Origin of the sequence: Roseomonas sp. 18066 (assembly GCF_902706185.1) — a bacterium.
In the GTDB taxonomy this organism is placed as follows: domain Bacteria; phylum Pseudomonadota; class Alphaproteobacteria; order Acetobacterales; family Acetobacteraceae; genus Pseudoroseomonas.
The window spans coordinates 1-57,282 of sequence record NZ_CACSJM010000010.1; the positions used below are offsets into that span (position 1 = coordinate 1).

45 protein-coding genes, 1 tRNA gene and 2 pseudogenes (1 of these 48 only partly in view) are annotated in these 57,282 nt (G+C 68.6%); 27 read left to right on the forward strand and 21 right to left on the reverse strand.

Going from position 1 to position 57,282, the window contains the following annotated elements:
• Position 1 precedes the first annotated feature (1 nt).
• On the forward strand, positions 2–1,747 hold the full coding sequence (locus GVN67_RS03495; protein WP_159992889.1) for an ABC transporter ATP-binding protein: 1,746 nt from the start codon (positions 2–4) through the stop codon (positions 1,745–1,747).
• A gap of 259 nt (positions 1,748–2,006) precedes the next feature.
• On the opposite strand, the gene GVN67_RS03500 is transcribed toward GVN67_RS03495, so the two are convergent.
• Both GVN67_RS03500 and GVN67_RS03505 read right to left on the reverse strand, forming a co-directional pair.
• Positions 2,007–2,279 carry a hypothetical protein gene (locus GVN67_RS03500; RefSeq protein ID WP_159992890.1) on the reverse strand — a complete coding sequence of 91 codons (273 nt, stop codon included), beginning with the start codon at positions 2,277–2,279 and terminating at the stop codon, positions 2,007–2,009.
• A 170-nt stretch (positions 2,280–2,449) separates the two neighbouring features.
• Positions 2,450–4,810 carry a mechanosensitive ion channel family protein gene (locus tag GVN67_RS03505; RefSeq protein ID WP_159992891.1) on the reverse strand — a complete coding sequence of 787 codons (2,361 nt, stop codon included), beginning with the start codon at positions 4,808–4,810 and terminating at the stop codon, positions 2,450–2,452.
• A gap of 169 nt (positions 4,811–4,979) precedes the next feature.
• Between GVN67_RS03505 and GVN67_RS03510 the strand changes: the two genes are divergently transcribed.
• From GVN67_RS03510 to GVN67_RS03525, 4 genes are all read left to right on the forward strand, one after another.
• Positions 4,980–5,174, forward strand: coding sequence for a twin transmembrane helix small protein (locus GVN67_RS03510; RefSeq protein ID WP_159992892.1), 195 nt, complete (start codon positions 4,980–4,982; stop codon positions 5,172–5,174).
• Between the two features lie 156 nt (positions 5,175–5,330).
• A complete protein-coding gene (locus GVN67_RS03515; RefSeq protein ID WP_159992893.1) occupies positions 5,331–6,077 on the forward strand; it encodes an electron transfer flavoprotein subunit beta/FixA family protein in 747 nt (248 codons plus the stop codon).
• A gap of 2 nt (positions 6,078–6,079) precedes the next feature.
• Positions 6,080–7,003, forward strand: a complete 924-nt coding sequence (locus GVN67_RS03520) for an electron transfer flavoprotein subunit alpha/FixB family protein (RefSeq protein WP_159992894.1) — start codon at positions 6,080–6,082, stop codon at positions 7,001–7,003.
• A 3-nt stretch (positions 7,004–7,006) separates the two neighbouring features.
• Positions 7,007–7,885 (forward strand): 3-hydroxybutyryl-CoA dehydrogenase, encoded by an 879-nt coding sequence (locus tag GVN67_RS03525; protein WP_159992895.1) that lies wholly within the window; start codon positions 7,007–7,009, stop codon positions 7,883–7,885.
• Positions 7,886–7,935: 50 nt separating this feature from the next.
• Here GVN67_RS03525 and GVN67_RS03530 read toward each other — a convergent pair whose 3' ends face one another.
• Positions 7,936–8,445 (reverse strand): pyridoxamine 5'-phosphate oxidase family protein, encoded by a 510-nt coding sequence (locus GVN67_RS03530; RefSeq protein ID WP_159992896.1) that lies wholly within the window; start codon positions 8,443–8,445, stop codon positions 7,936–7,938.
• A gap of 102 nt (positions 8,446–8,547) precedes the next feature.
• Here GVN67_RS03530 and GVN67_RS03535 point away from each other — a divergent pair, with 102 nt between their 5' ends.
• Positions 8,548–9,327 carry an enoyl-CoA hydratase/isomerase family protein gene (locus GVN67_RS03535; protein ID WP_159992897.1) on the forward strand — a complete coding sequence of 260 codons (780 nt, stop codon included), beginning with the start codon at positions 8,548–8,550 and terminating at the stop codon, positions 9,325–9,327.
• A 116-nt stretch (positions 9,328–9,443) separates the two neighbouring features.
• Here GVN67_RS03535 and GVN67_RS03540 read toward each other — a convergent pair whose 3' ends face one another.
• Positions 9,444–10,136, reverse strand: a complete 693-nt coding sequence (locus GVN67_RS03540) for a CBS domain-containing protein (protein WP_235034926.1) — start codon at positions 10,134–10,136, stop codon at positions 9,444–9,446.
• Positions 10,137–10,304: 168 nt separating this feature from the next.
• On the opposite strand from GVN67_RS03540, the gene GVN67_RS03545 reads away from it, so the two are divergent.
• The 3 genes from GVN67_RS03545 to GVN67_RS03555 all read left to right on the forward strand — a co-directional run bounded on the left by GVN67_RS03545 (position 10,305) and on the right by GVN67_RS03555 (position 13,978).
• Entirely contained in the window at positions 10,305–11,288 is a 984-nt protein-coding gene (locus tag GVN67_RS03545) for a TAXI family TRAP transporter solute-binding subunit (protein ID WP_159992898.1), read from the forward strand.
• A complete protein-coding gene (locus tag GVN67_RS03550; RefSeq protein ID WP_159992899.1) occupies positions 11,285–13,306 on the forward strand; it encodes a TRAP transporter fused permease subunit in 2,022 nt (673 codons plus the stop codon). Before GVN67_RS03545 ends, GVN67_RS03550 begins: the two co-directional genes overlap by 4 nt.
• Positions 13,307–13,450: 144 nt before the next feature.
• On the forward strand, positions 13,451–13,978 hold the full coding sequence (locus GVN67_RS03555) for a YjbF family lipoprotein (RefSeq protein WP_235034927.1): 528 nt from the start codon (positions 13,451–13,453) through the stop codon (positions 13,976–13,978).
• Here the strand turns inward: GVN67_RS03555 and GVN67_RS03560 are convergent.
• From GVN67_RS03560 to GVN67_RS03580, 5 genes are read right to left on the reverse strand one after another with little or no spacing between them, the layout of a single operon-like run.
• On the reverse strand, positions 13,959–15,017 hold the full coding sequence (locus GVN67_RS03560; protein WP_159992901.1) for a glycosyltransferase family 4 protein: 1,059 nt from the start codon (positions 15,015–15,017) through the stop codon (positions 13,959–13,961). The two genes, GVN67_RS03555 and GVN67_RS03560, sit on opposite strands and share 20 nt — an antisense overlap.
• Positions 15,018–15,060: 43 nt before the next feature.
• Positions 15,061–15,861: an FkbM family methyltransferase gene (locus tag GVN67_RS03565; protein ID WP_159992902.1), complete on the reverse strand. Its 801-nt coding sequence runs from the start codon at positions 15,859–15,861 to the stop codon at positions 15,061–15,063.
• Positions 15,858–16,706 carry a VOC family protein gene (locus GVN67_RS03570; protein ID WP_235034928.1) on the reverse strand — a complete coding sequence of 283 codons (849 nt, stop codon included), beginning with the start codon at positions 16,704–16,706 and terminating at the stop codon, positions 15,858–15,860. The genes GVN67_RS03565 and GVN67_RS03570 overlap by 4 nt, the downstream gene beginning before the upstream one ends.
• Positions 16,703–17,362, reverse strand: a complete 660-nt coding sequence (locus tag GVN67_RS03575; RefSeq protein ID WP_159992904.1) for a glutathione S-transferase family protein — start codon at positions 17,360–17,362, stop codon at positions 16,703–16,705. The genes GVN67_RS03570 and GVN67_RS03575 overlap by 4 nt, the downstream gene beginning before the upstream one ends.
• A 28-nt stretch (positions 17,363–17,390) precedes the next feature.
• Positions 17,391–18,440: an NAD(P)/FAD-dependent oxidoreductase gene (locus tag GVN67_RS03580; RefSeq protein WP_235034929.1), complete on the reverse strand. Its 1,050-nt coding sequence runs from the start codon at positions 18,438–18,440 to the stop codon at positions 17,391–17,393.
• Between the two features lie 109 nt (positions 18,441–18,549).
• Between GVN67_RS03580 and tsaE the strand changes: the two genes are divergently transcribed.
• The 5 genes from tsaE to mtgA all read left to right on the forward strand — a co-directional run bounded on the left by tsaE (position 18,550) and on the right by mtgA (position 22,290).
• Positions 18,550–19,011 (forward strand): tRNA (adenosine(37)-N6)-threonylcarbamoyltransferase complex ATPase subunit type 1 TsaE, encoded by a 462-nt coding sequence (gene tsaE / locus GVN67_RS03585; RefSeq protein ID WP_159992905.1) that lies wholly within the window; start codon positions 18,550–18,552, stop codon positions 19,009–19,011.
• A 115-nt stretch (positions 19,012–19,126) separates the two neighbouring features.
• Positions 19,127–20,155: an aminoglycoside phosphotransferase family protein gene (locus tag GVN67_RS03590; protein ID WP_159992906.1), complete on the forward strand. Its 1,029-nt coding sequence runs from the start codon at positions 19,127–19,129 to the stop codon at positions 20,153–20,155.
• The gene (locus tag GVN67_RS03595) at positions 20,152–20,877 is read left to right on the forward strand and encodes a nucleotidyltransferase family protein (RefSeq protein ID WP_159992907.1); all 726 of its coding nucleotides are present in this window, start codon (positions 20,152–20,154) and stop codon (positions 20,875–20,877) included. The genes GVN67_RS03590 and GVN67_RS03595 overlap by 4 nt, the downstream gene beginning before the upstream one ends.
• Before the next feature lie 124 nt (positions 20,878–21,001).
• Positions 21,002–21,613, forward strand: a complete 612-nt coding sequence (locus tag GVN67_RS29900; protein WP_235034930.1) for a thermonuclease family protein — start codon at positions 21,002–21,004, stop codon at positions 21,611–21,613.
• Positions 21,613–22,290, forward strand: coding sequence for a monofunctional biosynthetic peptidoglycan transglycosylase (gene mtgA, locus GVN67_RS03600; protein WP_235034931.1), 678 nt, complete (start codon positions 21,613–21,615; stop codon positions 22,288–22,290). The genes GVN67_RS29900 and mtgA overlap by 1 nt, the downstream gene beginning before the upstream one ends.
• Positions 22,291–22,305: 15 nt before the next feature.
• Here the strand turns inward: mtgA and GVN67_RS03605 are convergent, their stop codons facing one another.
• The 5 genes from GVN67_RS03605 to GVN67_RS03625 form a co-directional block, all read right to left on the reverse strand.
• Positions 22,306–23,232 (reverse strand): YihY/virulence factor BrkB family protein, encoded by a 927-nt coding sequence (locus tag GVN67_RS03605; RefSeq protein ID WP_235034932.1) that lies wholly within the window; start codon positions 23,230–23,232, stop codon positions 22,306–22,308.
• A 58-nt stretch (positions 23,233–23,290) separates the two neighbouring features.
• Entirely contained in the window at positions 23,291–25,513 is a 2,223-nt protein-coding gene (locus GVN67_RS03610; RefSeq protein WP_159992909.1) for a mechanosensitive ion channel domain-containing protein, read from the reverse strand.
• Between the two features lie 92 nt (positions 25,514–25,605).
• On the reverse strand, positions 25,606–26,529 hold the full coding sequence (locus GVN67_RS03615; protein ID WP_159992910.1) for an SAM-dependent methyltransferase: 924 nt from the start codon (positions 26,527–26,529) through the stop codon (positions 25,606–25,608).
• Positions 26,526–26,900 carry a DUF423 domain-containing protein gene (locus GVN67_RS03620; protein WP_159992911.1) on the reverse strand — a complete coding sequence of 125 codons (375 nt, stop codon included), beginning with the start codon at positions 26,898–26,900 and terminating at the stop codon, positions 26,526–26,528. The genes GVN67_RS03615 and GVN67_RS03620 overlap by 4 nt, the downstream gene beginning before the upstream one ends.
• A gap of 19 nt (positions 26,901–26,919) precedes the next feature.
• Entirely contained in the window at positions 26,920–27,666 is a 747-nt protein-coding gene (locus GVN67_RS03625) for a phosphoribosyltransferase (protein ID WP_235034933.1), read from the reverse strand.
• A 181-nt stretch (positions 27,667–27,847) separates the two neighbouring features.
• Here GVN67_RS03625 and GVN67_RS03630 point away from each other — a divergent pair, with 181 nt between their 5' ends.
• The 5 genes from GVN67_RS03630 (at position 27,848) to GVN67_RS03650 (ending at position 33,102) form a co-directional block, all read left to right on the forward strand.
• The gene (locus GVN67_RS03630) at positions 27,848–29,443 is read left to right on the forward strand and encodes an ABC transporter substrate-binding protein (protein ID WP_159992912.1); all 1,596 of its coding nucleotides are present in this window, start codon (positions 27,848–27,850) and stop codon (positions 29,441–29,443) included.
• A gap of 125 nt (positions 29,444–29,568) precedes the next feature.
• Positions 29,569–30,618 (forward strand): ABC transporter permease, encoded by a 1,050-nt coding sequence (locus tag GVN67_RS03635; RefSeq protein WP_159992961.1) that lies wholly within the window; start codon positions 29,569–29,571, stop codon positions 30,616–30,618.
• Positions 30,618–31,517 (forward strand): ABC transporter permease, encoded by a 900-nt coding sequence (locus GVN67_RS03640; protein ID WP_159992913.1) that lies wholly within the window; start codon positions 30,618–30,620, stop codon positions 31,515–31,517. Before GVN67_RS03635 ends, GVN67_RS03640 begins: the two co-directional genes overlap by 1 nt.
• 5 nt (positions 31,518–31,522) lie before the next feature.
• A complete protein-coding gene (locus GVN67_RS03645; protein ID WP_159992914.1) occupies positions 31,523–32,371 on the forward strand; it encodes an ABC transporter ATP-binding protein in 849 nt (282 codons plus the stop codon).
• Positions 32,368–33,102 (forward strand): ABC transporter ATP-binding protein, encoded by a 735-nt coding sequence (locus GVN67_RS03650; RefSeq protein ID WP_159992915.1) that lies wholly within the window; start codon positions 32,368–32,370, stop codon positions 33,100–33,102. The genes GVN67_RS03645 and GVN67_RS03650 overlap by 4 nt, the downstream gene beginning before the upstream one ends.
• 12 nt (positions 33,103–33,114) lie before the next feature.
• Here the strand turns inward: GVN67_RS03650 and GVN67_RS03655 are convergent, their stop codons facing one another.
• Entirely contained in the window at positions 33,115–33,906 is a 792-nt protein-coding gene (locus tag GVN67_RS03655) for a hypothetical protein (RefSeq protein ID WP_235034935.1), read from the reverse strand.
• Positions 33,907–34,041: 135 nt separating this feature from the next.
• Here GVN67_RS03655 and pip point away from each other — a divergent pair, with 135 nt between their 5' ends.
• The 5 genes from pip to GVN67_RS03680 all read left to right on the forward strand — a co-directional run bounded on the left by pip (position 34,042) and on the right by GVN67_RS03680 (position 40,114).
• Positions 34,042–34,992, forward strand: a complete 951-nt coding sequence (gene pip / locus GVN67_RS03660) for a prolyl aminopeptidase (RefSeq protein ID WP_159992965.1) — start codon at positions 34,042–34,044, stop codon at positions 34,990–34,992.
• A gap of 57 nt (positions 34,993–35,049) precedes the next feature.
• Positions 35,050–35,123: transfer RNA gene (locus GVN67_RS03665), tRNA-Arg, on the forward strand.
• 161 nt (positions 35,124–35,284) lie between these two features.
• Positions 35,285–36,250 (forward strand): hypothetical protein, encoded by a 966-nt coding sequence (locus tag GVN67_RS03670; protein ID WP_159992916.1) that lies wholly within the window; start codon positions 35,285–35,287, stop codon positions 36,248–36,250.
• A gap of 304 nt (positions 36,251–36,554) precedes the next feature.
• Entirely contained in the window at positions 36,555–37,955 is a 1,401-nt protein-coding gene (locus tag GVN67_RS03675) for a hypothetical protein (protein WP_159992917.1), read from the forward strand.
• On the forward strand, positions 37,952–40,114 hold the full coding sequence (locus GVN67_RS03680; RefSeq protein ID WP_159992918.1) for a DUF927 domain-containing protein: 2,163 nt from the start codon (positions 37,952–37,954) through the stop codon (positions 40,112–40,114). Before GVN67_RS03675 ends, GVN67_RS03680 begins: the two co-directional genes overlap by 4 nt.
• Before the next feature lie 453 nt (positions 40,115–40,567).
• Here the strand turns inward: GVN67_RS03680 and GVN67_RS03685 are convergent, their stop codons facing one another.
• Positions 40,568–41,371 (reverse strand): DJ-1/PfpI family protein, encoded by an 804-nt coding sequence (locus GVN67_RS03685; protein WP_200845112.1) that lies wholly within the window; start codon positions 41,369–41,371, stop codon positions 40,568–40,570.
• Positions 41,372–41,490: 119 nt separating this feature from the next.
• On the opposite strand from GVN67_RS03685, the pseudogene GVN67_RS03690 reads away from it, so the two are divergent.
• Positions 41,491–41,811, forward strand: a pseudogene (locus GVN67_RS03690) (transposase); the annotation flags it as partial.
• A gap of 1,036 nt (positions 41,812–42,847) precedes the next feature.
• A complete protein-coding gene (locus GVN67_RS03695) occupies positions 42,848–48,496 on the forward strand; it encodes a hypothetical protein (protein WP_159992921.1) in 5,649 nt (1,882 codons plus the stop codon).
• A gap of 27 nt (positions 48,497–48,523) precedes the next feature.
• Here GVN67_RS03695 and tnpC read toward each other — a convergent pair.
• From tnpC to GVN67_RS03720, 5 genes and pseudogenes are all read right to left on the reverse strand, one after another.
• Positions 48,524–49,737 (reverse strand): annotated as a pseudogene (gene tnpC / locus GVN67_RS03700) (IS66 family transposase); the annotation flags it as partial.
• Complete coding sequence (locus GVN67_RS03705) at positions 49,730–51,382, reverse strand: tyrosinase family protein (protein WP_159992922.1); 1,653 nt, start codon at positions 51,380–51,382, stop codon at positions 49,730–49,732. The gene GVN67_RS03705 and the pseudogene tnpC, both read right to left, overlap by 8 nt.
• 84 nt (positions 51,383–51,466) lie before the next feature.
• Entirely contained in the window at positions 51,467–52,546 is a 1,080-nt protein-coding gene (locus tag GVN67_RS03710) for a hypothetical protein (protein ID WP_159992923.1), read from the reverse strand.
• A gap of 263 nt (positions 52,547–52,809) precedes the next feature.
• Positions 52,810–54,441, reverse strand: coding sequence for a hypothetical protein (locus GVN67_RS03715; protein WP_159992924.1), 1,632 nt, complete (start codon positions 54,439–54,441; stop codon positions 52,810–52,812).
• A 127-nt stretch (positions 54,442–54,568) separates the two neighbouring features.
• The gene (locus tag GVN67_RS03720; RefSeq protein ID WP_159992925.1) at positions 54,569–55,459 is read right to left on the reverse strand and encodes a serine protease; all 891 of its coding nucleotides are present in this window, start codon (positions 55,457–55,459) and stop codon (positions 54,569–54,571) included.
• 158 nt (positions 55,460–55,617) lie between these two features.
• Here GVN67_RS03720 and GVN67_RS03725 point away from each other — a divergent pair, with 158 nt between their 5' ends.
• A protein-coding gene (locus GVN67_RS03725) for a serine protease (protein ID WP_159992926.1) crosses the window boundary here: on the forward strand, positions 55,618–57,282 show its 5' portion. It continues 69 nt past the right edge of the window; the window shows 1,665 of its 1,734 coding nt (coding positions 1–1,665); it begins with the start codon at positions 55,618–55,620; its stop codon lies beyond the right edge, outside the window.

Here is a 57,282-nt window from a genome sequence, read left to right on the forward strand (position 1 = left end):
TATAAGAGACAGCCCCGAGACCACCCGCGCCCTGCTCGCCCGCCTGTGGCGGCACTATGTGCGCCACCATCGCGCGGGCATCGCCCTCGCGCTCCTCTGCACCGCGGCGCTGGCGGGCTTCACCGGGCTCTACCCGCTGGTCATCCAGCAGGCCTTCGACCTGTTCACCGCCGGCGACAACCGCATCGTCTGGCTGATCCCGCCCGCCATCATCGCCCTGACCGCCGCCAAGTCGCTGGCGCAATACGGCCAGGCCGTCGCCGTCCAGGCCGTGGTGCTGCGGGTGATCGAAAGCCTGCAGAACGACCTGTTCCGCGCGCTGACCCGGTCCGACTTCGCGGTGCTGACCGCCGAGGCCCCGGCCCGCCACGCCGCCCGCTTCACCGCCGATGCCCAGGCGATCCGCGAGGCGCTGACCAAGGCGATCAACGCCCTCGCCGACGGGCTGACGGTCATCGGCCTGGTCGCCGCCATGGTCTGGCTGGACTGGCATATGAGCCTGATCCTGCTGCTGCTCTACCCGATCGCCGTGGTGCCGGTGACGCGGCTGGGCAAGCGGATCCGCCGCGCCTCGGGCGGCATGCAGGAACGCGTGGGCGAGACGGCGGCCATGCTGACCGAAAGCTTCTCCTCCGCCCGGGTGGTGCGCAGCTATGGCCTCGAGTCCCAGGAGGAGGCCCGCGCCGGCCGCGCCTTCGCAGCACTCCGCGACTCGCTGCTGTCGATCATCCGCACCCGCAGCAAGCTGGACCCGATCCTGGAGGCGCTGGGCGGCCTGGCCGTCGCCGGCGTCCTGGCCTTCGTCGGCTGGAAGGTCTCGACCGGCCGCGGCACGGTGGGCGAGTTCACCGGCTTCATCTCCGCGCTGCTGCTGGCGACCCGGCCGATGCGGGCGCTCGGCTCGCTGAACGCCGCGCTGCAGGAAGGCTTCGGCGGGCTGATCCGCGTCTTCACCGTGATGGACCGCCGCCCGACCATCGCCGGCGGGCCGGCCCCCCTGCCCGAAGGCCCCGGCCGCCTGGCCTTCGAGCAGGTCGGCTTCCGCTACACCGGCCTCGACCAGGCGGCGCTGTCCGGCCTGTCCTTCACCGCCGAGCCCGGCCAGACGGTGGCCCTCGTCGGCCCCTCGGGCGCCGGCAAGTCGACGGCGCTGACCCTGCTGCCCCGCCTCTACGACCCGACCGAGGGCCGCATCACCCTGGACGGCGCCGAGATCCGCGAGGTCACCCTGGAAAGCCTGCGCGCCGCCATCGCCTATGTCGGCCAGGATGCGGTGATCTTCGACGACTCGGCCCTGGCCAACATCGCCTGCGGCCACCCCGGCAGCAGCCGCGCCGAGGTCGAGGCCGCCGCCCGCGCCGCCGCCGCCCACGACTTCATCGCCAGCCTGCCGCAGGGCTACGACACCGTGCTGGGCTCCGGCGGGTCGCGCCTGTCCGGCGGCCAGCGCCAGCGCATCGCCCTCGCCCGCGCCCTGCTGCGCAACCCGCGGGTGCTGCTGCTGGACGAGGCCACCAGCGCCCTCGACGCCGAAAACGAGGCCGCCATCGGCCGCGCCCTGGAAACCCTGCGCGAAGGCCGCACCACCCTGGTCGTGGCGCACCGCCTGGCCACCGTCCAGGAAGCCGACCGCATCGTGGTGATGCAGGACGGGCGCGCCATCGAGCAGGGGCGCCATGCGGAACTGGTGGCGGCCGATGGGCTCTATGCGCGGATGGTGCGGACGCAGGCGTTCGCGGTGGAGTAAGAAAATACAGGGGTAGGCCAGGGGAATGAATTCCCCTGGACCCCTTCTTTTCTTTGCGGTGACTGCCGTGTCCACGTGAAGACAGTACGTGAAACGGCCAATCGTCAGCACGACCTTCGATCGAGCGCTGATGTCTTCAAACGGCGTCCCGCCGCAGGACCGCTGCCGGCGAAGCACTGGCCTGAAAACGGCCAACAGATCAGAAAAAAGATGGGGGTCTGGGGGAATTCATTCCCCCAGCCTTTTCAATATTTTCGCTTCAGGCGACCAGCCGGATCCGCCGGCCTTCCATCGCCTCGACCTTCAGCACGCCGACGATCTGCCCGAGGTTGCCGGCCACCAGGTGGATCATCTCCACCGGCATGGCGTCGAGCGCCACTTCGGCGCGCAGTAGATCGCCTTCGCGCTGGGCGCGGACGCGGTCGGGGGTCAGGTCGCGCTTGGCGAAGGGTTCCAGCACGCGGGACAGCAGGCCTGGATAGGCTTCGGCCACCACGGTGAAGCGGGCGGCGGTCATCGAATTGTCTGACATGGGGAAATTTTCCGGAGCGTCGCGGATCAGGGAAGGCGTGCGGGGTTACTCCCGGCTGCTGCCCCCCGCAGGGCGCTCAGGCAGCCGGGCCGCTAATAATGATCCGGAGGGTCCGAATGCGGCACATATCCACAGGATAAGCACTCGGACCCGCGCTTTACAAGGGGGCATCAGCCCCCTTGCGGCGCCTCGATCACCGGCCCTTGCGGCGGGGCGATCGGCCGGATGGGCGGCTGGCCTTCGAAGACCAGCTTCTGCCGGGCGGCCGGGATCTCGATGCCGTTCTGATCGAAGCACTGCTTGATGCGGCGGTTCATCTCGCGCGCCACGTTCCAGCGCTGGATCGGCTCGGTCTTGATCCGCACCCGGATGATCGGCCCGTCCGGCGACAGCTGGTTGACGCCCAGCACTTCCATCTCGTCGCGGATCACCAGGCCCCACTTGGCTTCCGAGCGCATCTCCTGGCACAGGCCGGTCAGCAGCCCGACGATCCGGTCGGTGTCCTCGCTGTAGGAGACTTGCACGTCCAGCACGGCGAAGGAGAAGTCGCGGGTCATGTTGGTCACGGCCGTGACCGTGCTGAACGGGATGATGTGCACGCTGCCATCCAGGTCGCGCAGCGTGATCGACCGGATGGAGAGTTTTTCGACGACGCCGCTCTTCCCCCCGAGGTTCACCACGTCGCCGACGGCCATCGCGTCTTCAAACAACAGAAAAATGCCGGTGATGACGTCCTGGACCAGCTTCTGCGAGCCGAAGCCCAGCGCCAGGCCGATGACGCCGGCACCGGCCAGCAGCGGCGCCACGTTCACGCCAAGCTCGGTCAGGATGTTGAAGCCGACGAAGAGCAGGATGACCACGAGCAGCGTGGTGCGCAGCATCGGCATCAGGGTGCGGACGCGGGCGCTGCGGGCGGCGGTGGCGTCGCGCGACAGCTTCTCCAGGTGGCGCTGCATGGCGGCGTTCACCGCCTCCCAGATCAGCACCGCCAGGGCGATGGTGAAGCCCACCGACATCAGCGAGGACAGCAGCTGGCTGCCCAGCGCGCCGCGCGAGAACCAGCCGAAGGAATTGATGCCCCAGACCTCCAGCAGGGTCAGCAGCGTCAGCAGGGTCAGCACCAGCGACACGCCGCCCTTCAGCAGCGGCAGGTAGCGGTTGGCCCGCTGCTCCAGCGCCGGGTAGCGGCCAGCCATGTCGGCCGAGATGCGGAAGCTGCCGGCCAGCGCCCGGCGCAGCAGCATGTCCAGCACCTTGGCCAGCGCCAGCACCAGCAGGGTGAACAGGCTGGCGCGCAGCAGGCGGGAGAAGCCGTCGCGGATCTCCAGCGCCCAGACCCCCCACAGCGCCACCAGGTACAGCAGCGCCAGCACGTGCCAGACCTCGGCCAGCCAGTCGCGGAAGCGGCGCAGGCTGCGGCGGGTGCGGTTGGGCACGTCGCCTTCCTTCAGCGGCGGCGCCCGCAGCACGCGCGCCACGGCCACCCGCATCTGCAGCACGATGATGCCCAGGAAGATCGAGACCACCAGCAGCACCAGCCGCAGGATGGCGTCATAGGCGCCCCAGGGCAGGCCGAACAGCAGCCCGGCCTCGGCCACCGCATAGCCGGCGATCAGCACCACCACGATGCGGCGCAGCCAGACCGAGACATAGGCCGCGGTGAGGTCGGCGCAGGGCAGCACCCGCAGGTGGCTGGACGCCGGCGAGAACAGCATCCGGCTCAGCGCCATGGCCATGCGGCCGATCAGATAGGCGTTGTTGGCGGTCAGCAGCACCAGCTGCGTCGTCGGCAGCGGCTGCACCGCGCCGATCAGCCCGTAGCTGACCACGCCGAAGGCGCCGATGGGCACCAGGTCCAGCAGCAGCCGCCCCAGCACCAGCGGCACCCGCCGCAGCCGCTGCCAGCCATGCAGCTGCTGCGGCGCCATGGCGTCCAGCCGCCGGCGCAGCCCGGCCAGCGCCCGGTAGGTCAGGTATTCGGCCAGCACGCCCAGCCCGAACAGCAGCAGCAGCTTCCACGAGGCGTCCGCCAGCCGCGCTTGGGTCACCGGGTCGCGCACCGAGGCGCTGAACCAGGAGACCAGCGACGGCAGGTCGGTGATGGCCTCCGCCGCGCGCACCGTCTGCTCCGACAGCCATTGCAGCCGCTGCGAGGCGCCGATCAGCAGCTGGCCGCCCAGCGTGTTGGGCGCCAGCAGCTGCTCGGCCGTGGCCGCCGCCGTGGCTGGCGGGGCAGCGGCGGGCGGCGCGGCGGCCGCAGGCGGCGGCGCGGGCTGGGCCGGCGCCGCGGCCGGGCCGGGCGCGGCGGGTGTGGCTGTGGGCGGGCGCTGGCGCTCGGCGGCGGCCAGCGCCTCCAGCGTGCGCAGCAGCTCGGCCCGCCGGGCGTCGTCGCGCAGCAGGCCGAGCAGCCGCTGCGCCTCCCCCGCCGGCACGGCGGCGGCCGGCGGCGCGGCCGGAGCCTGGGCGATGGCGCGCGGGGCGAGGCCCGGCAGCGTCAGGAAGAAGGCCAGCAGAAGGGGCAGGAGGCGCATGGGCCGCACCGGAAGCCGAACCACCCCCCGCGGTCAAGCCTTGCAGCGCGGCGAGGGTGGACCGGTTCGCGGAACTGCGGATGAAACCTGTGTCATTCGCGACGATAGCGCATCCCGGTACCACCAGCCCAGCCTTGCCCACCCCCGCAACGGTGCTAACTGACAGGGTATGGTCACCACCCTCACCGTGCTTCTCGTCGTCTCGATGCTGGCCACCCTCGGGGTGATGTTCGCCGGCATGATCGGCCTGGCGCGGGAGGATGGCGACCCGCACCGCTCCAACAAGCTGATGCGCTGGCGGGTGACGCTGCAGGGCCTGTCGATCGGCCTGTTCCTGCTGCTCATGCTGGCGATGCGGGGTTAAGCCGGGGTCACCTTGCCTCGGCAGGGCCACCCGCCTAGGCTCCCTGCTGCAACGCCACACGGCCCCCGGGGAGGGGGTCGGTGCCCTGCGCTGTCCGGCCTGGCCGGGCGGGGCCGGGCGCCAGCATAAACCCAGAAAGCAGGACACGGCCCGGCGATGAAGCTTCTCGTCCCCGTCAAGCGGGTGGTTGATTACAACGTCAAGGTGCGGGTCAAGGCCGACGGCACCGGCGTCGAGACCGCCAACGTCAAGATGTCGATGAACCCCTTCGACGAGATCGCCGTCGAGGAAGCCGTGCGCCTGAAGGAAAAAGGCGGCGCCACCGAGATCATCGCCGTCTCCGTCGGCCCGGCCCAGGCGCAGGAGCAGCTGCGCACGGCGCTCGCCATGGGCGCCGACCGCGCCATCCTGGTCGAGGCCGAGGGCACCGAGCCGCTGGGCGTCGCCAAGCTGCTGAAGGCGCTGGTCGAGCGCGAGCAGCCCGGCCTGGTCATCATGGGCAAGCAGGCCATCGATGACGACATGAACGCCACCGGCCAGATGCTGGCGGCGCTCCTCGGCTGGGGCCAGGGCACCTTCGCCAGCAAGCTGGAGCTCGCCGGCGAGACCGCCCGCGTCACCCGCGAGATCGATGGCGGCCTGGAGACGGTCAGCCTGAAGCTGCCCGCCATCGTGACGACGGATCTCCGCCTGAACGAGCCGCGCTACGCCTCGCTGCCCAACATCATGAAGGCGCGGAAGAAGCCGCTGGAGACGCTGAAGCCGGCGGATCTGGGCGTCGACGTCACCCCGCGCCTGACCGTGCTGAAGGTCGAGGACCCGCCAAAGCGCCAGGCCGGCGTCAAGGTCGCGTCCGTCGCCGAGCTGGTGTCGAAGCTGCGCAACGAAGCGAAGGTGATCTGACCATGGCCGTTCTCGTTCTCGCCGACCAGGGCGCGACCGTCAGCCAGCCGACCCGCAGCGCCGTCGCCGCCGCGAAGCAGATCGACGCCGAGGTGCATGTCCTGGTGCTGGGCGATGCCGCCGCCGCCGCCGCCGTCGCCAAGGTCGACGGCGTGGCCAAGGTGATCCAGGCCGACGGCGCCGCCTATGCCCAGGCGCTGGCCGAGCCCGCCGCCGCCCTGCTGGTGGCGCTGGCCCCCGGCTACACCCACCTGCTGGCCCCCGGCAGCGCCCAGGGCAAGAACATCCTGCCCCGCGCCGCCGCGCTGCTCGACGTGCAGATCGTCACCGACGTCGCCGGCGTGGTCGATGCCGACACCTTCAAGCGCTTCATCTATGCCGGCAACGCGCTGGCGACCGTGAAGTCGTCGGACCCGAAGAAGGTGGCGACCATCCGCGCCGCCTCCTTCGACCCGGCCGCGGCCGAGGGCGGCAGCGCCAGCATCGAGGCGGCGCCCGCCGCCGCCGATCCCGGCCTGTCGAGCTTCGTCGGCGCCGAGATCGCCAAGAGCGAGCGGCCCGAGCTGACCGCCGCCCGCGTCGTCATCTCCGGCGGCCGCGCCATGGGCTCGGCCGAGAACTTCGCCATCCTCGACAAGGTGGCCGACAAGCTGGGCGCCGCCATCGGCGCCTCGCGCGCCGCGGTGGATGCCGGCTACGCGCCGAACGACCACCAGGTCGGCCAGACCGGCAAGATCGTCGCGCCTGAGCTCTACATCGCGGTCGGCATCTCGGGCGCCATCCAGCACCTGGCCGGCATGAAGGACAGCAAGGTCATCGTCGCCATCAACAAGGACGAGGAGGCGCCGATCTTCCAGGTGGCCGATTACGGCCTGGTCGGCGACCTGTTCAAGCTGATCCCCGAGCTGGAAGCGGAGCTGGGCTGACCCATGGCTGACATCGCGACGGTCGGCGTCATCGGCGCCGGCCAGATGGGCAATGGCATCGCCCATGTGGCGGCGCTGTCCGGGCTGTCCGTCGTGCTGGTCGATGTCAGCGCCGAGGCCCTGCCCAAGGCGCTGGCGACCATGGGCAAGAACATGGACCGCCAGGTCGCCAAGGGGGGCCTGACGGCGGAGGCGAAGGACGCGGCGCTGGGGCGGATCCGCACCGGCACCGAGATGGCGCTGCTCGCCGATTGCGACATCGTCATCGAGGCGGCCACCGAGCGGGAAGCGGTCAAGCTGTCGATCTTCAAGGCCGTCTGCGCGGTGCTGAAGCCGGAAGCGATCCTGGCCTCCAACACCTCCTCGATCCCGATCACCCGGCTGGCGGCGGCGACCGACCGGCCGGAACGCTTCATCGGCATGCACTTCATGAACCCGGTCCCGGTCATGAAGCTGGTCGAGATCATCCGCGGCATCGCAACCTCCGACGCGACCTTCGAGGCCGTGGCGGCGCTGGCGGAAAAGCTGGGGAAGACGACGGCGGTCGCCCAGGACTACCCCGCCTTCATCGTCAACCGCATCCTGGTGCCGATGATCAACGAGGCGGTGCAAAGCCTGCAGGAAGGCGTGGGCGACGTCCGCTCGATCGACGCGGCCCTGAAGCTCGGCGCCAACCATCCGATGGGGCCGCTCGAGCTCGGCGACTTCATCGGGCTGGATACCTGCCTGGCGATCATGCGCGTGCTGCATGAGGGCATGGGGGACAGCAAGTACCGTCCCTCGCCGCTTCTGGTGAAGTACGTCGAGGCCGGGTGGCTGGGGCGGAAGACGGGAAAGGGGTTTTACGACTACTCGCAAACCCCGCCGAAGCCGACGCGATAAGGGAGGCCGGGGGAAGAATTCCCCCGGACCCCCATCTTCTTTTTATCTGATTAGTGGTGGAACGAGACCTTGGCGTTCTCGCCACTGTTGTCGGGCTTGCCGGTCACCACCGCCTGCGCATAGCCATAGGCGAACCGCAGGCCGGACGAGACGCCGTCCCAATACTCGGCACCCTCCATCGTCACGGCGATCAACGCCACCTCGGCGCTCTCCGGACCCTCGGGCAGCCAGGTGCGCAGACCCTCGGTCCACAACGCCTTCTTCTGCTCGACATCCTTCACGACCCGCGCCGAGCCGTAGATCGAGACGTAGTCCTGGTTGCTGGTATCGGCATAGCCGAGCAGCACCCGGTCATCCTGCGCCAGCTCGCCGATCTTGGGGCTGTCGGCGCGGGTGAAGAACCACAGCGTCCGGCCATCCTTGTCCGGCTTCTGCGTGCGCATCGGACGGCCATGCATCCGGCCCTCCTCGTCGATGGTGGTGAAGATGGCGGTGCCGATCTCCGCGATCATCTCGCGGACCTTCACGCGCATCTCGTCCTCGTTGCGGTCGGTGGCCATCCTGTTTCTCCCAGTTGTGTCGAGGGAAGAACCGCCGGGCGCGGCCCGGGTTGCCCATCCGGCAATTGACAGGACCGTTGCCCGCCCGCACCGTCCCCCGCCATGCCGCACGACAAGATCCGCATCACCCGCGACGGGGCGGTCGCCACCGTCACCATCGACCGCGCCGAGAAGCGCAACTGCCTGGACGAGCCCATGTGGGACGCCATGGAGGAAGCCTTCCGCGACCTGTCGGAAGACCCCTCCCTGGGCTGCGTCCTGCTGCGCGGCGCGGGCGACGCCGCCTTCTGCGCCGGCGCCGATATCGGCGGCTTCGAGGCCGGCGCCTACCCGCCCCGCGACCCCCGCCTGGTCGGCGGCTTCGAGGGCGCGGTGGCCGCCATCCGCGCCTGCCGCCACCCGGTGGTCGCCGCCATTTCCGGCTGGTGCATGGGCGGCGGCGCCGGGCTGGCTTTGGCCTGCGACTTCCGCCTCGGCGCCGAAGGCATGAAGATCGGCATCCCGGCCCGCAAGCTGGGCATCTGGTACCCCTATGTCGCGCTCGACATGCTGCGCGAGGTCGTGGGCTACCCGACCGCCTGCGAGATCCTGATCGAAGGCCGCGTCCTGACCGGCGCCGAGGCCCTGTCGCGCCGCCTGCTGACCCGCCTGGTGCCGGATGCGGAGATTTTCGCCGAGGCCGAGGCCCTGGCGCGGCGCATCTGCGAGGGCGCGCCGCTGTCCAACCGCTTCCACAAGCAGGCGCTGCGCGAGCTGCGCGGCCCGATGCCGATCGCGCCCGAGCAGTTCGCCGCCGCCGGCGGCTATGCCCGCACCGAGGATTTCCGCAACGCCGTGCGGGCCTTCCTGGAGAAGCGCAAGGCGGTCTTCGCGGGGAAGTAGCGCCGCGCCAGCCTGCCGCGTCCCGCCTCACCCCGAGGCAACGGCAGCCTGACAAGAAAGCCGGGAGGACGCCCCCATCCTCCCGGCGCCCTTTCGCCGTCGAGACCCTGCGGGCCTCAGGCGGCGAAAAGCGTGCTCGGCATGGGCTGGGTCTTGTCGACCACGCCCGTCACGCCCGGCACCTCGGCGATCAGCACCTTCAACCCGCGCTGCACGGCGGCGCTGCGGCTGAAGCCATGCAGCTCGACCACGCCGTCCTTGACCTCCATCAGGGTGAAGAAGGTCTCGGCCCAGGGCTCGCGCTTGATCGCGGCCTGCACGGCGCGGCGCAGCCGCTCATCCGAATATTCGCCATGCTCCAGCGGCGGCGCGACCAGCGCGCGCAGCAGGTCGGCACGGCTGACCACGCCGCAGAGCCGCCCCTCCTCCACCACCACGACGCGGCGGATCTTCTTCTCCTCGAGCAGCTCGGCGATGGTGCCGGCATGGGTCTCCGGGCTGACGGTGACCAGGTCGACGGTCATGATCTCGGCCGCCGTCGCGCCATGCGTGGCGGCGTAGCGGTTGGCCAGCTGGTCCATGTCGGTGAACAGCTGGCGCAGCAGGCCGATCTCGCCATGGCCGCCGGCCATGCGGCGGATCAGATCGGCCTCGGTGACGATGCCGCGCAGCTTGCCATCGGCGCCCAGCACCGGCACGGCGGAAATGCCGCGATCGGCCAGCAGCTGGGCGATGGCCATGACCGGGGTTTCCGGCGGCACGGTGACGACGTCGGCGGTCATCAGCTCGCGGGCGGTGAGCGGACGCATGTCCTTGGCTCCTCTCCAATGCCGGCATGCTGCGCCGATCCAAGCGGTGGCGCCTTGATCCGCATCAATCCTGCCGACCCCTTTCAGATGGTGTCGCAGGCCTTTCATCGGCAGCGGCGGCCGGTCTAGACTTTCCACATAGAAAACAAAATTTGGGGAGGTATCCGCATGCCGAGGCTCGACCGACGCGGCGTATTGGCAGGGCTGGCGGCGCTCGGCGCGCCCATGATCATCGCGCGCGGGGCGCGGGCCCAGGCGCGGCAGATGTCCATCGCCACCGGCACCACGGGCGGCGTCTACTACCCGCTGGGCGGGGGGCTCGCGAACCTGCTGTCGCGCAGCATCCCAGGGCTCTCGGCCACCGTCGAGGTCACCGGCGGCTCGGTCGCCAACCTGCAGCTGCTGGGCGCCAGCCGCGCGGAGCTCGCCTTCACCCAGGTCGATGCCGCGGTCGACGCGATCCGCGGCAATGACCGCTTCAAGGGCCGGCCGGTGCCGGTGCGCGCCATCGCCGTGCTCTACACCAACCGCATGCAGGCGGTGACGACGGTGGCCAGCGGCATCACCACGATCGAGGGGATGAAGGGCAAGCGGGTCTCCACCGGAGCCCCCGGCAGCGCCACCGAGGTCATGGCCTTCCGCCTGATCGAGGCCGCCGGCCTGGACCGCGACAAGGATTTCCGCGCGCGCGAGCGCCTGTCGCCAGCCGAGAGCACCAATGCGGTGAAGGACGGCAAGCTCGACGCCTATTTCTTCGTCTCGGGGATTCCCACCAGCGCCATCACCGACCTCGGCGCCTCGCCGGGGGTGCAGATCCGGATGGTCGACCACGAGCGCTACATCGCGAAGATCGTCGAGAAATACGGCCCGGTCTATTTCCCCGAGATCATCCCGGCCGGCACCTATCCCGGGCAGAAGACCGACAACAAGCAGATGTCGGTGGCCAATATCCTGGCCGTCCGCGAGGAGATGCCGGAGGCCGAGGTCACCGCCTTGCTGAAGACCGCCTGGGAAGGCCGCGAGGAGCTCGGCCGCGTCCATGCCGAGGGCCGCAACTTCACCCTGGCCGCGCAGAAGACCGCCGCGGCCGGCGTGCCCTGGCACAAGGCCGCCGAGGCCTTCTGGACCGCCCAGGGCGCGAAGCTGGCATGAGCGGGGCGCCGCCGCCCCCGGGGCTGCCCAGAAACCTGCCGCCGGAGATCGACGCCGACGCGCTCGACGTCGACACGGCGGCCAAGGTGGAGCGGCTGATCGAGGAAGAGGAAGGCATCCAGAACCGCTTCACCGGCTGGATCGGCCATGCCGCCACCGCGATCGCCGTGGCGATGAGCCTGTTCCACCTCTGGGCCGCCTGGGACATCGTGCCGACCACGACGCTGCGCTTCGTCCATGTCGGCTTCGCGCTGGCGCTGGGCTTCTTCCTGTTCCCGGTGGCGCGGCGCTTCCGCGACCGCTTCATGGCCTGGGACGCGGTGCTGGTGGCGGCCGGGCTCTATGTCACCTGGTACCTGATCGCCGGCGGCGACGACCTGCTGGACCGCTATGTCTTCCCCGAGCCGATGGACATCGTCGTCGGCTGGCTGCTGGTGGCCCTCGTCCTGGAGGCCACCCGCCGCACCACCGGCTGGATCATGCCGGCGGTGGCCATGGCCTTCATGCTCTACAGCTTCTACGGGAATTATCTTCCGGCGCCCTGGGCGCATCGCGGCTACGACGCGCAGCGGTTGATCCCGCACCTGACCATCACCCTCGACGGCATTTTTGGAACTGCCGTCGACGTGTCGGCCACGCTGATCATCCTGTTCACCCTGTATGGGGCGATCCTGCAGTCGACCGGCGCGGGGAAGTTCTTCGTCGACTTTTCCTTCTCGCTGACGGGCGGGAAGCCGAGTTCCGCGGGTCGCACCGTGGTGCTTTCTTCCTTCCTGCTCGGCGGGCCGTCTGGGTCGGGCGTGGCGACCACGGTGACGCTGGGCACGGTCGCCTGGCCGCTGATGAAGCGCGTCGGCTATCGCGCCGACGATGCCGGCGGGCTGCTGGCGGCGGGCGGGCTGGGCGCCATCATCTCGCCGCCCGTGCTGGGGGCGGCGGCCTTCCTGATCGCCGAATACCTGAAGCTCGGCTACCTCGACGTCCTCCGCATGGCCGTGGTGCCCACCATCCTCTACTACGCCTCGCTGCTGTTCATGGTGGAGCTGGATCAGCGCCGGCTGGGCGACGTGGCGCCCGGGGAGGCCATGGTCGTCACCCCCTGGCGCCAGCTGGTGCGGCGCTACGGCTTCCACTTCTCCTCGCTGATCGCCATCGTGATCTTCATGGCGCTAGGCTACAGCGCGACGCTGGCGGTGCTCTACGCCATGGTGGTCGCCGTCGCGCTGTCCTGGATCCGCCGCGAGACGGCGATGACGCCGAAGCGCCTGGTGGACAGCCTGGCCGCGGGCGCCATCCAGGCGGTCGGCATCGCCGCCACCTGCGCCTGCGCCGGCATCATCGTCGGCTGCATCACGCTGACCGGGCTCGGGCTGAAATTTTCCGAGATCGCCATCCAGGCGGCGGGCGGGTCGCTGGTGGTGACCGCCTTGTACACGGCGCTGATCGTCTGGGTGGTGGGCCTCGCGGTGCCGGTGACGGCCAGCTACATCATCTCGGCGGTGGTGGCGGCGCCGGCGCTGATGAAGCTCGGCGTGCCCGACTATGCCGCGCATATGTTCGTCTTCTACTACGCGGTGCTGTCAGAGGTTTCGCCGCCCACCGCGCTGTCGCCTTTCGCGGCGGCGGCGATCACCGGGGCGGGGCCGTACCGCACCACGCTGCAGGCGTGGAAATACACGCTGCCGGCCTTCGTGCTGCCCTTCGTCTTCGTCACCGACCCGGAGGGGGTGGGGCTGCTGCTGTCGCTGACGCCGCAGATGACCTGGCTGGACGTGGCCTGGCAGATCGTCCTGGCCGCCGCCGGGCTGGCGGCGCTGGCGGCGGGCTGCCAGGGCCAGGCGCGGCGGGCGCTGACCCTGGCCGAGCGGGCCGGCTTCATCGTCGCCGGGCTGCTGATGGTGTTCCCGGCGCTGCTGGACGGCATGCTGCCGGCGCCGCATTGGCTGGGCATCGGCCTGGCCGGGGTGCTGCTGGTGTTGCAGCGGCGCGGCCCGACGGGCGTCGCCCGCGCCCTGTAGCGCCAGGGGACAGAAAAAAGATGGGGTCCAGGGGAATTCCTTCCCCTGGCCTTTTCCTTTCTGTTTATCTTTCCGCCCATGAAATCAACCCTGGCGTTGGCATTCCTGCTGGCGGGCTGTGGCGTGTTCGGCGGCGGCGCCCCGGTGACCGACCCATTGCCCGAGGTGATGGCCGCCGACACCGATGGCGTGCCCGCCTTGCGGCTGCGCTGGTCCGGCGGCCAGGCGATTGCCGTGCTGGTGCAGCAGAATGGCGAGACGCGGCTGTGGCGCAGCCAGGGCGGGGTGGTGGTGGCGACCGAGGGCGCCCGGGTGATGGCGACGGCGGGCCTGCCGGACTGGCTGACGGGCACCCGGCTGGAGGGTCCGGACCCGCTGGACGACCCGGCCGCGCTGGCCCGGCGGCCGGCGGTGCTGCGGCGCCTGGTCGACCTGATGGAGCAGGATCGCGACCCGCAGGCGATGCGCTTCGGCCTGGTGCTGAACTGCCGGCTGCAGGCGGAGCCGCAGGGGGTGGCGCTGCTGGTGACCGAGCGCTGCCATGGGCCGGGCGCCCGCTTCACCAACCGCTACTGGGCGGATCCGGGGTCGGGCGGGATCTGGCGGTCGGAGCAATGGGTGGGGGATGGGGCCATGCTGCAGCTGGAGGTGGTCACGCCGCCTTCCAGCTGAGCCCCGCGCTCTGTGTCCGGCGCAGGACGTAGCCCAGCCACAGCAGCTGGACCCCGAGCGGCGGCAGGATGACCAGCGGCTTCAGCGCCGGGTCCAGGCGCAGGAAGGCGAAGGCCAGCGCGACGTGGAACAGGGCGAAGCCCCAGTGGATGGCCGCGACCCGGCGGGCGGAGAGGCCGCTGCGCTGCGCCATCTGGTACAGGTGGGTGCGGTGGGGGGCGCTGACCTGCTCGCCTATCCAGACGCGGCGGAGCAGGGTGAAGCCGGTGTCGAAGAGCAGCGCGAAGAGCAGCAGCGGCACCAGCAGGAAGGACAGCTGGGCGGCATCCAGCCGGGCGGCGGCGACGCCGAGCACCGCCAGCATGAAGCCCAGGAACTGGCTGCCGACATCGCCCATGAAGATGCGGGCCGGGTTCAGGTTGAAGGGCAGGAAGCCGGCGATGCCCGCGCCGAGGATCAGGCAGGCGGCATAGATGAACCAGCCGCCTTCCTGCCAGGCGATCAGGCCGAGGCCGGCGCAGACGATCAGCAGCGTGCCGCCGACCAGCCCGTCCAGCCCGTCCATGAAGTTCACCGCATTGGTGCAGGCGACGATCCAGAACAGGGTCAGCAGGCTGCCGATCACGCCCAGGCCCACCACGCCGACCCAGGGCAGCGCCAGCCGGTCGACCACCAGCCCGCTGCCGATGGCGACGAGCGCCGCCAGCGCCTGGGCCCCCAGCTTCACCACGAAGCGGAAGTCGCGCAGGTCGTCGAGGAAGGCGACCACGCCGATGGCGACGGCGGCCAGGATGACGCCGATGAAGCGGTGCTCGGCCATGCGGGCGAATTGCGCCACCTGGTACAGCACCACCATGCCGACGATGAAGGCGCAGACGATGCCGACGCCGCCGCCCTTCGGGGTCGGCCGCGCATGCGCCTTGCGGTGGTCGGGATGGTCCAGCACCGGATAGGCGATCATCAGCCGCACCAGCAGCGCCGAGAGCAGCGCGAGGCCGCCGGCGAAGGCGAGGTGCTCGAGGAAGGCGAGCAGGGTCATTCAGGTCGGGCCCATCGGGTCGGAAGGTCGGGGGCGCGCCGGGTCAGCTGACCCGGGCTTCCTCCAGGCTGGCATAGACATCGCCGGAATTGGCCGTCTCGGGCAGCGCCTCGAGCCAGCGGGCGAGCGTCCCGGCATGGACCGGGGCGTCGAGGGCGAAGCGCATCGCCTCGCCGAGGCAGGCATTGAAGCTGTAGTCGGCGCCCAGCGCCTCCAGCGTGCGCAGCGCATCGAGGGCGGTGCGGCGCTGCAGGGTGGTGAATTCGAAGGACAGGCTGCGCAGCGGGCGCGACAGGCCGGCCAGCGCCGCGGCCTCGAAGCCCTCGACATCCAGCTTGGCGAAATGCGGCTCGCCATGGGTGTCGATCAGCGCGTCCAGCGTGGTCACCGGCAGCTCGATGGCGCTGTCCCAGACCTGGTCGCGCCAGGCCTCGGCGCCGGCCGCGGCCTGCATGAAGGCGGCCGAGGCGGTGGCCACCGTCGGGTTGGCGCGGTTCAGATGCAGCGTCGCGCGGCCGCGCTGGCTGCCGATCAGCGAGGCGTCCAGCACCACGCCCGGATCGCCGCGGAACAGCAGGCGCAGCAGTCGCTGCAGCCGCGGCTGCGGCTCCACCGCCACCGCCCGGGCGCCCAGGCGGCGGAAGCTGGCGGTGCGGTCGCCGACATGGGCGCCGATGTCGAAGCCGAGCTCGCCCGGGCCGAGGAAGCGGGCCAGGAAGGCGTCGAGCTCGGCCGCGCGGCCGGGGGCGTAGTAGCTGCGCAGCGACCGGCCGATGGCGGCCGATTCCGGCGCCACCGCGGGCAGCGGCGCGGCGTCGGGATCGAGCCGCAGATGGCCGCTCATGCGGCGAAGACCAGGGCCGCGCCGCCGGCGAGCTCAGGCGCCACCATCAGCCCGCCCGGCACCGCATGCAGCCGGTCGCCGAGCAGCGCCTGGGCGGCGGCATTGCCGTCATCGGTGCGCACCACATAGCCGGCCAGGAAGGGCAGCGCCGGGGCGACGACCCCCGGCAGCACCGCGGGCAAGGCTTCCGGAGGAAGAATACGCAGGCGCCCCTGCGGCAGCGGCAGGGCATAGCCGCCGGCCGGGTCGGGCTCCAGCGCCTGGCCGGTCAGGCGGGCGAGCGCCGCGGCGGTGACGGCGGGCTGCGGCACCGCCAGGATGGCGGCCTCCAGCGCGACGGCGCGGTTTGGATGGTCGAGCCAGCGCGGCTGCCACAGCAGCTCCGGCGTCAGGTGCTGGATCAGCTGCAGCCGGCCTTCCGGCGCATCCGGCAGCGGCAGGCGGGAGAAGCGGGCGCGCGGGCCGTCCGGGGCGTCGACCGGGCGCTCCAGATGGGCGATGCCGGGGATGGCCAGGCCGGCACGGTTCAGCCGCTCCAGCTCCGCCTCGGCATCGTCGATGCCGAAGGCCAGGATATGCATCCCCGTGTAGCGGGCCAGGAATTTTCCGACGCCGTTGTCGAAGCGGTCGGGGTCCAGGATCGCCAGGAATTCCAGATACCCCTGGCGCAGCATGGCGCAGCGGTTGCCGGTGGCCAGCGGCTCGACCGGGTCGCCCGGGGCGCGGCGCCCCGATTGCCGGGCGATCGGCGTCAGCTGGAAGCCCAGCCGCTCCATCGCCGCCCAGAGCCCCGGCCCGTCGGCGCTGCAGATGCCGACATGGTCGAGCGTGGCCGCGCCCGTCACTGGAGCTCCGCCGTCTCGTATTTCGGCAGGCGCCATTCGGCGGGCTCGGCCGCGGCCTCGTCATACCAGCGGCGGATCAGCGGATGGGCGCGCAGCGCGTCGACATAGGCGCGCGACGTGGCCGACAGCTCCGGCTGCCAGGTCAGGAAGCGGCAGGCGACGGGGGCGAACATGATGTCGGCCCCGGTCAGCGCGGCGCCGAACAGGAAGGGGCCGCCCGATTCGAGCAGCGCCTCGCGCCAGATCGCCTCGATGCGGGCGATGTCGGCCAGCGCTTCCGGCGTGCGGCGGGCGCCGGGGAAGCTGTTCAGGATGGTCATCGGCATGGCCAGGCGCAGGCCGCGGAAGCCGGCATGCATCTCGGCGGCGATGCTGCGCGCCGTGGCCCGCGTCGCGGGGTCGGCCGGCCAGATCGCCGGGTGGTGCTCGGCGCAGTATTCGATGATCGCCAGGCTTTCCCAGACCCGGGCGCCGCGATGCTCGAGGTAGGGGACCAGCCCGGCGGGCGTCGCCGCCTTGATCGCCGCGGTGGCGCCCCCGGCCAGCGGGATCACCACCTCCTCCACCTCGATCCCGGCCAGCCGCACGGCCAGCCAGCCGCGCAGCGACCAGGAGGAATACATCTTGGTGCCGATGAACAGGCGGCCTTCCGGCATGGCGGTTCTCCCCGTTGTGGCAGGCAGCTTAAGCCGGCACGCCCTTCGACGTGCTGTATTCGAAATGCAGCGCCTCGCCGGGGAAGATGCGGGGATGGATGGCATGCGCCGCCATCGCCGCCTCGGAGAAGCCCTGCAGGATCAGCTTCAGCTTGCCGGGATAGGTCGCGATGTCGCCCACCGCGTGGATGCCGGCGATGCTGGTCATGCAGGTGGCGGGCGCCACCGTGATATGGCTGCGCTCCAGGCCGAGGCCCCAATCGGCGATCGGGCCCAGCTCCATCGACAGGCCGAAGAAGGCCAGCAGGTGGTCGGCGGGGACGCGCCGCTCCTCGCCCTTCAGGGTGGCCAGCACGACATGGTCGAGCACGCCGTCGGTGCCCTCGAGGCCATGCAGCTGGTAGGGGATGGCCAGGTCGATCTCGCCGCGCTCGGCCGCGGCCTCCATCTGCGCCACCGTCTCCGGCGCCGCGCGGAACTTCGGCCGGCGATGCACCACGGTGACGCGCGCGGCGATGTCCTTCAGGCTCAGCGCCCAGTCGATGGCCGAGTCGCCGCCGCCGGCGATGACCACCCGCTTGCCGCGAAGCTCCTCGCGGCGGGAGACCATGTAGCGCACCGCGCCGGTGGCCTCGAAGGCGTCCAGGTCGTTCAGCGGCGGGCGGTTCGGGCCGAAGGCGCCAGCGCCGGCGGCGACGATCACGGCGCGGGCCCGCACCACCTCGCCCTTGCTGGTCTGCAGGCGGAAGCTGCCATCCGGCTGCTCGGCCAGGGCGTCGACGCGGCGGCCCAGCAGGTAGATCGGCGAGAAGGGGGCGGCCTGCTCGGCCAGCTGCTCGATCAGCGCGGCGCCGGCGATGGCGGGGTGGGCGGGGATGTCGAAGATCGGCTTCTCGGGATAGAGCGCGGCGCATTGGCCGCCGATCGCCTCCAGCGTGTCGATGACCACGCATTTCATCCGCAGCATGCCGCATTCGAAGACCGCGAAGAGCCCGGCCGGGCCGGCGCCGATCACGGCGACATCGGCCTCGACCGCGACATGGTGCTGCGCTGCCTCGGTCGGCATGGGAACGGCCATCGATCAGACTCCTGGTCAGGCTGCGGTGCATAAAGGCTTTGCCGCGCGACGGCAAAGGGGGGCGCCGCGCTTGTGGCGCCCCCTGGGCGCGGGCAGATTGCCGCCCACCATGCCCGACACGCTGCACCTGCTGCTTCCCGACCTGGCCGCGACCGAGCGGCTGGCCGCCCGCGCCGCGGCGCTGGCCCGCCCGGGCGACGCGCTGCTGCTGGAAGGCCCGCTGGGCGCCGGCAAGTCGGCCTTCTGCCGCGCCTTCCTGCGCGCCGCGGCGGGCGACCCCGAGCTGGAGGTGCCCTCCCCCAGCTTCACCCTGGTCCAGGGCTACGCGCTGCCGCAGGGCCCCGCCTTCCATTACGACCTCTATCGCCTGTCGGGGCCGGAGGAGCTGGAAGAGCTCGGCTGGGAGGAAAGCCGCGACGGCATCGTCCTGGTCGAATGGCCCGACCGGCTGGGCTGGCTGGCGCCGGAGGACGCGCTGCATCTTTCCTTGCAGCCCGATGCCGGGGGCGAGGCCCGGCACGCCGTGCTGCGCGGCTGGGATTCTCGCCTGCCGGCCCTGGCGGGGCTGTGATCCCGCTCAAGACCCGGGCTGTGGCCCGGCGGCCACCGCGGCCGGGGCTGCAGGGGGGCCCGCTGGATTCGGTGCTTGGCAAGCGGCGCCGGACGCGTCACCACCTGCCCGCAGCATGACCCCGCCTGGCATCCCCCCCTCCGCCGAGACCTTCCTGGCCGCGCATGGCTATGCCGATGCCCGGCGCGCCGCGCTGCCGCAGGATGCCGGCCACCGCCGCTACACCCGCCTGGCCGGCGGGCCGCGCCCGGCGCTGCTGATGGATTGCACCGGCGCGAACCAGGCCGGGCTGACCCCGGAAGAGGATCTTCTGCCCTTCCTGCGCATCGCTGACCATCTGGCGGCGACCGGCCTGTCGGCGCCGGCGGTGCTGGCCGAGGCCGCGCCCGAGGGGCTGGCCCTGGTCGAGGATCTGGGCCCGGACACCCATGCGGCGCTGCTCGACGCCGGCGCCGACCCGGCCCCGCTCTATGTCGAGGCGGCCGAGGCCCTGGCCGCGCTGCACGCCGCGCCGCCGCCCCCGGGCCTGCCGCTGTGGGAAGTCGGGCGGATGACGGCGACGGCCGGCGCCACCTTCCTGGACTGGTGGTGGCCGGCGGCCTTCGGCGCGCCCGCCCCGGCCGCGATCCGCGCCGCGTTCGAGGCGGCGATGACCGCGATGCTGGCGCCCTTCGCCGGCGCCGGCGGCTTTGTCCACCGCGACTATTTCCCGGCCAACCTGATCCGGCTGGAAGACCGCGCCGGCCCGCGCCGCACCGGCATCATCGATTTCCAGGATGCCGGCCTCGGCCACCCGGCCTATGACCTGGTCAGCCTGCTGGAAGACGCCCGCCGCGATGTGGCGCCCGAGGTCCGGGCGGCGGCGACGGCAGCCTATCTCGCCGCCCGCCCCGGGCTGAATATCGAAGACTTCGCGGCCGCCCGGGCGGCCATGGCGGCGCAGCGCCACCTGCGGGTGGCCTGCCTCTGGGTCCGCCTCGACCGCCGCGACGGCAAGCCGCATTACCTGCAGCACGGGCCGCGCTGCTGGGCCCTGCTGGCCACGGCCCTGCGGCATCCCGCCGCCGCCCCGCTCGCCCGCTTCCTCGACGCGCATGTGCCCGCCGTGCTGCGCCAAAATCCCGCCAAGGATCCTGCCGCGTGATCACCCTGAACTCTGCCATGGTGCTGGCCGCCGGCCTCGGCACCCGGATGCGGCCGCTGACCGAAGCCACGCCCAAGCCGCTGCTGAAGCTGGCCGGGCGCAGCCTGCTGGACCACGCGCTGGACCGCATCGAGGCCGCCGGCATCGGCCGCGTCGTGGTCAACGCCCATTGGTTCGCCGAGCAGGTGGAGCAGGCCTGCGCCGCCCGCGCCACGCCCCCCACGGTGCTGCGCGAGGACACCATCCAGGAGACCGGCGGCGGCGTGCGCGACGCCCTGCCGCATCTGGGCGAGGACCCCTTCCTGGTGGTCAATGGCGACGCCTTCTGGCTGGACGGGCCGAGCCAGGCCATCCTGCGCCTGGCCGCCGCCTTCGACCCAGAGAAGATGGACGCGCTGCTGCTGCTGGTCCGCTCGGCCGTGGTCGAGGGCGAGGTCGGCCGCGGCGACTTCATGATGGACCCGCTCGGCCGCCTGCGCCGCCCGAAGGAGCGGGAGATCTCTCCCTACGTCTATGCCGGCGTCCAGATCGTCTCGCCGCGGCTGTTCCGCGAGGCGCCGGAAGGGCCCTTCGGCACCATGCAGCTCTGGGAGCGCGCCATCGAGGAAGAGCGCCTCTTCGGCCTGGTGCATGACGGGGCCTGGTTCCACCTCTCGCGGCCGGTCGACCTGCGGAAGGCGGAGAACGCGCTGGCCACCGGGCTGGTGCGGGCGCTGTTCTGAGGCGGCGATCACCTCTGCATCAGCGACGGCGCCGGTCCGGACCGGGCGCCTCCCTGCCCCTTCCCATCGCCGGGCGCTGCCGATAGGGCGAGGCCATGCCTGACACCTTTCCTCCGGGCCGCTGGTGAGCCGGCGGTCTTCCTTCCCCGGCTCGCTGCGGGCCTGGGGCATCCTGCTGGTGGCGCTGCTGGGCGGGATCGGCGCCTTCGGCCTGACCGACGCGCAATGGAGGCGGCTGGGGCGGGAGATCTTCGGCCCGCCGCCGCGCGCCGAGCGCGCCGCCACCCCGCGTGAGCCTTTCTCCGGCCAGCCGCGGGTGATCGATGGCGACACCCTCGACGTCGCCGGCATCCGGGTGCGGATGCAGGGCATCGACGCCTTCGAGCATGACCAGCAATGCAGCCGCGCCGGCGGCGGCCGCTTCGCCTGCGGCGCCGCGGCGCGGGCCGAGCTCGCCGGGCTGATCGGCAGCCGCGCGGTCACCTGCACCCCGGATGGCAGCCTGACGCATGGCCGCACCGTCGCCACCTGCACCGTGCCCGGTCGTGGCGGCGCGATGGACCTGAATGCGGCGATGGTGCGCTCGGGCCTGGCCTTCGACTGCCCGCGCTATTCCGACGGCCGCTACGCCCGCGACGAGGCGGCGGCGAAGTCCGACAATGCCGGCGCCTGGGGCGGCCGCTTCACCTATCCCTGGTCGCATCGCGACCGGGCCAATGCCTGCGGCCGCCGCTGATGCCGGGCGGGCGCTGGCGTCAGCGGATCCTGCGGCTGTTGGCGGTGCTGCTGCTGGCGCCGCCGCTGTTGCTGCTGGTGTTCCGCTTCGTGCCCGTGCCGCTGACGCCGCTGATGCTGATCCGCGCCGTGCAGGGGCATGGCATCGCGCATGACTGGGTCGCCTATGACCGCATCGCACCGAGCCTGGCCCAGGCGGTGATCGCCGCCGAGGATAATTCCTTCTGCGAGCAGAGCTTCGGCTTCGACTTCGCGGCGCTGCAGGGGCAGATCGACGCGGCGCTGGACGGCGACCGGCCGCGCGGCGCCAGCACCATCACCATGCAGACGGCGAAGAACCTGTTCCTGTGGCCGGGGCGCGACCCGGTGCGGAAGCTGGTCGAGGCCTGGCTGACGCCGCAGGTGGCGCTGCTCTGGCCGAAGCGGCGCATCCTGGAAGTCTATCTGAACAGCGTCGAATTCGGCCCCGGCCTCTACGGCGCCGAGGCCGCCGCCCAGGCTTTCTTCGACCGCCCGGCGGAAAGGCTGACCCCGGCCCAGGCGGCGCAGCTGGCCGTGGTGCTGCCGGCGCCGCTGGAATGGTCGGCCGCCAACCCGTCTGGCTATCTGCGCGGCCGGGCGGCCACCGTACAGCGGCGGGTCGGGCAGCTCGGGCCGCTGCTCGGCTGCGCCCGGTAGCCAAGGGAAGGCCCCTCACCCCGTCGCCGGCGGCAGCCCGATCGGCGGCCGTTCCGGCGGCGGCTCGGGCTCGGGCTCGGCGGTGGCGGCCAGGTGGCGCGACCAGGCGCGGGCGTCGCGCTGCATCGCCCAGGCCTTGGTGAATTCCGCGCCCAGCAGGAAGATCTGCGCGGAGTAGTAGATCCACAGCAGCACGATCACCGCCGAGCCGGCGGCGCCATAGGTGCTGCCGATGGCGCTGCTGCCCAGATACAGGCCGATCAGCAGCTTGCCCAGGTTGAACAGCAGGGTGGTGGCGATGGCGCCGACGATCACGTCGCGCCATTCCAGCCGGCGGTCCGGCAGGATCTTGTAGATGGCGGCGAAAAGCAGGGCGACCAGGGCGAAGGAGATCACCGCATTGGCCACCCGCACGATCAGCGCCAGCGCCGGCAGGTGGCCGTCCAGCATGGCGCCCAGGGCCGTCAGCGCCGCGCTGACCACCAGCGAGACCAGCAGCAAAAACCCCAGCGTCGCCACCAGGCCGAGGCTGGCGGCGCGCGCCCGCAGCAGGCGGGAGACGGTGTCGCCCGAGGCCTCGACCCGCCAGATCAGGTTCAGGCTGGACTGGATCTCGCCGAAGACGCCGCTGGCGGTCAGCAGCAGCGTGACCAGGCCGAAGGCGCTGGCCAGCAGGCCGGAGGTCGGGTTGGAGGCGCTGAGGATGATGCCCTGCACCACCTCCGCCCCCGCCGGCCCCATCAGCCCGCCGAGCTGGCCGACGATGGCGCCGCGGGCGGCCTCCTCGCCGAAGACCGTGCCGGCGATGGCGATGGCGATCAGCAGCACCGGCGCCAGCGAGGTGACGGTGTAGAAGGCGATGGCGGCGCCACGGCTCAGCGCGTCGTCCTCGATGAAGCCGAGGACGCTCTGCCGGACCAGCCACCATGCCCTGCCCATCATCGGCCCGCTCCGCCCCGCTGCCGACCGGCAACGCGGCGGTGGCGGCCGTGGTTGCGGCTCAGTCGGCGGCGGGCTCCGGCCGGGCCGGCGGCAGCAGCGCGGCCGGCCGCGGCGGCAGCGCCTTGCCCTCCTCGCCGCCCCAGGTGACGGTGCGGTGCGGATAGGGCATCTCGATGCCGCGCTCCTCGAAGACCAGCTTGACGATCTCGCTATAGGCGCGCCCCGCCCCCCAGTGCTTGCCGGCCTGGGTCTTGATCCGCACCCGCATCATGATCGCCGATTCACCGAAGCTGGTGATGCCCTGCATGTCGAGGTCACCGATGATATTGGCGCCGTGGTCGGTCTGCTGCAGCCGGGCGAAGGCCTCCTGCAGCGCTTCCTTCACCGCGGGGATGCTCTCGCGGTAGGAGACGGCGATATCAGCCACGTGGAAGCCGAAGTCCTTCATCATGTTGGCCACCGTGGTGACCGAGCTGAAGGGGATCAGGTGCAGCGTGCCGCTGCTGTCGCGGATCGACAGCGAGCGGATGGTCAGCCGCTCGACCACGCCGGAGACGCCGCCGGCGGCGACCACGTCGCCCTCGTTCAGCGCGTTCTCCAGCTGGATGAAGACGCCGGTGATGATGTCCTGCACCAGCTTCTGCGCGCCGAAGCCGATGGCGAGGCCGACGACGCCGGCGCCGGCCAGCAGCGGCCCGATATTCACCCCGATCTCCGACAGCGCCAGCATCGCCACCATCACCACCAGGGCGATGGTCGCGGCATTGCGGAACAGCGCCAGCAGGGTCCGCTCGCGCGGCGTCGGCACCGTGCCGTAATTGGGGTTCAGGCGGTATTCCACCCAGCTCGACATCGCCAGGTGCATGACCATGCCGGCCAGCAGGATCAGCCCGGCCGAGACGATGGCGCCGGCGAAGCGGCCGCCGCCGGCGGTCGACAGCCAGCGCGGCAGGTCGAACAGCTTCCAGGCCCAGAGCAGCCCGAGCGCCACGGCGACCAGCACGGCGACGCGCAGCACCTTCAGGATCGCCGGGATCATGGTGTTCAGCCGGCGCTCCAGCAGCGGCAGCCGCTCGGTGAGGGTCTCCGGCACGGCGATGCCGCGGGCGAGCGCCCGGCGCATCAGGTGCAGCACCAGCGTGGCGGCCGCGATCACCGCCAGCGACTGGGCGGTGGCGCGCAGCATGAAGAACAGCGCCTCGCGCGGATTGGCCACCCAGGCCAGGAACAGCGCCACCATGTAGAGGATGGCCAGCAGGTGCCAGACATGGCCGAGCGCGGTCCAGGCCTGGCCCATGGCGCGCAGGCCGCGGCGGTCGCGCCGCGCCTCGACCCAGGCGCGGCCCGAGCGGCGGTGGCGCAGCACGGCGAGGATGCCCAGCAGCAGGGTCAGCAGCATGGCCAGCAGCCGCAGCGACTGGGCGGCGGCGGCCGAGGCGAAGCTGTTCAGCAGCGGCGCCAGCAGCATCATGGTGTAGCCGATGATCGAGGCGCCGCGGCTGAGCCAGAAGGACCAGGCCCGCGCCCCGTCATCGCCCAGCGGCAGCGGCCGCAGCGCCGGCTGGCGCGGCATCAGCAGCGCGCGCACCACCGCCTTGCCGCCCTCGACCGCCAGGAAGGCGTTGAGGATCAGCGTCTGGTGCACCGCGATGGCGCCGGTCTGGCCATAGCTGAGGGCGAAGAAATACCCCCCCGCCCAGGCCAGCACCACGGCCGCGACCTCGATCACCAGCGCCGCCGGGATCAGCGCGACGCGCAGCGCTACCGCCCCCAGCCCGGCGCCGGCCCGGGCCGCGCGGCGGTCCAGCATGGCCAGCAGCGGCGCGGTCAGCAGCCGCAGCACGGCGAAGGCCGCGATCACCACGCCGACCATCAGCGCCATCGACAGCATGGCGCCCCAGAACACCCCGTCATCCGCCGCGTCGGCCCGGTTCAGCACCTGGCCCAGCCCGGCGAAGAGCGCGCCCAGATGCTTCAGCATGGCCGCCGCCTGCTCGGCCACCGTCTGGCTGTACTCGGCCAGCTGGCGGGCGAAGGTGGGCTCGGCGGTGGCGGGCAGCGTCGCGCCCTGGCGCGCGGCGGCGCCCGGCGCGGCCGGCCCCGCCTTCAGCCGCTCGATCAGGACGCGGCGGCTGGCATCGTCCTCCAGCACCCGCACCAGCTCGTCCAGCGAGGCCTGACTCGGCCTGCCGGCGCCGGCGGGCGCGGCGGGCGGGGATTGGGCCTGCAGGGAGGCGGTGCCCAGCCAGAGGCCGAGCAGGGCAAGGAGGAAAAGACGCATCGGGCGGGGGTCACTCCACATGGAGCGCCGGAGCCTAAGGGCGCGCGCCGTACCGGTCCAATCCCCGCCCCCTCACAGGGGCGGGAGGCCGGTCAGTCGCGCACCGGGGCGTCGAGCAGGCAGAACATCAGCTCGTGCTTGTTATGCGCCCCGTGGAAGACCTTCGCCCCCGGGATGGCGGCGAATTTTTCCGCGGTGTCATGGTCGGTCTCGCCCTGGAACTTCAGGGTGCAGACGTAGTTCCGCGCCCGGCCGGCGGCCATCCAGCGCTCGACCAGCCCGAGCAGGCGGGCGGGATAGCAAATGATGTCGCTGAACAGCCAGTCGACCACCGGCTGCTGCTCCGGCGCCATGCCGAAGGCGCTTTCGGTGCGGATGGCGACATTCGGCAGGGCGGCGACCGCCGGGTCCATCTGCGCCTTGTCCACCGCGATCACCTGGCCACCCAGCTGGGCCAGCGCCCAGGTCCAGCCGCCCGGCGCGGCGCCGAGGTCGAGGCTGGTCTCGCCCGGTCCGGGCCAGCGGCCGATGCGGGTCAGCGCCTCCCACAGCTTCAGATAGGCGCGGCTGGGCGGGCCCTCGCGGTCCTCGGCGAAGCGGATGGCGCCGTTGACGAAGGGGCTGGTCTTGGTCGGGCTGGCCAGCATCAGGTCGGGCGCCAGCAGCGTCCAGCCGCCCAGATGGCCGGCCGGCGGCACCTCCGGGAAGCTCAGCGCCTTCGGCTTCAGCGGCGGCAGGTTCCCGGCGATCAGGGCAGCGCGGCGGTGGTGCAGCACCGGCTCCAGCGACCAGTTGCGCTGGATGGCGCGCAGCGCCGAGGCGGCGCCCTTGATCGAGGGCACCGCGATCTCGCGCGGATCGGTCCAGACGTCGAGCGCCCAGGCGCAGTCGACCGGCGGCTGCTCGCTCAGCGCCAGCGGGCCGTGCCAGCGGGAAATGGCGACGCCCTTGCGGCGCAGCTCCTCCTCCACCTCGGGGTGGAAGCCCTCATGCGTCAGATAGGCGCTGCGGATCATGCGGCGTCTCTGGCCGCCTGCGGCCGCTGCAGCACGGCGACGCCCAGCATCAGCCAGCCCAGCATCAGCAGCGTGCCGCCCAGCGGCGCCAGCGGCGCGGGACCGCCGGTCAGCGCGCCAACCCAAAGGGCGCCGCAGAAACCCAGCATGCCCAGGGTGAAACAGGTGCCGGCGGCCGGGATGGCCCAGCCGGGGCGGCGCTCGGCGAGGAGGCCGACGGCCAGCAGCGCCAGCGCGTGCCAACCCTGCATGGTCAGCGCGCTGGCGACGCGGGCCGCGGCGCCGGCCTCCAGCCCATGCGCCGACCAGGCGGAGAGCCCCACCGCCAGCAGCCCCGCGAGGCAACCCAGCACCAGCCAGAGACGCGACATCAGCACAAACCCCTCATCATCAAGGCCCCGGGAATCCTGGTCCCGAGACGCCGCGCGGCAGCGTCGAGAAATCCGGCCGCCACCCGTCCGGCCCGCGCAGGAACAGCGGCGTGCAGAAGCCAGCGGCCACCGGCACCTCCGGCCGCCAGTCCGGCTGCCAGCGATCGCCCTGGGCGAGGGCCACGCAAAGCCCGACCGGCTCCACCCCCGCCAGACGCAGCAGCCCCAGCCCCGCCAGCGCCGAGCTGCCGGTGCTGATCACGTCGTCGACCAGCAGCACCCGGCGGCCGGCCAGCCGCGGCAGCAGCCGGGGGTCCAGCCACATCCGCCGCGCATCCGGCGCGGTGGAGGAGGAGGTCGGCACCGACAGCGCCGCGTCATACCATTTCTTGCGCGAATAGCCCGGCGCCACCCAGTTGGTATGGCCCAGCGCCTCGGCCACCGGGCCGCCGAAGACATGGCCCAAGGTCGGCAGCCCCACCACCACCTCGGCGCCGAAGCGGCGGGCGGCCCCGGCCATCCAGCCGGTCATGGCGCGGACCACCGCGAAGCTGGCCTGGTTGGCGATGAAGCCGGTCACCGCCACGGCGCCATAGTCGCGCAGCGGCAGCACCAGCCGCCGCCCATCCGGCATCGGCGCCGGGTAGCGGTCGTGGTAGCCGGCCGCCGGGACCGGGTCCGGGTCGGCGAAATCCTGCCAGAAGGCGTCGCTCATGGCGGCGCGGATGCCATGGGCGTGGCCCTGGCACCAGAGGGAAACGCGCATGCCACCTGTCGGGCCCGTCATGTCGGGCCGCCAGCCCACCCCGCCCAGGCTGAAAATTTGCAGCAAACCGCCATGCCGGCGGGGGGAAGCCTGCGAATGACGGGGCCGAGCCGCAACGCCCCGTGGCGCCGCCCCCCCGGAGCGCGCTAAGGAATCGACGCTCGCAGGAGGTTCACCCACCATGCTCACCCGCCGTTCGTTGCTGCTGGCCTCGGCCGCGGCTGCCGCCTTGCCCGCCACGCTCTCGCCCGCGATGGCGCAGACGCCGCCGGGCGTGCTGGTCTTCGCCAAGCAGATCGACGACATCATCACCGTCGATCCGCACGAGGCCTTCGAATACACGGCCTCCGAGCTGGCGGGGAATGTCTACCAGAAGCTGGTGACCACCCCGAATTCCGACCCCGGCAGCATCCAGGGCGAACTGGCGGAGAAGTGGGAGGCCGGCGCCGACGGCAAGACCTTCACCTTCACGCTGAAGGACGGGCCGAAATTCGCCTCCGGCAAGGCAGTGACGGCCGAGGACGTCGCCTTCTCGCTGACCCGCGCGGTCACGCTGAACAAGGCGCCGGCCTTCATCATCAACCAGTTCGGCTTCACCAAGGACAATGCGGCCGAGCGCATCCGCGCCACCGACGCCCGCACCCTGGTGCTGACCACGGCCGAGCCGACGGCGCCGTCCTTCCTGCTCTACTGCCTCTCGGCCGCGGTCGGCTCGGTGGTGGAGAAGGCCGTCGTCATGGCGCACGTGCAGGGTGACGACCTGGGCAATGCCTGGCTGAAGACCAATTCGGCGGGCTCGGGCAGCTATGTCATCCGCCAGTGGCGCGCCAGCGAGAGCGTCGTGCTGGAGGCGAACCCGCATACCAGCGCGCCGCCGGTGGTGAAGCGCGTCATCCTGCGCCACATCGCCGACCCTTCCGCGCAGCTGCTCGGCCTGACCAAGGGCGACTATGACATCGCCCGGAACCTGGGCGCCGACCAGATCAAGCAGCTGGAAGGCAACCCGGCCTACACGGTGCAGTCGGCCCGCAAGGCCAGCCTGATGTACCTGTCGCTGAACCAGAAGAACCCGAACCTGGCGAAGCTGGAAGTCCGCCAGGCGATCAAGCTGGCGCTCGACTACGAGGGCATCCAGAAGGCGATCGTGCCGACCACCTATGCGGTGCACCAGTCCTTCCTGCCCGCCGGCCTGCCCGGCGCGCTGACCGAGCACCCCTTCAAGCGCAACGTGGCGGAAGCCAAGGCGCTGCTGGCCAAGGCTGGCCTCGCCAGCGGCTTCGAGCTGTCCTTCGACTATGCCTCGGCCGCGCCGAACGCCGACATCGCCCAGGCGATCCAGGCGAACCTGGCCGAGATCGGCATCAAGCTGCGCATGCTGCCCGGCGAGATGCGCGCGGTGATCACCAAGACCCGCGCCCGCACCCATGACGTCGCCATGGTCCGCTGGGGGTCCGATTATTTCGATCCGCACAGCAACGCCGAGGCCTTCAGCATCAACACCGACAACAGCGACAACGCCCGCAACCGGACGCTCGCCTGGCGCGCCAGCTGGGAGATCCCCGAGCTCTCCGCGCGCACCCTGGCGGCGCTGAAGGAGACCGACTCGGCCAAGCGCTCGGCCATGTATGGCGAGCTGCAGCGCGACCACCAGCAGCAGTCGCCCTTCGTCATCATGCTGCAGGAGATCGAGGTCGCGGTGTCGCGCGCCGCGGTGAAGGGCTTCGACATGGGGCCGATGAACGACCGCCACTCCTACGTTAAGATCACCAAGGCCTAAATGACCCCCAGGCAGGAACAGGGTGCCGGCATGTCCGGCCGGCATCCGTGAGCGACAGCAGCCTCTCCCGCCCGGGTCTTCCGGCGGGCGACCCGCAGGGTCCCGGGGGCACCACCCCCGGCGGGCTGGCCCCCAGGCCGAAAGCCGTCCGCCCCTCGGCGGCGAAGCTGCGGCTGAAGGCGCTCACGGCGACGCTGGCCAGCGTGCCCATCACCCTGTTCGGCCTGGCTCTCGTCACCTTCCTGATCGGCCGCGTCGTGCCGATCGACCCGGTGCTGGCCATCATCGGCGACCGCGCGCCGCAGGACGTGGTCGAGCGCACCCGGCTGGAGCTCGGCCTCGACCAGCCGCTCTATATCCAGTTCTGGAAATACCTGGGGCAGATCCTCAGCGGCGACCTCGGCCGCTCGGTGATGACCTCCAACCCGGTCACCCAGGACATCGCCCGCTTCTTCCCGGCGACCTTCGAGCTGGCCACGGTGGCCATCCTGGTCGCGGTGCTGATCGGCGTTCCGCTGGGCGTCTGGGCGGCGACGCGGCAGGGCAGCTGGATCGACCAGGGCGTGCGGATCTTCTGCCTGGCCGGCCACTCGCTGCCGGTCTTCGTGCTCGGGCTGATCTCGCTGCTGCTGTTCTACGCGACGCTGGAGATCGCCCCCGGCCCCGGCCGCCAGGGCATCTATTTCGAGGGCATGGTCGACGAGCGCAGCGGCATCCTGACGCTGGATGCGCTGCTGGCCGGCGATATCCCGGCCTTCCGCGACGCCATCTGGCACCTGGCGCAGCCGGCCGGCGTGCTGGCCTTCTTCAGCCTGGCCTATATCGCCCGCATGACGCGGGCCTTCATGCTGGCCGAGCTCAAGAGCGAATACGTCACCACCGCCCGCGCCAAGGGCCTGTCGGGCGTGACCATCGTCTGGGGCCATGCCTTCCGCAACATCGCCGTGCCGCTGGTGACCGTGCTGACCATGACCTATGCCGGGCTGCTGGAAGGCGCCGTGCTGACCGAGACCATCTTCGCCTGGCCGGGGCTCGGCCAGTATCTGACCGTCTCGCTGCTGAACGCCGACATGAACGCGGTCCTCGGCGCCACCCTGGTGGTCGGGCTGATCTATGTGGCGCTGAACCTGCTGGCCGATCTGCTGTACCGGCTGCTCGACCCGAGGGTCTCCTGATGGCCGTCGTCACCCGCGCCTGGCTGCTCTCCGACACCCCCGCCTCCCGCGCCCAGGCGCGCTGGGGCCGGCGCTACCAGCTGTGGCTGGCCTTCCGCCGCAACCCGCTGGCGGTCGCGGGCCTGGCCATCGTGCTGGTGATGCTGGCGCTCGCCCTGGCCGCGCCGCTGCTGGCGACCCATGACCCGGGCGTGCAGAGCCTGGCCGACCGGCTGCAGCCGCCCTCGGCCGCGCATTGGATGGGCACCGACGAGCTCGGCCGCGACACCTGGTCGCGCATGCTCTATGGCGGCCGCGTCACGCTCGGCATGGTGGTGGCCGTCGTCGTGCTGGTGGCCCCCCTCGGGCTGATCGTCGGCTGCGTCGCCGGCTATGTCGGCGGCATCACCGACAAGCTGCTGATGCGCGTCACCGACGTCTTCCTGGCCTTCCCGCGGCTGATCCTGGCCCTGGCCTTCGTCGCCGCCATGAAGCCCGGCGTGGAGAGCGCCATCATCGCCATCGCGCTCACCGCCTGGCCGCCCTATGCCCGGCTGGCGCGGGCCGAGACGCTGACCATCCGCAACACCGACTATGTCGCCGCGGTGCAGATGACCGGGGCCTCGCCCTGGCGGATCATCTGCCGCCATGTCGCGCCGATGTGCCTGCCGTCGCTGACGGTGCGGGTGACGCTGGACATGTCCTCGATCATCCTGACCGCGGCGGGCTTAGGCTTCCTCGGCCTCGGCGCGCAGCCGCCGATCCCGGAATGGGGCACCATGATCGCCTCCGCCCGGCGCTTCATCCTGGAGCAATGGTGGGTGCCGGTGATCCCGGGCCTGGCCATCTTCGCCGCCTCCCTGGCCTTCAACCTGCTGGGCGACGGCTTGCGCGACGTGCTGGACCCGAAGCAGCGGTGAGCGGCATGACCGAGGCCCCCCTGGTCGAGATCCGCAAGCTGCGGGTCGACTTCCCCAACCCCGCCGGCTTCACCCAGGCCGTGCGCGGGATCTCTTTCAGCCTGGGCCGCGAGAAGCTGGGCATCGTCGGCGAGAGCGGCTCCGGCAAGTCGGTCACCGGGCGCGCGCTGATGCGGCTGCTGCCGGGCTCGGCCCGGGTCCAGGCGGAGGCGCTGCGCTTCGACGGCATCGATGTGCTGGCGGCCTCCGAGCGGCAGATGCGGCGCCTGCGCGGCGGCCGCATCGGGCTGATCATGCAGGACCCGAAATACAGCCTGAACCCGGTGATGACCGTCGGCCGGCAGATCGCCGAGGCCTGGCTGGCGCACAACAAGGGCGGCAAGCGCGAGGCCCGCGAGGCCGCCCTGTCGCTGCTGGAGCAGGTGCGCATCCGCGACCCGCTGCGGGTGCTCGATTCCTACCCGCACGAGGTCTCAGGCGGCATGGGCCAGCGCGTCATGATCGCCATGATGCTGGCGCCCAACCCGGACATGCTGATCGCCGACGAGCCGACCAGCGCGCTGGACGCCTCCGTCCAGGCCGAGATCCTGAAGCTGATCGAGGAGCTGGTCTCCGCCCGCGGCATGGGGCTGATGCTGATCAGCCACGACCTGCCGCTGGTCAGCCGCTTCTGCGACCGCGTCGTGGTGATGTATGCCGGCCAGGTGATGGAGGAGCTGCCCGCCCGCGACCTGCACCGCGCGCGCCACGCCTATACCCGCGGGTTGCTGGACTGCATGCCCAGCCTGTCGGTGCCGCGGCCCCGCCTGCCGACCCTGAACCGCGACCCCGCCTGGCTGGAGCCGAAGCGATGATCGAGGTCCAGCACCTCAACGTGCATTTCGGCCACAACCAGGTGGTGCACGAGGTCTCCTTCCAGGTCGCCCCCGGCGAGACCTTCGGGCTGGTCGGCGAGAGCGGCTCCGGCAAGTCGACCGTGCTGCGCACCATCGCGGGGCTCGTCCCCGGCTGGGATGGCGGGCTGGCGGTGAACGGCAAGACCCTGGGCCCGAAGCGCGACCGCGCCTTCTTCAAGTCGGTGCAGATGGTGTTCCAGGACCCCTATGGCTCGCTCCACCCGCGCCAGACGGTCGACCGCATCCTGGCCGAGCCGCTGGCCGTGCACGGCATCCCCGACGCCGAGACCCGCATCACCCGGGCGCTGGAGGAAGTGGCCCTGCCGCGGGCGGCGCGCTTCCGCTACCCGCACCAGCTTTCCGGCGGGCAGCGCCAGCGGGTGGCCATCGCCCGCGCCCTGATCGCCAACCCCTCGGTGCTGCTGCTGGACGAGCCGACCTCGGCCCTCGACGTCTCGGTCCAGGCGGAAGTGCTCAACCTGCTGGCCGACCTGCGCGAGGCCCGCCAGCTGACCTGCATCCTGGTCTCCCACAACCTGGCCGTCATCGGGCATCTCTGCGGGCGGCTCGCCGTCATGCAGGGCGGGCGGATCGTCGAGATCGTCAGCCAGGCGCAGCTTCGGGACGGCACCGCCCGGCACCCGCACACGCGGGAGCTGATCGCGCTGTCGCATGAGCTCGAGGGATAGGGCCCGGCGGGCTTAGCCCCGCCCCCCGAACAGCCGTCTCACCCAGCCCAGCAGCCCGCCCTTGCTGGCCACCGGCGCGCGGCTGACCCGCTGCTGCGCCACATGCGGCCGGGGCGCCGGCGGCGCCGCGCTGGCCAGGGTGTGCCGCCCCGCATCCTGCGCCGCGATCAGCCGCCGCTCCAGCGCCACCACCTGCGCCACCGCCTCCGGCGGGTGGTGGGCGGCCAGGCTTTCGGCGGAGCTCGCCGCATCCCGCCAGGCCTCGGCCCGGCGCAGCGCGTCGATCACCCGCACCGTCTGCTCGGCATCCAGCGGCGGGCCGCTGCGCCACAGCGCCACCGCGTCGCGCCGCCAGGCGATGGCCAGGTCCGGCCGGTTCATGTCGTCGGCGACCCAGGCGGCATGCAGCGTGGCCTCGGCCCCGGCATGCAGCGCGCCCGTCTCCTCCAGCACATGCGCCCAGGCCAGGAAGCGGCGGGCCAGCGGCGGGTGGCTGGTATCGGCGATCAGCGCGCGGAACGGCGCCGCGGCCACCGCGTCGGCGGCCGCCGGATGGGCGCGGCCAATATCCGGCGCCGCATAGGCGCAATGCGGGCATTGCTGCAGCCAGCGGGCCATGGTGCCGCGCAGCGGCTCGCCGGGACGCAGGTCCAGGTCGGGCGCCTGCTCCGGCGGGCCGGGGCGGAAGGGCGGCTGCCGGCTCTCGCCGCCGCAGACGGCGCAGCGCAGCGCGCCCGCGGCGCCGCCCGGATGGGCATTGGCCGAAGGGGAGCCGGCGGAAGACGGACCAGCGGGGGGAGGCATCGCCATCCTTCCAAACTAAGCATCAACGCCGCCCGCGCGAAGGGGTGACGACCCGCAAACATTGCAGTTCTCGCGCCCTGGTGTTGCGTGGGCGGGTGTTGCGTGAGCGGGGCGGCCGGGCCAAACATGAGCCCCATGCCCCGTGGCGACCTCTTCCCCGATATCGCGCCCTTCGAGACCGGCCTGCTGCCGCTGTCCGGGGGCCATGTGATGTATTGGGAGCAGGTGGGCAATCCGCGCGGCCAGCCGGCGCTGTTCCTGCACGGGGGGCCGGGCGCCGGGGCGGGGGCGGTGCATCGCCGCTTCTTCGACCCGCAGCACTGGCGGATCATCATCTTCGACCAGCGCGGCTCCGGCCGGTCGCGGCCGCTGGGGGAGCTGGCCGGCAACACCACGCCGAACCTGGTCGCCGATATCGAGACGCTGCGGCGGTTCCTGGGCGTCGACAGCTGGCTGCTGTTCGGCGGGTCCTGGGGGTCGACCCTGGCGCTGGCCTATGCCCAGGCGCATCCCGAGCGGGTGCAGGGCTGCGTGCTGCGCGGCGTCTTCCTGGGGCGCGCCCAGGAGGTGGAGTGGTTCCTCTACGGCATGCGGCGCGTCTTCCCCGACGCCTGGAGCCAGTTCGCCGAATTCATCCCGGCACCCGAGCGCGGCGACCTGCTGCGCGCCTACCTGGCGCGGCTGACCGACCCCGACCCGCAGGTGCATTTCCCCGCCGCCCGCGCCTGGAGCCAGTATGAGGGGATGTGCTCGACCCTGATGCCGAGCCCGGACACGGTGGCGAGCTTCGCCCAGGACCGCACCGCCCTGGGCCTGGCGCGGATCGAGGCGCATTACTTCGCGCACGACCTGTTCCTGCCGCCCGAGGGGCTGCTGGGGGGGATGGAGCGCATCGCCCATATCCCGGCCGAGATCGTCCAGGGCCGCTACGACATGGTCTGCCCGGCGGAAAGCGCCTTCGACCTGGCCGCCGCCTGGCCGCGCGCCCGGCTGACGGTGGTGCCCGACGCCGGCCATTCGGCGCTGGAGCCGGGAGTGCGGGTGTCGCTGGTCGCCGCCGTGGAACGCTTCCGCCGCCGGGGGTGACACCTCGGCCGAGAGCGGGTTCCGTTGCGGCGCGATCTGCATTAGCTTGCCGCCCGCGTCTCCGTAGCTCAGCCGGATAGAGCACCAGATTCCTAATCTGGGGGCCGTGGGTTCGAATCCCGCCGGGGACATTTTCAAAATCAATGACTTATCGGGAATGCCGCCTTCTTTCTCCTGGTGACTTGACTGCTGCGGACCCGCCACGGACCCGCTCGAGGTGGCGAACCTTCGGCTAGGCGTTGTCTCCGCATCGAAGGAGACCTTTGCCGCCGCATACCGCCGAAAACGCGAGATGAAGAATGGCATGGAAAATAAAGCGAGCGATTGGCCCGTAACCTTCAGTGCCCTCGAAGCGCTGACATGGATTGCTTTCAGGCGATACCTGCCCGGTGGGCTATGGACCGACCTGCTCGAGACGCAGCCGTCGCGGGATTGGAATGTTTTACCGCCTGCCGAATGGGAGGCAGGAACCCTCGCAACCATTTGGCTCGTAACCGCTCCAGCATTGATCGCGGCCTTGGAAGCAAGGGCCCGGCGAAGCCCAGGGCCTAGCAAGCCGTGTCCTCCCGTCTATAGAGCTTGGCTCTATCGAGCTGCCGCCCGCCGCCTCGTTCGTTCGACAGGCCTGGAAGCTGGTGTTCTGGCGAACAAACTTCGCCAGGATCTTAAGGCAGGGGTTTCTGCACAGGAGGCGATAGAAAAAGCTTCGATTTCTCTTCAGAGAGCGCTAGCGGAAGGAAGCGTTAAAGCTACAGGAATAATTACTTTAGATAGAACTGAAGTACCAAACGACCGAGCCGCAGAAGAGATACCCGCAATATATTTCGCATCTTCACCAAAATTTATTGTTGATGTTGATGGATTTACTGATCCCGAAAATCAAGATTATGAGGGGCCATTTTGGGGGTGCGTTGAAATCTGGAGCGCAGCTCTCATACGCGCTTTCCCTAGCTGCGGACTTCAGCGCGTAGACGATGGTTTAGCCGATGCAGGTCAAACTCGAAGCGTCAGTTCGACAGGACCCGCTAAGCCATCAGCGTCTAAGCGGCGCCAGTCTGGCGGCCTTGATTACGGCGAGCGAGATGCGCTTCTGGCCAAAGAGGCCTTGGCGATGATCGAAGATGGAAGAGCAAGAAACATCAATGATGCAGCCCTTATTCTTACTGAGCGCGCAGCTGGACGTGGCTCGATCGACAGTCGCCGCAAGCGTTTGATTCTGGCCATTCAGAAGGCCGTCGGTCAGTCTGGTCAGAACTGACCAGACTGACAGGACTGACTAGACTAGACGCTGTCATAGACGTCCCGTGACAACGAGGGACAGGTCATGGCGACGTACCTTAAAGAGTCGGAATTCTGCGACCGCTACCACATTGCGCCTCGCACTGCGCAGCGGTGGCGCGTCAGCGGCGACGGCCCAGCCTTCGTCCGGATGGGCCTTCGGCGAATCGCTTATCGCTTGGAGGACTGCGAGCGCTGGGCGGCTGAGAGGACCTTCGCCCATCGAACCGCGGAACTAGCGATGCGCCCGGCAGCGCATGCCGCCAAGTCGGGGGCGCGCCATTATGGCTGACGAGATGCCGGTTCCCCGTGGCTGTCAGACTACTCAGCACGTCCTTTCTCCGCTGCTGCCGACGGACGACGCTGATCCCTGGTCGTACTCCGATGAGGAGATTTCCGCTGAAGAAGCGCATCGGCTTTCTAAAGAGGCAGCTTTTGAGGCCATGTACGGCAGCGGCTGGGACGACCTCGATGACATTCCAGAAGACGTTCTTGAGGAAATCTACGCCCAAAAGGCTGCTCGTGCGGAAGCCGACTCAGTTGCCCTCTCTCCAGATCATCCGGTGGCCACACCCATCCAGCCGCCGCTTCGCTGCTCTGACGGCTTAGACTGCCACGAAACACAGGGAACCGACGGGAACGCAGGGAACGAGGCTGCTTCTCCGGAACCTGACACGTACTCCACCGCGAGCCCGCCCGGGGACGCTGATGGTTGCAGCCTGACCATCGCAGTGGCAGCCCACGGTGGCCGTTTGGCGAAGCTTTGGAAGCTGGACGGCACCTGCCAGCCCTATGACACCGTGCGGACTTTCAACCTGCATCCTCACCCGGTTGCAGATCTCGGCGCCTTGGCCGAGACGCTGCGTGGGCTGTTGCCCTTGCGCTATGCATGCATCTTGCGCGGCGCCACGGTCAATGGCGAAATCATGAAGCAGGTCCGCCGCCTACTGCACCCGGACCAGAAAACCGGCGATGCGCCAACCCTGCGTGAGGTTCCCCGCCGCTGGGTGGCGTTGGATCTGGACGATATCCCGTTGCCGGATGGTACCGACCCGCAGGACCTCGCGGCTTGCGCGGCCGCGGTCCGCCGGTATTTGCCTCATGCGTTCCGCGATGCGGCTGCCATCATCTGCGCTACTGCCTCGCATGGCATCAAGCCAGGCGCCAGGCTGCGGTGGTGGGCCTGGTTGTCGAGGTCGGCCACCGGTGCCGAGCTCGAGCAATGGTTCGCCGGCTTCCCTGTCGATGTCTCAACCTTCCGACCGGTTCAGCCGATTTACACCGCCAAACCGCTCTTCGCCGCCGGCAGGGAAGACCCGATCCCGGAGCGTCTGCTCGTGCTGCGTGGCGCACGCGAGGTGGTGCAGGTGCCGCCGCCGATGACCCTGCGGGCAGTAAAGGTTGAGAAGCCTGCCGTAAGCCCATCCCTCGGAGAATTCCGCGGTGATGGGACGGCAGCCATGAAGCATGTGCAGCGGACCATCGCAGCTGCGCCCATCAACACCCGGCACGACACCGCCAAGCGGATGGCTGCCTTCCTGGCTAATCTCGTTCGTGAAGGCAAGCTAACTGCCGCCGAAGCCATCAGCGCGATCGAAGATGGCATCGAGGCAGCGGGGAAGGACCGTGCTGAGGGTGAAGCCTTGGCCAAATGGGCACTGGATCATAATGGAGGGCGGGCATGAGCAGGTCGAAGGCAATGCCTGCCAAATCGCTGGCGGCCGCCGAGAAGCCCAAAAGCGGAGCGATCGACCTTCAGCACGAGATCGTGGCAGCCATCTCCGGAATCGCAGACCCACTTGAGACAGAGACGCCCACCGACATTCCGATCGATATGATGCCGGAGCCGGTCGATCTGCACGCGAATAATGCGGCGAAGAACGCCCCGCCAACACAGCCGCCGGAGCCGCAGATGGACCCCACGGCGAGTCCAGAGGCCGAGGTTGCAGCCCTCGCTGCACTGAGCCACCTAAATTACAAGGCTGCTCGAGCCGAGGCGGCTAAGCGCCTTGGCATCAATCGTGGCGACCTCGATCGTGCAGTAGATCTGGCCAGAAGGACGGATCGCGCGAGCCGGGCGGCCGCGGCTCGCGCAATGCCGCTTCCGAAGCTTGGCGAAGTTCGCTGGCCGGTCTGGCTGAAGGTCCAGGACGATGGCCTCTACTACCAAGCCGGCAAAGAGGAACCACCTCTCTGGCTATCGAGCCGCTTCGATGTTTTGGGAGAAGCACGTCGGCCGGATGGCACTGGCTGGGCTTTGGCGTTGCGCTGGTGCGATCGTGACGGAAGGCTCGTGGTCTGGGTTATGCCCTGGCGCTTGCTGATGATTGCGCCTGGTGAACTGGAGGCGCGAATGGTTGATCTGGGGCTGCGGATCAACCCGGAGCCGATGGCTCGGCTGCAACTCCGAAAAGCCTTGGGCGAGGTGCGTTCCGGCACGACCGTGACGATCGTCGATCGTGCAGGATGGCACGCCACCCCAGGCGCGCCCAATGCGTATGTCCTCCCCAACGGTGAGACACTCGGCGATACGGGCGAAGATCTGATGATGGCTGGGTTGGGCGAGGAAGCGTCGCGCCGCTGCAGCACAGCCGGAACCCTGGCTGGATGGCGGGCTGGTGTCGCCGTGAAGGCTATTGGCAACCCGGTAGCGGTCTTCGCCATGGCCTGTGCCTTCACCGGCCCGCTGCTTCAGCCTCTGAAAGAAGTCTCCGGCGGCTTTCATCTTGCCGGAGGCAGCAAGGGCGGCAAGACGACAGCCTGCAAGGTGGCGGCCACGGTGTGGGGGCCACCGCAGAAAGGCGCGGTCCTGCGCGACTGGCACAGCACAGGGAATGCAGTCGAAGCGATGGCGGAGGAGGCGGGCGATGGCCTGCTGGTCCTGGATGAGATCCACCAGGCAGACCCGTCCAGCGTGGTCGGCACCGTCTATGCGCTAGCCGGCGAGGGCGGCAAATCCCGACTGAAGGAGGACGCGACTGCTAGGCGTCGTCGTACGTGGCGAATCTTCATCCTGAGCACTGGTGAGATCGACCTGACAAGCGTCGCGGCGAGGGCGGGACAGCGGCTGCCGGCAGGCGCGGCGGTCCGGCTGCCTTCCATCCCCGTCGAGAAGGGCGGCGAAGCCTGGCCCAATCTGCATGGCGCTGCCGACTTCGCCGACTTCATGAGCCAGTTGCACGCCGCTATGCAGGCGCATCACGGCCACGCCGCCCGCGCCTTCATTGATCGGCTTGCCCGGGAATGGTCGCATGCCACCATGCGGTTGGTGGCTCGCTTTGAGGCAGCGCGTCATCAGCTCGATGCGCTGCTGCCCAAGAATGCTGAAGCACAGGCACGAGATGTAGCGCGACGCTTTGCCCTGGTCGCTACTGCCGGTGAATTGGCGACGGAATGGCGGGTGACCGGATGGCCTGTCGGCGAGGCAATCCGCGCCGCGGAATCACAGATGCGGGCCTGGCTCGCAGCCCAAGGAGGAGGTGCCGCCGAGGATGCCGAGGCACTGGAGCGGGTCCGCCATTTGATCGCTGAGCACGGCGAGTCGCGGTTCCCCCTATCCAACGAGGAAGGCGAAGCCCCCGTTGTCGATGGCCGTCCAGCAGTGCGGCGCGCCGGCTTCCGCAAGCCGATCAACGGGGAGATGTGCTATCTGGTGTTTCCTGAGGTATGGAGCCGCGAGATTTTCGCTGGCGCCGATGCCACCATGGCCGCCAGGACGCTGCAGCGCGTCGGGTTCCTGATGGCGGGCGAAGACGGCAAACTGCAGCGCAAGGCACGAGTACCAGGATTGCCCGTATCGACACGTTTCTATGTTGTGCGTGAAGCGATCATGGGCAGCGAATGATGCTGTTCTCTTGCTGCCTGTAGTCCTCGGGCATCGTGGAGGGCGAGACAGGTAGCCGATCGCAGTGCTGTTCGGCGTTTCGCTTCCGTTCCCTGAGCAAGGGATACGAGTCGGCATCATACGAAATTGGTGATTGGTCGGCGTAGCGAGAACCTGATCGATCTGGATGCTCGCCGCGGACGCCATGATGGACCGCATCGCCCGCTTCGTTGCATCTTCGTCAGGAAGCCCTCCTTCCCCGTTCGGACGAGGCATTAGCAGGCTTACGGCTTGGCATCAGGGGCGGAGACTGCCCCCCCCCCCCACGGCAGGCCGTGCGGCTCCGGGAAGGAAGACGAAATTCCCGCGGCCTGCGCCTCCGCATGCCAGAACAACTCCACCATGGCAGCACCGTTGGCTGCCATGGGGCCACAGATCTATCGAACGCAGAAATGAGAACTGATAAATACAACTCTATGAAATCATGTGTTTTTCAAGAAATACAATCAATATCGATAGAATCCTGCCTATTTGATCGTTATATACTGGAAATTTCTTTCGTCTCGTTCTCAGACCCGTCAAAACTTCTGCTTGCTGCCTAAAACCCGCGCTCAGCTCCATCATCGGCTTCACCGCCTCGGGCGGCGCTGTTCTAAGCGAACCAGCGTTAAAGGGCGGCTGGGGATCGTATTCGCTCATCAACTGGGTGCATTTGGCATAGGTCCGATCACGCATCTCCGCGACCATGGTGATGCCGAAGTCGAGGCCGGAGGTCACGCCGGCGCCGGTAATGCGGTTGCGGTCGCGCACCACGCGCGCATCCGTCGTGATGGCGCCGAAGCCGGCGAGCGCATCACGGCACGACCAGTGGGAGGTCGCCTTATAGCCTTCGAGCAGGCCGGCTGCACCCAGGATCAGCGACCCCGAGCAGACACTGGTGACGTACTTGGCGCGGCTGCCCCGATCGCGCATGAAGCCCAGCGTTGCCGGATCTCTGGCCGCCGCGATGGTGCCGTCCGTGCCGCCCGGCGCGAAGATGACCGTCAGGTCGCGCGGACAGGTCTCGAAGGTCGCGTGCGGGGTGATGGTAACACCGGCGTCGCTAGTGACCGGCTCCAGCGTCTTGGCGACCAGATACACCCTGGCTCCCATCATCGCGCCGAACATCGACTGCGGCCCAATCAGGTCCATCACTGTCATGCCCGGGTACATCAGCAAGGCGATCTGCTCGTCACCCATCCAGCGGATACCATCGCCCCGCCCCATGTCGGACGGCATGGCGTGATCCATCGCCGGCGCCATGGGGGCGGGCTGCAGGCCTGGCAGGACCGCTTCGCCGCGCCGCCGTATCCGGCGCACACGCCGTTCTTCGTGCTGACCGCGCGGCAGAAGACATAGTGGCGCCGTCTTCCCTGCCGCATGCCGGCGCCGCCGCGGTCTCGAGCCGTGCGGCGACCCGGCGGTCGATCGCTCCGCGCCGAGTGGTGACTGCCTTGACGACGGTGCTGCAAGACGGCCGCGCCTGCCTCCACAACAACGCCGCCGAACGTCAGATGCGGCCACTCGCCCTGGGGCGAAAAAACCACCATTTTGCCGGGTCGCTGGCAGGCGGCAGGCGGTCCGCGACCATCTACACCCTGATAGGGACGGTCGAGCTCACTGGCCGGAACCCTCAGGCCTATCTGCGCGAGTTCCTCGACTGCATCGCCGATCAACCGGATCGGCGAACTCACTCCCTGGAAACGGAAACTTGTCGACGGCTAATGGCCGTCACGCAGTGTCACCGTAGCCGCTAGTGAACGCTTACTCTAGCAGGCTGCAGAAAAACGATTGAGGCGAACGCCGTGCGACAGATGCTGACGTACAGCGGCCCGTCCACGACCGTATGATTCGTTTAAGATCTTTCCCAATGCCGTTTGTGTCGAGCATTTCGGGCTCGGCGAGCTTCCGCCGACTTGTTCAGAAGCCTGCTAAAACATCCTTTGAGAAGTTGCTGCTGAGGCTGACTTACCAAGACTCATTACGCCTGTCATGGAGCAAAGGGAGCGACAGCACGCTGCGCTCTCCTGACCATTTATGCAGATCATTCGACTGGGCTCTACCGCCAGCCTGTATCACCCTACCTTCGCCGGTACAGCGCGTGTTACACTTCGCGTGACTCTCATCCTTTGGGGGCTAAACGTGAATGAGACTGAACGCGCGCCTGCGATGGGTGAGCGAAATGCAGCATTGGGCTACACAGCACAGTATCTGCTCGCTGCAGGTTTGATCTATGACCACATCCTTAATGCTAGGCTCGAATGGATCGCTGTTGCCGACCCAGAGGCGGGGCGAGTCGACGACTTGCAGATTGCTGTGCCAGGATTGCTCGACGCATACCAATTTAAATGGCACGGATATCCTCCCTCTCTGACCTACGGTGAATTAAAGGGCAGTACTGCCGGTGGCGGGCTTGTAGCGCATATGGCCGATGGCTGGGTGCGGCTATGCGAAGCGAATTCGGACCGAAGAGTACGGGTTCACTTGTTCACAAATTCAGTCCCATCAGTAGAGACGATTCAAGTTGCCAAAAAGGCCGGCCGAAGTGGACTACCCCGCCATTTGGCAGCTTTCCTTGTTGAAGCTTGGGGGAAGCAGGAACCGATAGCCACCTCGTGCCCCGATGCCGGTCGCTGGCAGCCTTGCCTTGACGAACTGCGTGTCGCGTCTTCACTCACTGACAGTGTCGAGTTCGAGTCTTTCCGACGTGCATGCATGATTGAGACCGGCCAACGGCTTCCCGTCGCCACCGTACCCAGCAGTGACGATGTGCTATCTCAGCGCCAGCGCGATATTGAGGCCTTGGCTCACCTCTTATTCAATGTCGTGGGGCGTGAGCGCGCGGTTATTCGTCTAACCGGGCGGGAACTTCTCCGCCGGCTCGGCTGGGGTGATCGCTTCGAGTTCAAAGCTCGGCACGACTTTCCTCTTACCCGCGCCTACCAACCTATCGACGACACCGTTTCCGAGTTGGAAGGAACGGTTGGCCAGCACACCCGAGGGTACGTGGCCCTGCTCGGCACACCCGGGTCGGGCAAGTCAAGTCTCCTGACAGCGGCCTTCCGCTATAGAGCAGGCTTCCGGATAATCCGATATTACTGCTTCGTACCAAATGACGGGGGGCTTTCGCGAGGAGAGGCAGCCAACTTCCTGCACGACCTCACCATAGCGCTTTGGCAGGAGGGGGTCCGGCCAAGCAGGATGTCACTTTCCTCAAGCCTTCCGGAATGCCGCGCGCTTTTCGGCGCCCAGCTGGCCGAGCTGAACGGCGAGTATCTTGCCGCCGGCCACCGCACAATTCTCCTCGTAGACGGACTGGACCATATTGAGCGCGAGCAAAGTCCCCAGCGTTCGCTTCTGGCGGAGCTTCCACCGCCGGCATCGATCCCAGACGGCGTGCTTGTCCTGCTCGGCTCCCAAAAGCTGGAGCTCCACCAACTGAACCCACGCATCGCTCAGCAACTTCGGGATGATAGCCGGATTGTGCGGATGCGCCCGCTGTCGCCTCGCGCCGTGCGGGCGGTGCTCGACCTATCTTGCCTCCCGGCTCCGCTGGACGCCGTCGACTTGCAGGAGGTCGTCAGTCGCTCGGCTAGGCATCCACTGGCGCTCGCGTACCTCATCAATCGGCTCCAAAACGCCAGAACCCCTGCCGAGGCGAAGCTCGCTATTGAAGCTTCGCCTCTTTATGCGGACAACATCGAAGAAGAATACGAGATATATTGGAAGGACCTATCGGCCGAGAAGAAAGTGCTTGATCTTCTGGCTTTGGCATCGCGCCTCCGCGGAACGCTCATCCTGTCCGCAGCTTCGGACTGGGTGGGGGAGGATGTGGTCCGTCGGCTGGTGGAGTCTGGGCAGCAGTACTTCACGGCGCATGGCGATGGTCATTGGAGCTTCTTCCACAATAGCTTCAGGCAGTTCGTCCTCGATCGCACGGGAAGAAGTCCTTTCCGCGACGCAGCCGACCCAGAGCGCGATCGCCGATATCACCGTCAGCTAGCGGATCTGACACGGCAGGCCAGGCCAAGCGACCCGTTCTCCTGGGAGGAAATCTACCACCGCTTCCACGCTGGAGATTTCGCTACCCTCATAGCCGCTGCAACCCAGGCTTGGTTTAGGCGGCAATTTCTGGATGGTCGATCTCCTCCGCTGGTCCGAGAGGACATCGGCTGGGCCATGCGGGCAGCATCGGAACTCAACGATCCGCTGGCCCTCGTGCGCTTGGTTCTGGCAGATGACGAGGCGTCGGCACGTATCGATGTCCTAGATGACCTGAACCTGCCCCAACTCCGCCTCACCTTAGGAGACGCAGACGGTGCTCTAACTGCTACCGTTCACGATGGCGAGCTACTAGTTGGTCGCGTGCGTGCACTGAGGCTTGCCGCCGAATTCCTGCGTGCAGGTAACCTGTCGCACGCTCGACAGGTGTTCTTGGCTGCCGAGCCGCTCGACCTGCTGACCGGCAGCCGTAAGGTGGAACGCTGGGGTAGGCAGGATCGAGAACTAATTAAAGCGTGGCTTGACGTCGCCCATCACTTTCTACCGCTAGCAGACATCGTAGTGGTCATCAGCCGCCTCGACGTCGACGAGAGCCGCTCTGAGCGGTCCATTGAGGATTCGGCGTTGAGAGTGCAGCGGATGCGCGAGGCATTTCTCGTCTATCTGGCCGATAGCGTTTTGACGAAGGGTGGCCAGAACCACGGTCGCGACCTTCTCGATATAGTTGTTGCAGAGCATGATGCTGCATTCGTTCGCGCATTCGGCAAGCATATGGACGAGGTACGTCTCGCACACCACCCAGGGAGCCCGGAAGGAGTAGCAGCCCTCGACCGGCTTCTGGCGATGCACGCTGCCTCCCCACTGCCTACAAACCTACGGCTCCTCCTGGCTGACAGGGTGCTCCGCGTAAGGGGGAACGCTGAGACTGCCGCCGAACTCATGGATGGCATTGATCAGCCGGTTAGCCTTGCATGGCGCTCCAACAGCAGACTGCCGAGAACCTTAGAACCATTTTTATACCTCATTCGGCTGAACCGTTTGCTTGCGGCCTTCGGTCGTCCCGTCGAGCCTGAGATTGCAGTCCCGAAGGCGGCCGATCAGGACAGGGAGCCGGATGTTCTGCTCGAGCGTATGATTGTCAGGGTGGCAAACGTATGGGGCATGGCATGGCGCGGCCGCGGCCACGGCGGTGAGCCGGCTATCGTTTGGCGCTCTTTGCTGCCTGCGATACGAATTCAGGAGATCAGCAGGTCGGATCGAGCACATGATCCACTCCGCTGGTATGGGTATCGGGGCGTGGCAGAGGATTATTTTAACTTAATCGTGCAAGCTGCGGCCGCGCACGGCAGCGCGGCACTAGCCCACTTCGGAGACGAGATCGAAGCGCGATGGTCCGACCCAACCGCATCCGGTTTTTGGCCGCCCGACCTTAAGCGGCAAATTGCACTGAAGCTGATGCGCCTTGGGGATGCCCCTGAGCGCCTGCGACGTACACTAGAGAGGATCGAACCGAGCCTCGGACAAGGCGAAGAGGCGCACGACCGCCTCTCAAGCTTCGAAAGCCAAATCAGGGCATGGGCGGAAATTGGCGAAATCCACCGTGCGACGGCACTTGTTCCGCGTATGCTTGCGGGCTCTTTCGGTATCTACCACGAAAAAGACACGCAACTTGATCAGTGGGTGCTTTGGTTCGACAGGGCACTGCGCAGTGATGGCGGCCAGGTCAGGCCCGACATCGCCACCTTCATGTCGGGGATAGCGTCTGCAGCGACCGCAAGAAGAGGCTACAGGCCATCGGAATCTGCAGAGGCGGCGATTGCGGCGGTCGCTCGGGCGTACTCTCCCGCGGCCGCCGACGTCTATCGGAAAGCCTTCATCGAGGAGCGGGCGCTTGACTTCGAGGCAGGCGTCGCTGCTGTGTGCAGCGCCGCCGTTCGCACACCGGAAGCGGTGCCCGCCACTTGCGCCGTCGTCGTGCACCTGTGCCTTCCCTACACAGAGTTGGTCCGGACCGCTTTGGCGCGGGATCTAGGCCGATCGGTGGGCGATATGGAGGACCGCACACTGGCGGCGAGGTTCCTGTCATTCATCAAAGATGCAATCGACATCGACTTGGCACCAGATCTGCGTGCGGGTTGGTGGGAGGAGGTCGCCGTCGGCGGGAGAGCAAGCCGCCATGAGGACCTCTTTGGCCATATTCAATCCTCGGGCATGGCCATCGCAGGGCTGAGTCCTAGCCAAAGCGACCAACATGCGAGCGTCACGCTCCGTAATGGTGCCAACCTACCCGCCGCAGAGGTAAGACGCCGCGGTAGCGACAAGGCAGGCCTTTTCAGCCTGCTTGCCACTATCACCCACAGTCGATTTTACGACTGGCTTTCGCTCGTTCGGCCCCTTGCATCTGGTGTCGATGCTAACGAGGCTGCTCAGCTATCAGCCGCGCTACGCACTGTTGGTGCCCGCGCGAAGGATGTACAGCCCCTCTGGATGCGTCTTCAGGAACTTGGGCGGACCGATCTCCTCGAGACCGAGGCCAAGGCGTTCGTCGACTCAGGCGAGCGTTATGGTTGGTACAGGCACTTCGACGGAGGCTCGCGCTTGACGCCCCTGCAGACTCTCGCAGGGCTCGACGAACGATACAGAACTCTCGCGCTGCGGACTTTTGTCACCGACTACTTGGGTGGGGCGCGCAATCCCAAGGATGCTGCACGCAGCCTCGATGAGCTGGCGGATCTTTTCTGGGCCAATCCGCCCACCACGGAGATCTGGCGGGAGATCTGTGAACATGTCTTTCAGCTCGAGGAGTTCCGTGCGCCGTCTGCTAGGCTGCCTCCTGCTGAATCGAAGAATCAGGATGACGAAGCCGCATTTACGGACGTGCTGGTCGGGATCATGTTTCAGGCACTGGCGTTACCGTTGCCGGAACTTAGAGACGACGCCTACCGGGCACTGATTTCGGCCGCCACCGCGAGTGCCTGCGTTGCCGCGATATCCAATGGAATCGATAAACTACTCGACTCCTCCGGGGAAGGGCTTCTGCTCGGATTATCGCTGCTAGACGGGGTCCCGGAGCCAGCCTTGCTTGCGTCCGGCCGCATGAGGGATCGGATCATGTCGACAGCAAGCTCCACGGACGCTGCGGCGCGCAGTGTGGCCATGCGGTTACTCCAAAAATTAGATGTGCAGCCGCCGCTTGGCTCCCCTAGGGCGTTGCCAGCGGTTTACGGCATGAAGCTCCCCCCTTTCGCAACTGACCGTACGCCGCGCAATGCGGTTCTACTGGAGCCGGGCACTGTCCTGCCGGAGACATCGGACCCTCTAGAATTGGTGGGGGCAGCCCAGCCAGCCCTGGACCTGATCGCTCGCGCAAGCGGTATCCCGTCACGCAACGTTATCGAGCGTGCCGTTTCGCTGATGCACTCCTTCGGCTCTGGTGAACCTTGGGACGCAGCGACGGAAAGGGCGCTAATGGCTCGATGCCGTGCGCTCGGCCTCGAGACCGCGTACCGACGTCCGCGGGCGGCTGCGGCCCTCCGCGCCGCTTCGATTATCGTGGGCGAGCTGCTCGAAGAAGGTGCACTCGAAGAGGATCTGGCTGCGATCCTCGTTCCGGCGCTTGTCCTACGGGACCGGGTGCTCGCGGACGCTAGGCCAGAGCGACGGCTCGCAGGTTGCGGGCTCCATCTCTTCGGCACCAAGCTCGGGCCAGGTGTTTCCATTCGGCCCGTCGAATGGGTGGATGCGGTAACAGATACGGCGGCGCTTGATTGGCCTGTCCTTTGGCCTGGCGACGATGGGGAGATCATCGGCTTCGATTTCCAGGCGCATATGCCGGACTGGGGCCAGCTAAAGGAGAAGCGACGCGGCGCATATCGTTCTCCAGACGTAGGTGTCGAGGACGCTAATCAGCTTTTCGGCGAACTGATCCCGAGTGGTCTTCTCCGTCCAGCTGCGGCCTATCCGGAGGTTTTCGGTGCACGCTGGAGCCTAGCCGACAACCACGTCGTCCAAGGGCTGTCGCTGAGGGTCGAACTGGGCAGGACTCGATGGCTGGCGATCAACCCGCTGCTTGCCGCAGACTGCGGATGGCGTATCAGCCCGGAGGGTCTATTCCGCTGGGCCGATGCGGAAGGGCGGACAATGGTAGAATCGCGTTGGTGGCGGGACGGCAGATTAGGGCGTGGACAATTTCACAGTGACAGCAGGGCGGAAGGATGGCTCGTGTGGGCGTCGCCAAGGGCTGCTGAGCAGTTGCGACTGCGTTTTCCAAGATGGACTCGTGCGCAAGCGGCAAAGAGGTCGGCTTTGAATGATCAGAAGCAGCGGATCGATAATTATGGTGCGAACCTCATTCCACCGTAAGCGTTGCTCCGGGGCCCGTAGCAGCGCTCAGCGTGGGCTGGTCGTGGCCCAGCACCAGGGCATGAGCATCATCGATGCGGGCCTTGGGCCAGCGGTTGACGAGGCGGGTCAGCAGGTCGGTGAGGTAGCGCTGGGGGTCGAAGGCGTTGAGCTTGCAGGTCTCGATCGGCGAGGCGATGGCGGCCCAGTTCTCTCCGCCTTCGTCGGAGCCTGCGAACAGCGCGTTCTTGCGGCTGAGTGCGATGGGGCGGATGGCGCGCTCGACCGGATTGGTGTCGAAGTCTACGCGGCCGTCCTCGAGGAACCGCAGCAGGCCTTCTCGCTGGTTCAAGGCATAGCGGATGGCGTCAGCCGTGGGACTGCGGCCAGGCAGGCGCGCCAGCTGCTGCGCGAACCAGGCGAACAGGTCATGCACGAGGGCGGCGCTCCGGCTGGCGCGCGCCGTCAGGCGCTGCGGCGGTGGCTGGCCGCGGATCTCCGCTTCGATGGCGTAGAGGGCAGCGATGCGTTGCAGAGCTTCGCTGGCGATCGGCGCCGCGCCGCCTTTGGCTAGGTCAAAGAACCCGCGGCGGACATACGCCAGCAGAATGCCAGCGTCACATCCCCGCCGGTGGCCAGTGCCTTATAGGCGGCGTAGCCGTCGCACTGGACAATGCCGCGGTAATCCGCCAGCAGCGCCCTGGCATGCTCCTGCCCGCGGCCGGGCGCGTAGCGGAACACCACGGCGGGCGGATCCGTGCCGCCCCAGGGTCGGTCGTCGCGCGCCAGCGCCCAGGCATACCCCTTCTTCACCTTGCCGCGTCCGGGGTCGAGCACCGGCAGGGTCCTCTCATCGGCGAACAGCCGGGCCGAGGCGAGCAGGATCTCGCGCAGGCGGCGCACTACCGGCCGGATCTCCTGGGCGGCGGTCCCCAGCCAGTCGGCCAGCACCTCTCGACCAGCGTCAGCCCCTGCCGTGCCAGCATCTGCGCTTGGCGGTACAGCGACAGGTGGTCGGCATAGCGGGCCACCAGCACCTGGGCGACGGTCGCCTCGGTCGGCAGCCCGCCGGGTACCAGCCGCTCTGGAGCGGGCGCCTGCAGCACCACGCCGGGACAGGCGCGGCAGGCCAGCTTGGGCCGCCTGGTCACCAGCACCCAGAACCGGGCTGGCAGCACATCAAGCCGTTCGGCGCTGGCTGCGCCGATCTCCACCAGCAGGCCATCGCAGCAGGGACAGGTCGCATTGCTGGGACTAATTGTTGCCAGGCGCCAACTCCCGGACCATCACGCGGATGCCCCCAATCCGCAGCTCCTCCGCTCGACGCGAGCCGCCCGACCGTGGTGGCCGTTGGAACAATTCGAAAGGGACGATGTCCACCAATAGATTCTGGCCGTTCCCTGCGGCAGCGATCGCATCAGTGGCGTCGAAGATCTGCGCTTCGGACCCAGAGTGCCCCGCATGCGCGCCGTGTGACGCCACCCCTGCGATGCCGAAAAGTGCAACTGGACCAAGATAGGCTGGCAAGTCGCGATTGGGGACTGTGCCGGGTGGTAGGTTAACGTAGACGTCGTAGCCGACAGACGGCACGGCGGGATGCTCGATACCAAGAAGTTCCACGAAGATGCGGCGGGACCCGACGCCGCCTTGTGTGCTGCGCAGAATGGCGCCGAGCGACTGAGGGCCACCCGGTGGAAGCTCAGTGATGGCGACGCTGCGGCGGGCTGGCGCATCCGGCCCGACCACAAAGGCTTCCCGTGCTGCCCCGGCCTCCTCGCGGACTCTGAGTGACTGGGTGCCTGCGCTTTCCGCCGGCGGTGATCCGTCTGCAACGCGTGGCCCGACGCGCGTTGCGTCCAGCGGCTCACGCTCGGACAGCGGCACGTTGCCAGAGACATCTGTGTCGTAGCGGGTGCCAAGATTGCTGCGGCGGAGATAGTAGGCGCGCTGGTGCTCCTGCACCGACCCATCTTGATCGTGAAAGGCCCAGGCCGGATCGGATAGCCATTCTGACGGCGGCACCTGGCCCCATACACGGCCGGCCTCGGCCTCCCACGCTGTCCAGAGCCGGTCGATGTTGGCGTGATGCACCCAAAAGATGGGGTCAAATGCTGCCGTCTGAACATTCGACATCAGGCCGCCCGTGCCCTCGCCCGGTAGCGTTCCCGGGATCCAACCACCAATGGCAAAGTGGATCAAATCGTGCGGACTCCGCTCAATCTGTCCACGTGTGCGGGAATTATCGTCGCTCACTCCGCCTGCGAAGCCCTCCACCTCAGAACGCCCAAAGAAGGCGACCTGACCGAAGGCGGATCTGGCCGACACCGCTCCGTCCGAGAGGGTATAGAGGCCTGCCATGAACGCCTGTTCGCGCCGTTCGTCGTAAAGCGGATTAGTCGGCTGGCCAGTTTGCGGGCTCGGTTCTGGATCGGCGAAAATTTGGGGGAAGCCGCGCTGCTGCACCTCGCCGTAGTTCCAATAAGGCAGGCTGAGGGTAGGGTCGCCAGCGGCGGCACGAAGGATGCGCTCGAAATAGTGAAGGTAAGCACGATGCCAGGGGAGGAAGTCGGCCGAGGACTGACCGAAATGTGGGCATTGATTCCAAAAGCGTGTGCGGTCTAGTTGCGACACGCCGGGATCGCTGCTCGCCGCTTCGGCGATTGCATCATCGGAGACTGCGTGAACGGCACCTTGGAAGAACCAGCTGGTCGGATCGGAGGGACGCCGCTGCTTCATCACGGCGACGCCGCGCTTCAGCGCTGCGACGCGGGGGGTGTCCTGCACGAAGACCTCGAGGCGCAGGCGCGGTAGCGTCTGTTGCGCGGCCGCACGCCGGCCGAACATCGCGCTTCCCTCGGCTGCGAGGCCAAGGCCGGTGCTGATCAGGTCGCGTCGGGAAAGTGCCATCAATTGTCTCCCTTTAACGAGGTCACCGGCGGAGCCCAGACGGTGATACAGCGGGGCCCCGATAGCAGCAGATTCAGTGGCAATTTAGTCCTGCGTGCGGATGATGCCGCCGGCCGAAGCTGAAGCCTCCTCGGTCTCGCGTAGCCGGCGCCGGGCATCGAGGAGAGCAATGCGCGCTTCTAAGAGCTGGGTCTCGGCCGTGATCTGCGACAACTCGGACGGGCGGTCACGCCTCTCCCGCAGCGCCGCAACCACATCTTCGCCAGCAGTTACCACCGAACCGAATAGCGCGGTCGCGCCCTCCCCGCGCGCGTTGCCGCCGAAAGACGTCTCCGCAAAGCTCCCGTCGGGAGCGAAGGCATAGCTCCATTCCAACGTCTCGAAGACCCCGGCCGTCATTCGGAAGCGCCGCGGCGTGCCGAACTGACCGAAGGCCATGCGCGCTGCGACGATCTGCGCAGGTGGTTTGTCCAGTGGCGCATTGGTCGCGACGACCAGTACCGAGCGTGGTTCGCGGTAGTGGGCATCGGCTGGCAACGGCACCACCGCCAGGGCCGGTGCACTCGCCTCCAACCTAAGAGCCAGGACAACCCGCAGCTCGTCAAGGATTCGGCGCATCTCCGGCGAGCTGTCGGGATCGGGAATGCCGGCCACCCAACGCGCCCTGATAAGCTGCTCGGACTTCGGCACGACGTTTGCGAACTCGCCGCCGCGGCCGGACGCAAGCTCGGCCGGATCTGCGCTGATCGGCACCGTGATGGTCAGCTGCTCCCGGATGCGGGCAAGCTGGGCAGACGTCTCCTGTGCTTGTCTTGGCGTGAGGTCGGAGATTAGCAAACGGTGGCGCAGCGCATTGCGCCGCGCGAGTATCGTGGTTGCTTCGCCACAACGCGCAACCTGGCGCTCGCGGGCGTCACGCTGCGTGCGCGGTGCAACGTAGCCCGTGAGGCCGATCGACGCGATTTTTGCCACACCCGTGACAACGTTCCCCGCTATTGTCGCAGTCTGGTCGGAGGACCGGGCCCCGATAGAACGGAGGGTTCCGTTCGGGTGGCGCACGACTTGAAGGCGATTGGAGGTCCTCCATTCACGCAAATCATCGTCCGATACCTCTTGCCGCGTTCCGAAATCGGTAACCGGCAGCGGCAACAACGCGCCAGTCACCTCCACCTCCAGCCTCGGGGCGCTGCCGGACGTAGAAGTGCAGGAGATGCGCTCGTAAGCTATCTCTCCGCCCACAAGTGTCCTCGGGAGGTACCAAACCTGCGCGGAGCTTGGCGTCGGCGTCGCTGAAGGAGCATCCGACAGCGAAGTGCAGCCAACCAAGCACAAAGCGCCAAGGGCGCTGAGCACGGGGAGGCGCACAAGGTTCGCAGGACTCGACGGTGCCCTGGTCTGCATGCCGGACCTCCAATTTGGCAGGATGCTCATGCGGCCGTCGGGCTGAATCGGCGAAGTGGCTCGTCGGATAAGCCGTGCCGCTCGTAAAGCCCGGCGAGGCGCTGTCGCGTGCCGCCGCCGGCATCGAGGCCCAGATAGCGCGCTGCATTGCGCCAGCGCAGGTCCTCCTCCAGGTCGTCGGGCCAGAGCCGGGCGAGCGCAGTGGTCACCGCACCCGGATACCGGTCGGATCCCTCCTCCTGCCCGATCATCGACCAGTCGGAGCCGTACATGACCTTCCGGGCCAGACCTGAGCCGGGCCGCCTCCTAAGCTCGGCCAGGAAGCCAACCGCCTCCTGCGCCGTTGCGGGGTCCTGCTGGAGCACCGTGTTAAAATAGGCTACATCGGCATGGACGTTCGGATAGCTCTCCATCAGTACGGCGGCAGACCTTGCCCAGTCCCGCCCAGGTGCCGCGCCGAGATCCCAGATCCCGCCGAAATGGCCCAGGTTGACGCGCAGCCCTCGCCGCCCGGGCGCGTCCAGGGCGCGCTTCCAAAAATCGGGATGTGCCAGCATCTCGTAGGATCGGCGGCTCCCGTTCGATTGTCCGCAATGTGCCATGATCGGCACCTCGTCGCGCGCCGCCCAGTCGAAGAGCGAGTCCAGCACAGCGTCAAGCGCCGGCCCGGGCCGTCCTCCTGTCAGGCGTCGCAAGGCCCTTGGGAATTCGCCGGCTGCACGATCCGTATTGCCGGCGGCGGAGAAGCCCATCGGGGGATAAAGCTTCACGCCGATGCCGGCACCCTTGCCGACCGCTTCCTTCAGCTCGGCCAGCGTGTCCCGCCCCTGCGCATGCTCAGCGATGCAGCGCCACGGATCGAAGGCCAGGAAGGCATGCACGGGAAGACCTGCTGTCCCGCGCTGCACCGCGATGGCCTCCATGACCCGCACCTGGCCAGGCTGGCCGTTGTCCGGCGCGGAGAGCCAAGCGTCGTAGTCGACTAGCGCAGGAGTAAGCATCACCTCCTGCCCATCGTAAAGCGCGGCAAGTCGGCTCGTGAGGCTGTTCCGGTCCTCCGTAAACATCAGTCCCCATCGGAAGTAGCGTGCCAGCAATCCACTTGCAGATCGGGACCGCGGGTCGATCAGCGCTTGGAAGCGCTGCAGCTCGGCGTTCGTCGGAGGCGCGGGCAAACGTGCGCGCCGCCCGGGTGAAGGTGAGCGAATGCCAACCTCCCGAAAGGCTGAGTCGAAGAGCTGAAGCGCCTCCATGCCCTCAGGCGCCACGTTTGCCTCCGCACGGGAGCGCACGGTGAACGCGCGCGATTCCGGACGAGGTGCTGCGAGATCCCGTAGCCGCCGGAGCCCGACGCCGGCGTCCGCGTCCGGAACGGCCGCGCGCAGTGATGCGGCAGTCGGCGGTGCGGCGCGGAACAGCGGAGCGGCACCGGCGTTGAGGCGCGTCAGTTCCTCGACGGTGGAGCTCGCCTGATAGCGCAACCCGCCGGCCACAATCGCCAGCAGCGGCGCCGCCAGCCCCGCGCCGCCGCGCAGCCGCGTTCGTTTGATGAATTCGTAGAGTGGCACATCAGCGGCATTAAAGACGTGGCAATGCACATCCAACCACCGCTTGCGCTCCGGCGGTGGTTCGGGGGTGGCGACGCGGCGATTCTCCACGCCCTCACAGGCTGCAAGGGCTGGAGCGAAAAGGGCGGTCCGGAGGAAGGACCTGCGCAGCAGGCATAGGCACATCGGATCGGCCTTCCTCGTCTTGACCTGCGACGGATGCAGGTGGAGATCTGACTTAGTTCAACCGCTGCGCCTCCGCGATCCAATCGAGATAATTGGATACCCTCGTGTAGACGCCGAAGAGGTCGCGCCGTCCGCAACCAATACCCCAACTCACCACACCCACCTGCGTCCAGCGCTCGTCCGCTGCCGGCAGACCGAGGAAGCCACCGCTGTCGCCCTGACAGCTGTCCGAACCGCCCTGTGGCAAGCCAGCACAAAGCATATTAGGCGTGACTATCCGTCTTAAGGGCCGGTAGTTGCGCTGGCAGATGCCCGAGTCTTGGACCTTCACATCGACGCTCATTAGTCGGGGCGTGGTTCCTCCGCCTTCCTGCATCGCACCCCAGCCGATGACCGTGACCACGGTGTCGTTCGCCACCGTGGCCTGCCCGGCCGGCGGCAACAACACAGAGCGCAGCTGACTGGGCGCGGCTTCGGTCAGCCGCATCAGAGCAATGTCGTTGTCGTTTGTCTCAGGCTGGTAGCCTTGATGCGAAACGATGCGCGCCACCGAGCGCCGCACGCCGGCCGCGCCCCCGCCCGTGCCCTGACCTTCGGGAAGGACGGTGGAGCCGATATAGACATCGACCTCGTTGGGTTGCGTGCGCGGCACACAATGGGCCGCGGTGAGAACCCAGTTCGGGGCGATGAGGGAACCGCCGCAGAACTGCCCTTGGTGCTCGCGCCCCTCCTGCGTGTCGGAACGAATCAAGGCGACCTGGAACGGGAAGCGCCCAGGCGCCGCCGGCCGACCATTGAGGATCTTGTTGGTCGTCGCCGCCGCCCCAGGCGGCGCGCCAGGAGCGACCTCGTCAACAGGTCGCGGCCATTCCTGCGTGGCGGCAGTGCCAGGCAGGAAGAGAAGGGAGAGGGCGAGCAGGGTGAGGGAGTACTTGGCCGTCATCGCGTTCTCCTGTCCGAAATTCGCTCCCAATTGCATCGAAGCTCTTCTTTCAAATCACACTTCCACTTTAGTGACAGAAATGCAACGATCTTTTGGCGCCGCGCAGCGGATTGGGCTCTGCCGCGCGGCTGGAGGGATCCGCCATGCGAAGGACGAGGATGGCGAGCAGCAACCCTGGCCGGTACGCGCCGCTTGCCAAGGCCTGCCTCGTGGTACTCACTGCGGCCGTGCTGAGCGGGACGGACGTTCCAGCGCGCGCGCAATCCGGAGTGCAACCGCCGCCCGACGGGGCCGCGAACGCCGCGCCACTACTGCGGCAGCGGGCTGGGCAGGCCGCATCTGCCGTGGTGGAGGCCATGCAGCGCGGCCCGTTGCTCGGCCGCTTCATCGAGCGCGCCGCTGGCTCTTATGTCTTCGTACCGGAAGACCGCTCGCTGTCGCTGCTGACGGTCACCAACCCGGACCGGGTATCCAGCCTCGCGGTCGGTCCCCAGTTGCTGGCGCGAGGGCGGGCGGATGTCGCCGCGCGTACCCTGGTGGTCGAGGACTATGCGCTCGCCGCTTCGGCACCAGCCCCCGCCACGGCTTCGGCCAGGGCTGCCGCCGTCGGTGCCGAAGCCGTGGCGCACGCCGCTGCAGACGCGATCCTGGGCCGGCTGAATGCCGCGGCGCAGCCGGGAGGAAGCATGAATGTCACCAGCCGCACGCTCAGCAACGACACCGATCTTGGTCGGCTGACCCTCCGCGACATGCGTAGCTTGGCGGCCGCCCACACGGAGGCAGTCCGCTCAGGCGACCGCACGGCTGAGGGGCGCATCGCGCTGCGCTGGGCGGAGGTGCGGCGCAGCGTGGTCGAAAGCCTGCCGGACGGCACGGAGTACAAGGCGATGTTCGGCTTCCTGGATAATTACCCGCCCTGGCGCTACGACTGGATTTATCGGGACTCGGCCGCGGTCGTCGCCATCGGCAAGCCCGATGCGGACACGGCTCTGTGCAGCGGAGTCCTCATTGCCCGCGACCTCGTGCTCACCGCTGGGCACTGCTTCTCCGGGCCGCCAGCACATGCGCCTGGCCAGCTTGAGGTGTGGTTCCAGCACATGCGGCAACCGGATGGCTCCTCGCCTCCGCGCGTCCGCCGTGCCATTGCTCAGGAGCCGGTCGCGCCGGCGCCGGAGCGTTGGGCCGACCTGCTCGCCGGCCGGTTCGGAGCCTCCCTTTTCGACTACGCCATCGTCCGCATTCTCGCGCCTGAAGGCGAACCGCTGCTGCCGGAGGGAGTGAGGCCGCATTGCCTCCGGATGAGGCCGCCCGACCGCGCCGATCCGCTCTATGTCGTCGGCTATCCGCGCGGCGGCCCAGTGACCGTGCATGACAACGCCAGGGTCCATCTGCCGAGCCGGGTGATGGACGGTGACGAATTCAGTCTACTCCGCATGGACGTGGCGGCCGACTTCCCCGATGCGGCGGAGCGGGCGGAGGTCCTGAGGGAGTTCGAGGAGAGCTACCTGCTCGAGGCACAACCCTTGGAGCTCTCCCGCTTCCGCGAGTTCTCCGATGTCCGGGATGGGGGGCAGCCGCGGATGGGGATTGTCGCGGACACTTTCCGAGGGAACTCCGGAGGCCCCGTCTATGATCGCGAGCGCGGCCAGTGCGTCGTCGGCATCCTCAACAGGGGCATGCCGGATACGGGCGTCCGGCTTTCCGCGACCTGGAAGGTCCATGAGCGCGTGCTGCCGGTCCATGCCATCCTGCGCGACCTGCGCAACAGCCCGCATACGGCGACGCTGGTCGCGACCGGGCGCAACTGCCGCGCCGAGGACCTC

Bases quoted from the DNA above. Each gene is read 5' to 3' on its own strand.
- GVN67_RS03500 (WP_159992890.1), bottom strand. From the start codon at position 2,279: ATGTCAGACAATTCGATGACCGCCGCCCGCTTCACCGTGGTGGCCGAA.
- GVN67_RS03505 (WP_159992891.1), bottom strand. From the start codon at position 4,810: ATGCGCCTCCTGCCCCTTCTGCTGGCCTTCTTCCTGACGCTGCCGGGC.
- GVN67_RS03510 (WP_159992892.1), top strand. From the start codon at position 4,980: ATGGTCACCACCCTCACCGTGCTTCTCGTCGTCTCGATGCTGGCCACC.
- GVN67_RS03515 (WP_159992893.1), top strand. From the start codon at position 5,331: ATGAAGCTTCTCGTCCCCGTCAAGCGGGTGGTTGATTACAACGTCAAG.
- GVN67_RS03520 (WP_159992894.1), top strand. From the start codon at position 6,080: ATGGCCGTTCTCGTTCTCGCCGACCAGGGCGCGACCGTCAGCCAGCCG.
- GVN67_RS03525 (WP_159992895.1), top strand. From the start codon at position 7,007: ATGGCTGACATCGCGACGGTCGGCGTCATCGGCGCCGGCCAGATGGGC.
- GVN67_RS03530 (WP_159992896.1), bottom strand. From the start codon at position 8,445: ATGGCCACCGACCGCAACGAGGACGAGATGCGCGTGAAGGTCCGCGAG.
- GVN67_RS03535 (WP_159992897.1), top strand. From the start codon at position 8,548: ATGCCGCACGACAAGATCCGCATCACCCGCGACGGGGCGGTCGCCACC.
- GVN67_RS03540 (WP_235034926.1), bottom strand. From the start codon at position 10,136: ATGCGTCCGCTCACCGCCCGCGAGCTGATGACCGCCGACGTCGTCACC.
- GVN67_RS03545 (WP_159992898.1), top strand. From the start codon at position 10,305: ATGCCGAGGCTCGACCGACGCGGCGTATTGGCAGGGCTGGCGGCGCTC.
- GVN67_RS03550 (WP_159992899.1), top strand. From the start codon at position 11,285: ATGAGCGGGGCGCCGCCGCCCCCGGGGCTGCCCAGAAACCTGCCGCCG.
- GVN67_RS03560 (WP_159992901.1), bottom strand. From the start codon at position 15,017: ATGACCCTGCTCGCCTTCCTCGAGCACCTCGCCTTCGCCGGCGGCCTC.
- GVN67_RS03565 (WP_159992902.1), bottom strand. From the start codon at position 15,861: ATGAGCGGCCATCTGCGGCTCGATCCCGACGCCGCGCCGCTGCCCGCG.
- GVN67_RS03575 (WP_159992904.1), bottom strand. From the start codon at position 17,362: ATGCCGGAAGGCCGCCTGTTCATCGGCACCAAGATGTATTCCTCCTGG.
- GVN67_RS03580 (WP_235034929.1), bottom strand. From the start codon at position 18,440: ATGGCCGTTCCCATGCCGACCGAGGCAGCGCAGCACCATGTCGCGGTC.
- tsaE (WP_159992905.1), top strand. From the start codon at position 18,550: ATGCCCGACACGCTGCACCTGCTGCTTCCCGACCTGGCCGCGACCGAG.
- GVN67_RS03590 (WP_159992906.1), top strand. From the start codon at position 19,127: ATGACCCCGCCTGGCATCCCCCCCTCCGCCGAGACCTTCCTGGCCGCG.
- mtgA (WP_235034931.1), top strand. From the start codon at position 21,613: ATGCCGGGCGGGCGCTGGCGTCAGCGGATCCTGCGGCTGTTGGCGGTG.
- GVN67_RS03605 (WP_235034932.1), bottom strand. From the start codon at position 23,232: ATGATGGGCAGGGCATGGTGGCTGGTCCGGCAGAGCGTCCTCGGCTTC.
- GVN67_RS03610 (WP_159992909.1), bottom strand. From the start codon at position 25,513: ATGCGTCTTTTCCTCCTTGCCCTGCTCGGCCTCTGGCTGGGCACCGCC.
- GVN67_RS03615 (WP_159992910.1), bottom strand. From the start codon at position 26,529: ATGATCCGCAGCGCCTATCTGACGCATGAGGGCTTCCACCCCGAGGTG.
- GVN67_RS03620 (WP_159992911.1), bottom strand. From the start codon at position 26,900: ATGTCGCGTCTCTGGCTGGTGCTGGGTTGCCTCGCGGGGCTGCTGGCG.
- GVN67_RS03625 (WP_235034933.1), bottom strand. From the start codon at position 27,666: ATGCGCGTTTCCCTCTGGTGCCAGGGCCACGCCCATGGCATCCGCGCC.
- GVN67_RS03630 (WP_159992912.1), top strand. From the start codon at position 27,848: ATGCTCACCCGCCGTTCGTTGCTGCTGGCCTCGGCCGCGGCTGCCGCC.
- GVN67_RS03640 (WP_159992913.1), top strand. From the start codon at position 30,618: ATGGCCGTCGTCACCCGCGCCTGGCTGCTCTCCGACACCCCCGCCTCC.
- GVN67_RS03645 (WP_159992914.1), top strand. From the start codon at position 31,523: ATGACCGAGGCCCCCCTGGTCGAGATCCGCAAGCTGCGGGTCGACTTC.
- GVN67_RS03650 (WP_159992915.1), top strand. From the start codon at position 32,368: ATGATCGAGGTCCAGCACCTCAACGTGCATTTCGGCCACAACCAGGTG.
- GVN67_RS03655 (WP_235034935.1), bottom strand. From the start codon at position 33,906: ATGCCTCCCCCCGCTGGTCCGTCTTCCGCCGGCTCCCCTTCGGCCAAT.
- pip (WP_159992965.1), top strand. From the start codon at position 34,042: ATGCCCCGTGGCGACCTCTTCCCCGATATCGCGCCCTTCGAGACCGGC.
- GVN67_RS03670 (WP_159992916.1), top strand. From the start codon at position 35,285: ATGAAGAATGGCATGGAAAATAAAGCGAGCGATTGGCCCGTAACCTTC.
- GVN67_RS03675 (WP_159992917.1), top strand. From the start codon at position 36,555: ATGGCTGACGAGATGCCGGTTCCCCGTGGCTGTCAGACTACTCAGCAC.
- GVN67_RS03680 (WP_159992918.1), top strand. From the start codon at position 37,952: ATGAGCAGGTCGAAGGCAATGCCTGCCAAATCGCTGGCGGCCGCCGAG.
- GVN67_RS03685 (WP_200845112.1), bottom strand. From the start codon at position 41,371: ATGCCGTCCGACATGGGGCGGGGCGATGGTATCCGCTGGATGGGTGAC.
- GVN67_RS03695 (WP_159992921.1), top strand. From the start codon at position 42,848: ATGATTGAGACCGGCCAACGGCTTCCCGTCGCCACCGTACCCAGCAGT.
- GVN67_RS03705 (WP_159992922.1), bottom strand. From the start codon at position 51,382: ATGGCACTTTCCCGACGCGACCTGATCAGCACCGGCCTTGGCCTCGCA.
- GVN67_RS03720 (WP_159992925.1), bottom strand. From the start codon at position 55,459: ATGACGGCCAAGTACTCCCTCACCCTGCTCGCCCTCTCCCTTCTCTTC.